A 57,671-nucleotide genomic window follows, 5' to 3' on the forward strand; every position below is an offset into this window, starting at 1 on the left:
ACCCCTGGCCAGGCTTCGGCACACATGGGCCTGAGCGATCAACATCGAACCGCCCGGCAGAATGAAATTCTCCAGCGGCCCCAACTCCTCATTCCACACGTCAATCGCCGTTTCCAGCCGTTCGATTTCCGCTGCGTTCAGCGCCTGATATTCCGGCATTGCCAACTCGCCGCCCAAGTCGAACAGCCGATGCTGACAAGGCGCCAATACCTCGATCAGTTCACTCAGGCGCGGATAGGCCTCGCGCTCGGCAATCAGGCCGGCCAGTAATACGCCGACCTGACTGTTCAGCGTATCAACCTCGCCAATCGCCTCGATGCGTGGGTGATCCTTCGGCACGCGGCGGCCATCGCCCAGGCCGGTTTCGCCGGTGTCGCCGGTGCGGGTGTAAATCTTCGACAGGCGAAAGCCCATGGGTTACCTCGATAGTTGATGGGTTTCAGCCGCAATGGGCGCAGGTTGGGCCAACGGAAGGCGCAGGGTGAAGCAGGTGTCCTGGCCCGGCGCCGATTGCACTTCCATCTGCCCTTTGTGGTTATTGGTGATGATGAAGTACGACACCGACAACCCAAGGCCTGTGCCCTGGCCGACTTCCTTGGTGGTAAAGAACGGTTCGAAAATGCGTTTACGCACGTTCTCGCTCATGCCGATGCCGTTGTCCTCGACCTGAATCTCGGCCCACGGTGGATTGAGCTTGGTACGCAGAATGATTCGCCCCGGCTCGCTGTCGTCTTCGCGCTGGTGAATCGCTTGCGCGGCGTTTTTCAGCAGGTTGAGCAGGACTTGTTCCAGTTCGTTGGCCGTGCCCGGAACCGGGCCGAGCGCAGGGTCGAACTGACGGATGATCGCCTGTCCCTTGAAGTCAAAACCGATGGCCAGATCGAAGTCGTTGCCAGCGATTTCCACCGCTTGATCAATCAGCGCCGGCAAATCACACGGGGCCAGTTGCCGGGTGCTACGACGGCTGAAGCTGAGCATGTGAGTGACGATTTTCGCCGCCCGGGCGCCGGCCTGCTGAATGCCATCGAGCAATTTCGGGACTTCTCGGCCCTGCAGGTAGCGGTTGACCGTGTCGAGTTCAATGCCCAACTGTTCGGCGGTTTCGAGGTTCTTCGGCAGGTCCGCCGACAGACGCCGGCGGATGTTCTGCACGTTGTGCAGGATTGCGCCCAGCGGGTTATTGATTTCGTGGGCCATGCCTGCGGCGAGACCGCCGACCGAGAGCATTTTCTCCGACTGCACCATCATTTCTTCCAGCGACAGGCGTTGGGTGATGTCGTCGATGCGGATCACCACGCCCCGCCCGGCGCCGCCCATCAGCGGGTAGAAGGTCAGGGCGTAATGCTTGGGCTCGTCGTCCTTGAACCAGGTTACGCGCTCGATTTTCGCTACCGTGTGTTGCTCGACGGTTTCCTTGAGCTGCGGCAGAAACGGCTTGAGCGGTTCGAACGCCAGGAAGATCGGCTGGTTCAGCGCTTCGTCGAGTCGCGTGCCGGACAGGGCACTGGCTTCCTGGTTCCACTGGGTGACGTAGAGCTGCTCGTCGAGGGCGATCAGCGCCGAGGGCATGGAGTCGATGATGCTGTTGAGGTAGTTCTGGAAACCGGTCAGTTTTTTCTCGATCTTGCTGCGCACCTGGACTTCCAGTTCCAGTTTACGGTTGGTGTGCCGGGTTTCTTCGGCAAGCCCCTGGGCCTGATCGAAAGCGGCTTGTGAGTCGTCGCGGGCGCGTTTGAGCTGCTGTTCGCGGGCTTCGATGCGCGAGAGCATGGTGTTGAACGCCTCGGCAAGGCTGCCGATTTCGTCGTGGTTACCGCGCGAAGCACGCAGGGCGTAGTTCTCTTCGCGGGTGACTTGGCGCGAGAGTTCTTCAAGTTCGTGGATCGGGCGGGTGATCAGGCGTTTGATCTGCCGGGCAATCACCAGCCAAAGCAGCACACTGAAAATCAGGATGCCGAGACTCGCGGTGAGCGTGCCGGTGTAGAACGCCATCGGCAATTCGCTGCTGGCCACCAGCAACAGATGACCGGGTGAAGTGCCAGGGCGGGGCAGGGTGATCAATTGATTGCTGCGAAACTCGGTCAGTTGCCAGGCTTCGATGTGCCGATCGTGTTCCGGCAAGTTGAGCTTGTCACCATGCTGCACTTGCGCCAGTCGCTCGCCATTGCCGTCATACAGGGCGGCGGCGCGCAATGGTGAATAGCTGTCGAGCTCCTTGAGCAGTCGTTCGGCGCTGCGCGGTGATTGCAGGGCTTCGCTGACCAGACTTGGGTTGGCAATCAGCCGGCCGATGGTCTGCAAGGCTTGCGGGGCCATGCTTTCCTGGGAGATGTAATAAGCGGCGCTGATAAAAGTCAGGTTGGCGACGAGCAAGACAGTGGTCAACAGCACCAGCAGGGCGGCCAGCAGTTTCTGGCCGACGGGCAGGTTTTCGAGGCGCTGGCGCAATGGCATCAGGTTTATCGCAGCAAAGGAACAAGTGGCCAGCGTAGCCGCTGCTCAGTCGCTGGGCAATCCGAGGCTGCGCAGATGAGCGACCAGTCGATGCTGCAATTGGCTGAGGTGCGGCAAGTTGAGTTGATGGCGTGCGGCGACTTTGCAGGCGTGGCCCAATAGATAGCTGATCTCGGTGCGGCGCATGTTGGCCACGTCCTGATACATCGATGAGTAATTGGCGGCGGTGGCCTGGATCACTCGTTCCACTTCCTGTTGCAGGTTGTCAGCGGCTGCCGGTTGCCCGCAACGCTGGAGCAACTCCGCCAGTTCTGCGCACAACGTAGCCACTTCGCAGTGGTGCTCCTGCAAGCCGCCGTTGCGGCAGTTGTGCAGCACGGTCAGCGGATTGATCGCGCAATTGAGCGCCAGCTTGCGCCACAACCGGGTGAGGATGTCGGTGCTCCATTCATGGGGGATGTTCGCTGCGTCCAGATCATCCAGCCAGATCGGCGCTACCGGGTGAGCGGCATCGCCGAGCCAGGTGTAACCGTGGCCGGCAAACACCACGCGCCAGTCGCCATCGCGGAACGCGCCTTCGGTGCTGGAGGCACTGATGCAGCGTGCTTGCGGCACTTGCGCGGCGACAGCGTCCTGGCTGCCCAGGCCGTTTTGCAGCAGGATCAGTTCGGCATCCGGCGCCAGGCGCGGGGCGAGCAGGGCGACAGCGCTTTCGGCATCGTAGGCCTTGCAGGCCAACAACAGGCGACGGATCGGTTCTGGGCTGTCCGGCGTTTCGCCGGGAACTGCATAAGTCTTGGCTTGTCCTTGTTCCACGAGGGTTAATCCGCCGGCTGCCTGATAGCTGTGCAAGCGCATCGCGTCCCGCACGATCAGCCGGACCGGCAAGCCAGCGCGAGCCAGCCGCGCAGCCCAAAGGGTGCCGAGACTGCCGGCGCCAAGAACATGCCAAGGGATAGACATCAGTTTTTTGCTCGATTGGTTGCAGGCATGTGCGGCTCGCCGTGTCGGTAAGAAAAGACCCGTTATAATGAGCCCGATTTTAACCGCAAGCCAAGCGCGCTCCATCCTCATCGAGCGCGCCTTTTTATTGGAGAGATTACATGCCGTCGTTCGACGTGGTATCCGAACTGGACAAACACGAACTCACCAACGCGGTCGAGAACGCCGTGAAGGAACTCGATCGTCGTTATGACCTGAAAGGCAAAGGCAGCTTCGAGTTCAAGGAAAAAGACCTGACCGTCAACCTGACCGCTGAAGCCGATTTCCAGCTGGAGGCGATGATTGAGATCCTCAAACTGGCCCTGGTCAAGCGCAAGATCGATGTGCAGTGTCTTGAGGTCAAGGACGCTTACGCATCGGGCAAACTGATGAAACAGGATGCCGTGCTCAAGGAAGGTATCGACAAGGAGCTGGCGAAGAAGATCGTCGGCCACATCAAGGACGCCAAGCTCAAGGTACAGGCCGCCATTCAGGGCGAGCAGGTGCGCGTTACCGGCAAGAAGCGTGATGACCTGCAAGAAGCCATCGCGGCCCTGCGTGCCAAGGAGTTCGGCATGCCGCTGCAGTTCAACAACTTCCGCGACTAAGCGCTATCCGCGCAATCTGTGGGAGCGGGCTTGCTCAAGCACGCGGTGTGTCATTGAGCAATAAGGTTCACTGAGGCACCGCCTTCGCGGGCAAACCCTCTCTCACTCGGATTTTATTTTCCCCGGCGGGTCTTTGCGCTACTTATTCTTTGCGTGCCGCGTAGCCGGAAATCAGGAGATACAACATGGATTTGAATGCTGAGGTGGACAACCTGGTCAGGGTATCCCAAGCGTGGATCCCGATGATCATGGAATACGGCAGCCGTGTGCTACTGGCAGTGATCACGTTGGCCATCGGCTGGTGGCTGATCAACAAGGTCACGCGCAAGCTCGGTGGCTTATTGGCTCTGCGTAACGCCGACCTGGCGCTGCAAGGCTTTATCAGTAGTCTGGCCAACGTCATTCTCAAAGTGCTGCTGATCGTCAGCGTCGCTTCGATGATCGGTGTGGAAACCACCTCGTTTGTTGCAGCCATCGGTGCTGCCGGTCTGGCCATCGGTCTGGCATTGCAGGGCAGCTTAGCTAACTTTGCGGGCGGCGTGCTGATTCTGCTGTTCCGTCCGTTCCGTATCGGCGACTGGATCGAGGCGCAAGGCGTGTCGGGTACGGTCGACAGCATCCAGATTTTCCACACCGTGCTGCGGACCGGCGACAACAAAACCATCATCCTGCCGAACGGCAACCTCTCGAACGGCATCATTACCAACACCAACCGTCAGCCAACCCGCAAGGTTGTGTTCGATGTGGGTGTGGATTACGAAGCCGATCTGCAGCAAGCGCGTCAGGTGCTGCTGGATCTGGCCAAGGATGAGCGTGTTCTGCAAGATCCAGCGCCACAGGCGGTGATTTCGACCTTGGGCGACAGTTCGATCACGGTTTCCCTGCGAGCGTGGGTTAAAACCGCGGATTACTGGGATGTGATGTTCATGTTTAACGAACAATCACGGGATCGCTTGAAGGCTGCAGGGATTGATATTCCGTTTCCACAGCGAGTCATTCGTGTGGTTCAGGAAACGGCGCCGCAATAACATCTGAGTTACAACCTGAAGGTTTCGTCAGTGTTGCATTGTTAGGTTGCTATCTAACTAGCAACAATTAAAGACTGTATGAAACCAGATACAAAAAAAACGCTCACCTGGATCAGGTGAGCGTTTTTTTGTTGCCGTGTTCGAACTAGCGCTGAATTACAAAATGCTCAGCGGGTATTCGATGATCAGGCGGGTGTCGTTGTTGTCGTTGCCGTTGATGCCGTTATAAGAGGAGTTTGCACGGTAGATCGCGCTACGCAAGCGGAAAGACAGATCTTTGGCCGGACCGCTTTGCATAACGTACTTGGTTTCGAAGTCGAACTCGTGTTCTTTACCTTCTTCGGCGCCTGTGGTGATGTTGTCACCCCGGACGTAACGAGTCATGAAGCTCAGGCCAGGAACGCCGTAGGTTTTCATGTTCAGGTCGTAGCGAGCCTGCCAGGAACGCTCATCTTGGCCGTTGAAGTCGGAGTATTGGATGGAGTTGGCGAGGAAGATAGTGCCGCCGCCGTCAACGCCGTAAACATAACCGGTGTCACCGGTAGAGCGCTGGTGAGCCAGGGTGAACTTGTGAGCGCCGATGCTATAGGCAGCTGCGAGGGACCAGATGCGGTTGTCAACATTGCCGCTCAGTTCTTGACCCTGGCTCTTGGAGCGATAGCCGTTGAAGTCGAAGTTCAGGGACTGATCTTCGTTGATCGGCAGGGTGTAGTTAGCGTTTATGTATTGCTTCTTGAAGTAGTCATCTACATCGGAAGCAGCCACGCCAGCTACAAAGTTGTCGGTGAACTGGTAGGTAGCGCCGGCAATGTTGGCACTGGTCAGGCCTGGGTTGTGCGGTCCGTTGATGCTGTCGCGGCCCATACCAGTCTGCGAACTCAGAGCGGAGAAGCGACCGGCGGTCAGCTCCAGACCTTTGATTTCTTTACTAGTGATGATGGTGCCGGTAGCAACTTCTGGCAGCAAGCGGCTGTCGTCTGTCGAGAAGACAGGGCTGGCAACGTATTGGTTACCATATTTCAGGACAGTGTCGGACAGACGGAACTTAACTGCACCGCCAACCTTCGATTGGGTGTCTTCTGGCCGGCCTTCGCTATCACGACCGAACATGCCGTTACCGGTACGGCCACGGCCGCTGTCCAGTTTGATCATGCCATTGGCCAAGGCATCTACACCGACACCTACGGTGCCCTGAGTAAAGCCCGACTCGTACGTAGCACGTAGGCCGAGACCAGTCTCTTCGCGATAACTTTGCGAAGTGCTAGGGTTATTTTTGAAATCACGGTTCATGTACAGCATACGGCTGTGAACATTCAGGCTCTGATCTTCAAAAAAGCCCTTGGATTCCTCTTGGGAAGACGCCATTGCGAACTGCGAGGTGCCTGCTGCAACAGCCAGGGCGATCATGCTCCACTTCATCACGCGCATCGTGATTTGCTCCTTTGGTTTTTAGAAGAGTACTGCCGTCCCACCTGTTTTATTATCTGGGCGGCTCTTTCTTTTTGTGTCGGCGCAAACTTATATCACGCTGACAATGTTGGCGATACTTGCGAGTCCAACCTTTCACCTTCTTTACGACACTGTCGCAGATGGCTGGGTAGATGTCGCAAATTCACAGTACCGATGCAATCGGACCGACAACTTTTCGCTGTTTTTCTAGCCTTTTGCATCGCTAAAAAAGAGTCCCTGGCAAAACACTTGAATCTCCATCGGGCAGCCTTGCCACTGTTTTTGTTGGTCTTAAGGCTCCCACGTCCCGTGGTGCGCTTAGAGTCCATATGAGTACGAATGCAACAAGCGTGCACAAACCGCAATTTCGGTGTGGCTTTTTTTCTGAACGCCTGTTTTTACCTGTAAAAGCCTCATAAATACTGGGCGAAAAGCCACTTGGTTCTCAGGGCTTGACGCGATTGTTCTTATGGTGTTGCCGTGCCGTTGCAAGCGCGTGACAACCAAAAACGTTACCGGTTCACCCCACAAGTGAGTATTTTGCGGATGCCCTGCGCACTGAGCGTAGACGCATTGTGCGGTTTTGGTGCAAAAAATTTTACAGCCTGTACCGGATTCATGCAGTTCGGGTTGAGGTTGATCGCTAGTGCTTCAGGATTTTCGGTCCATTTTGTGTGCTGCTCTTCAATTCGGGGGCCGTGCTGGTGCAGGGTGTCGATAAATGTCCCATCTCGGGGCGTTCGGATAATGTCCAGCGGCGTTGTCGTCGTGAAGACGGGCGCATTCGCAGGTATGCTGCCTGTCTGTCGCTTGGCGCGCCGCCCTCGGGGGAGGCCGCTAAGCTGAATTATGTAGATCAGCCGGGAGTGCGCGCAGTGTTTGCTTTAGATTCACGACTACAACAGGACACCCTTGCCATCGGCGACTTCCCGCTCTGCCGGCTGCTGCTGTCCAACGACGCCAGCTACCCGTGGTTCATCCTGGTACCTCGTCGTGACGATATCAGTGAGTTGTTTCAGTTGGATGTCGCCGATCAACAGCAGTTTTGGTTGGAAACCACCGCATTGGCCGAGTTGCTCAAAGATTTGTTCGATGCCGACAAAATGAATGTCGCAGCGTTGGGTAACGTGGTCAGCCAGTTGCACATGCATGTGATAGTGCGAAAACGCGATGACGCCGCCTGGCCAGCGCCTGTGTGGGGCAAGCACCTGGCCACGCCTTATAGCAGCGAAGAGGTGGCCGCTATTCGCGATCGATTGCGTGTCGTGCTGACCGATGATTTCACCTTTGTGGAGGGCTGAGTCATGAGTCTGGAACAACGCGTTAACGATCTGGAAAGCCGTTTGGCGTTTCAGGATGACACCATTCAAGCGTTGAACGACGTGCTGGTGGCGCAACAACGGGTGGTCGAGCGCCTGCAATTGCAGATGGCCGCACTGCTCAAGCGTCAGGAAGAAATGGTCGGGCAGTTCAGCTCTTTCGAAGAAGAAGCGCCACCACCGCACTATTGAGGTGGGCACTTTTCGTTGGGCAAAAAAAACCGCGAACAGCAAGCTGCTCGCGTTTTTTTTATGCCTTGGATCAGCGACGCGGCAGAGCCGCGATCACGTCCTCGGCTTGCAGGCCCTTGTCCCGGTTCATCACCGAGAACTCTACGCGCTGGCCTTCGACCAGAACGCGGTGGCCTTCGCCACGGATCGCGCGAAAGTGCACGAAAATATCATCGCCGGAATCCCGGGAGATAAAGCCGAAGCCTTTGGACGTGTTGAACCACTTGACGGTGCCGGTATCGCGGTTGGTCATGTCGTAGCTGGTTGGCGCGGCGGCAGGTGAAGATCTATAGAAGCTGACGGCCAGGTGCAGGATTACGGCTGTCAGGGCAATCACCAGGCTGAACAACACGGCTGGTTGGCCGGCGATGACGGGCATCGGCGCGATCAGGGTCAAGGTTTGCAGGACGACAGTCAGCACCAGAAGCGCACTGACCAGGTTTTGCAGATGCTGGCGCGGGCCTTTGTTCCAGTAAGGAATCACTGGAGCAATCACCAGGTTCAGCAGGCCGAAAAAGGCCAGGTAAAGTGCATCGGGTTGTTGCAGGTAAGGAACGGCTTCGGATTTCAAGCTGGGTATGAACGACAGCAGCAATGCCGCTGCGCCCATTAGCAGGTGGACGATTTTCAACATTTTGAATGGCTCACTTTATAACGGCTCACAAGGAAGAGCTGAAGATGCACGGTTCGCTTCGGGACAAAATAAGAGGCGGTGGACACGTACACGGCATCAGCCTATGCGCGAAACCCCGAAAAATGGGGCGTAGCGACACACTGCCTATTTAACAGCAAAGCCTGCTGCTACTCAAATCAGCCCGGCCAGCGGCACAGCACCGGTCTTTTTGTCGCAGCCTGTTCAGGTTTTCGAGGCTGCGGGCTGGCGACAGCCTTGCTAGAGTGGGCCTGCACCTGTTGGATGAATTCAATCGCCGTTAGGGGGTAAACATGGCAATCGATATCGGTATCAGTGAAGAGGATCGCAAGTCCATCGTCGAGGGACTGTCGCGTCTGCTGTCGGACACCTACGTGCTGTATCTGAAAACCCATAACTTCCACTGGAACGTCACAGGTCCGATGTTCCGTACGCTGCATTTGATGTTCGAAGAGCAGTACAACGAGCTGGCGCTGGCCGTGGATCTGATCGCCGAACGCATTCGCGCGCTGGGCTTTCCGGCGCCGGGCGCCTATGCCACTTACGCACGTCTCTCCTCTATCAAGGAAGAGGTGGGCGTGCCAAGCGCCGAGGACATGATCAAACAATTGGTCGACGGGCAGGAAGCCGTGACCCGCACCGCGCGCGGTATCTTCCCGCTGCTCGACAAGGTCAGCGATGAGCCGACTGCCGACCTGTTGACCCAGCGCATGCAGGTTCACGAGAAAACCGCTTGGATGCTGCGCGCTTTGCTCGAAGCATAACCATGGCGTGCGAGCAGGTCTGCGGACTGCTCGCGTGCTGTCCGGATTCGTACCTGTGTCGTTGGCTTATCCTACGGTGATGGTCACCAAGTCATCTGGATATAACTTTGCGTCTGCGCTTTTATGAAGTCACAGGATGTGGCTTTGAAAACAAGCAGAGATGGCAAAGGAGTGTCACCGATATGGTAGAGGGAGACAGGCGGGGCGACAGGATTGTCGGCTTGCCACATGAGTTGAAAGTCGATCCGTTCGTCAACGAATTCGACATGTCATTGATTCAGCCGTTGTCCCGATCCGTGCGTTTGAACGGATACGCGACATGCCTGCGACTTGAGCAGGTTTACTGGAACATCCTCGGCAATATGGCCGCAGACAATTGTTGTTCGATCAGTTCGCTGTTGTCCCACGTTGATCGTGAGGTGCATCTGCGTCATGGCGGCGTGAAAAATTTCAGCGCTCTGGTTCGAGTGGTGTGCGTCATGAACGGGGTCAAGTAAACAACACCGGTCAATTCGCTCTGACACAGTGGTTGCAAACGAGGTCGCGGCCTGTGCAGTCTTACGGCTGCACAGGCCGCATTTAATGGATATAATCCCGCTCTTTCGCCGCAAAGCCCTGCTCGCGGTGGCAATCTGATCGCCGAGACACCCCCATGCCGATGTACGATTATCAATGCGCTTCCTGTGGTCATCAGTTGGAAGCCATTCAAAAGATCAGCGAGGCACCGCTGGTCGACTGCCCTGCCTGCCAGGCGCCAGAGCTCAAGAAACAGCTGTCCATGCCCGGCTTTCGCCTTAGCGGCAGCGGTTGGTACGAAACCGATTTCAAGACCGGAACCAAGAAGAATCTGGCCGGTGGCGACAAATCTGACTAGGGTTCAAACCCCGGTCGAACGACACGCGTGAGTTTCCGTCAGTCGCACAATGCTTGAGTGCGGCCGGATCTCCACCGAATTTCGAATTACGAGAAGCGAACCACTACCATGATGCGCAGCCACTATTGCGGCCAACTGAACGAAAGCCTGGAAGGCCAGGAAATTACCCTTTGCGGATGGGTTCACCGTCGTCGCGACCACGGCGGGGTGATTTTCCTCGATATCCGTGATCGTGATGGTCTGGCTCAGGTGGTATTCGATCCGGATCGCGCCGAGAGCTTCGCCGCCGCCGATCGCGTGCGCAGTGAATACGTCGTGAAAATCACCGGTAAGGTTCGCCTGCGTCCGGCCGGTGCCACCAACGCCAACATGGCGTCGGGCATGATCGAAGTCCTGGGCTACGAACTGGAAGTGCTGAATGAGTCGGAAACCCCGCCGTTCCCGCTGAACGAGTTTTCTGACGTTGGCGAAGAAACCCGCCTGCGCTATCGCTTCCTCGACCTGCGTCGCCCGGAAATGGCCGAGAAGCTGCGTCTGCGTTCGCGCATGACCACCAGCATCCGTCGCTTCCTCGATGAAAACGGCTTCCTCGACGTGGAAACACCGATCCTGACCCGTGCGACTCCGGAAGGCGCGCGTGACTATCTGGTGCCGAGCCGCACCCATGCCGGTTCGTTCTTTGCTCTGCCGCAATCGCCGCAACTGTTCAAGCAACTGCTGATGGTGGCCGGCTTCGACCGTTACTACCAGATCGCCAAGTGCTTCCGCGACGAAGACTTGCGCGCTGACCGTCAGCCGGAATTCACCCAGATCGACATCGAGACCAGCTTCCTCGATGAAAAAGAGATCATGGGCCTGACCGAAGAAATGATCCGCAACCTGTTCAAGGAAGTGCTGGGTCTGGAATTCGGCGATTTCCCGCACATGACTTTCGAAGAGGCCATGCGTCGTTACGGTTCCGACAAGCCAGACCTGCGTAACCCGCTGGAACTGGTCGACGTTGCCGATCAGTTGAAAGAAGTCGATTTCAAGGTGTTCAGCGGCCCGGCCAACGATCCGAAATGCCGTATCGCTGCGTTGCGCGTTCCAGGCGGGGCGAGCATGCCGCGCAAGCAGATCGACGATTACACCAAGTTCGTCGGCATCTACGGTGCCAAGGGCCTGGCGTACATCAAGGTCAACGAGCGCGCTGCTGGTGTTGAAGGTCTGCAATCGCCGATCGTGAAAAACATCCCGGAAGACAAGCTGAACGTGATCCTCGATCGCGTTGGCGCAGTCGATGGCGACATCGTGTTCTTCGGCGCCGACAAGGCCAAGATCGTCAGCGAAGCGCTGGGTGCACTGCGCATCAAGCTCGGTCACGACTTGAAGCTGTTGACCTGCGAGTGGGCGCCAATGTGGGTCGTCGACTTCCCGATGTTCGAAGAAAACGACGACGGCAGCTTCTCTGCGCTGCACCACCCGTTCACCGCGCCGAAGTGCACGCCGCAAGAGCTCGAAGCCAACCCGGCTGGCGCTCTGTCGCGCGCGTACGACATGGTGCTGAACGGCACCGAACTGGGTGGCGGTTCGATCCGTATCCATCGTAAGGAAATGCAGCAGTCGGTGTTCCGTCTGCTGGGTATCAACGAAGCGGAACAGGAAGAGAAGTTCGGCTTCCTGCTCGACGCGCTGAAGTACGGTGCGCCGCCGCACGGTGGTCTGGCCTTCGGTCTGGACCGTCTGGTAATGCTGATGACCGGCGCCCAGTCGATCCGTGAAGTGATCGCCTTCCCGAAAACCCAGAGTGCTGCCGACGTGATGACACAAGCACCGGGCGTGGTGGACGCCAAGGCATTGCGTGAGCTGCACATTCGTTTGCGCGAAACGCCAAAGGCTGAGTAAGACGGGCCTGAAGGCGCATCTTCGGATGCGCCTTTTTTCTTTCTGTAGAAAGCAGGTCGAGATTTTTTGTTTGCTGGCTGCGCGACGTGCGCGGCGGGCGACGTTTCAAAGAGAATTCGGAGCGAGTTATGGCAGGTCATTCCAAGTGGGCGAACATCAAGCACCGCAAAGAACGTCAGGATGCCAAGAGAGGCAAGATTTTCACCAAGTGGATCCGCGAGTTGACCGTTGCGGCCCGTCAGGGCGGCGGTGATCCGGGTTCCAACCCGCGTCTGCGTCTGGCCCTGGACAAGGCGCTGAGCGCGAACATGAGCCGCGACATCATCGATCGTGCCGTTGCGCGTGGCGCCGGTGCGACCGAAGCGGACAACGTCGAAGAGCTGACCTACGAAGGATACGGCCCTGGCGGCGTGGCGGTGATGGTTGAATGCATGACCGACAACCGTAATCGCACAGCAGCAGCGGTACGCCACGCGTTCAGCAAATGTGGCGGTAACCTCGGTACTGACGGTTCGGTGGCGTATCTGTTCGAACGCAAGGGGCAGATCAGCTTCGCGCCGGGCGTTGACGAAGACGCGTTGACCGAGGCGGCTCTGGAAGCCGATGCCGACGACGTGGTCACCCACGAAGACGGATCGATCGATGTTTTCACCTCGTTCACCAGCTTCTACGCCGTACGAAACGCGCTGGAAGCGGCCGGGTTCAAGGGGGATGACGCGGAAATCGTCATGCAGCCGACCACCAGCGCCGAACTGGATCTGGACGGCGCGGAAAAGGTGCTCAAGCTGATCGACATGCTTGAAGACCTGGATGACGTGCAGAACGTCTATTCCAACGCGGACATCCCGGAAGACGTGGCCGCTCAGCTCGGTTAAGAGCGACTAGGCTTGAATGTGGGAGCGGGCTTACTCGCGAATGCGGCGTATCAGCAGATTTAAATGCTGAATGACACACCGCTTTCGCGAGCAAGCCCGCTCCCATATTGGTTATTCGTCGTTTTGAAATTCGTGTTTTCACCGAATCTGCAGGCGTTATGACTTTAATTCTTGGTATCGACCCCGGTTCGCGTATCACCGGCTACGGCATTGTTCGCGATACCGGACGCGGCGGCTGCATTTATGTGGCCTCGGGTTGCATTCGCACCGGTGCTGGCGAATTGCATGAGCGTCTGCAAATCGTCTATCGCGGTGTGCGTGAAATCATTCAGACCTACGGTCCGGTCACCATGGGCATCGAAAAGGTGTTCATGGCGAAAAACGCCGATTCGGCGCTGAAGTTGGGGCAGGCCCGTGGAGCCGCGATTGTCGCCGGCGCAGAAGAATGTCTGGAGATTGCCGAATACACGGCGACCCAGGTCAAGCAGGCCGTAGTCGGCACTGGCGCGGCGAATAAAGAGCAGGTGCAGATGATGGTCATGCACATGCTCAAGCTGACCAGCAAACCGCAAATCGATGCATCCGATGCCCTGGCGATTGCCATTTGTCACGCGCACACCCGCTCCAGCCTGTTGCCGCATGGCTTGGGAACAGCACGCAGTCGTGGCGGGCGCCTGCGTCTCTGATAGCATCAGCATCAAATTTACGGAGTGAGAGGTGTGGCGCCTGTGTTGTCGGCCCGACTTCTTCGCTCTGACTGTCGCTAGCCCACGGCTGGCCAACGCTCAAGGATCTGAAACGTGATTGGACGCTTGCGCGGCACCCTGGCTGAGAAACAGCCGCCGCACCTGATTCTGGATGTAAACGGCCTCGGGTATGAGCTGGAAGTGCCCATGACCACCCTTTACCGCCTGCCGTCGGTCGGTGAGCCGCTGACCCTGCACACCCATTTGGTCGTACGCGAAGACGCGCAGTTACTCTATGGTTTTGCCGGCAAGCGTGAGCGAGACTTTTTTCGCGAGTTGATCCGTCTCAATGGTGTCGGGCCAAAACTGGCGCTGGCATTGATGTCGAGTCTGGAAGTCGATGAATTGATCCGCTGCGTGCAGTCCCAGGACACTTCGGCGCTGACCAAGGTGCCCGGCGTCGGCAAGAAAACCGCCGAGCGTTTGTTGGTCGAACTGAAAGATCGCTTCAAGGCCTGGGAAACCTCGCCGGCCATGTTTGCCTTGGTGCCGAACCAGCCGGACGGCCCGGCGCCGGTCAATACCGCCGAAAACGATGCGGTCAGCGCACTGATTTCCCTAGGCTACAAGCCGCAGGAAGCGAGCAAGGCGATTTCCGCGATCAAGGACAAGAATCTGAGCAGTGAAGACATGATCCGCCGCGCCCTGAAGGGAATGATTTAAGTGATTGAAGCTGATCGTCTGATTGCTGCCGCGCATAGCCCGCGTGAGCGCGAAGAAGTCCAGGATCGGGCCATTCGTCCGGTCAGCCTGGCTGACTACATTGGCCAACCGACCGTGCGCGAGCAGATGGAACTGTTCATCCAGGCTGCTCGTGGCCGTAGCGAATCGCTTGATCACACCTTGATCTTCGGCCCGCCGGGGCTGGGTAAAACCACGCTGGCCAACATCATCGCCCAGGAAATGGGCGTGTCGATCAAGAGCACTTCGGGCCCGGTGCTTGAGCGCCCCGGTGATCTGGCCGCGTTGTTGACCAATCTTGAACCGCACGATGTGCTGTTCATCGACGAAATCCATCGTCTGTCGCCGATTGTCGAAGAAGTGCTGTACCCGGCAATGGAGGATTTCCAGCTCGACATCATGATCGGTGAAGGGCCGGCGGCGCGTTCGATCAAGCTTGATCTGCCGCCGTTTACCTTGGTCGGTGCGACCACCCGCGCCGGCATGCTGACCAACCCGCTGCGGGACCGTTTCGGTATCGTTCAGCGTCTTGAGTTCTATAGCACGGCGGATCTGTCGACGATTGTCAGTCGTTCGGCGAATATCCTTGGCCTGCCGCTGGATCCGGAAGGCGCCTTCGAAATTGCTCGTCGTGCCCGTGGTACGCCACGCATTGCCAACCGCCTGCTGCGCCGGGTGCGCGATTTTGCTGAAGTGCGGGCCAAGGGGCATATCACCAAATCGGTTGCCGATCTGGCGCTGAACCTGCTGGATGTCGACGAACACGGTTTCGATCATCAGGACCGGCGTTTGCTCCTGACCATGATCGAGAAGTTCGATGGCGGTCCGGTCGGGATCGACAGCCTTGCTGCCGCGATCAGCGAAGAGCGCCACACCATTGAAGATGTGCTGGAACCTTACCTGATTCAGCAGGGCTACATCATGCGCACACCGCGGGGCAGGGTAGTGACGCGCCATGCGTACCTGCATTTCGGTTTAAATGTTCCGTCACGAATGGGTGAGATGCCCGTGGTAGACGAGTTTCTCGATGCTGTGGACGATTAATACACATTTGTTGTCGATTTATTCAGGGTTTGTACTGTCAGAGGACGGTACTTTTGCGGCAAAGCCTTTGAACAACGAAAAAACAGTTGCCTGGCCGGATTGGCAACCTGAGGAGTAAGCACTAGAGTATGCGCGCGCAAAACGGGCTTGAGCCGTTCGCACATCGTTGTCGCGTTTATTACGAGGACACCGATGCGGGCGGCATCGTGTATTACGTTAATTACCTCAAGTTTATGGAACGGGCTCGAACCGAGCGGCTCCGCGAGCTGGGCTTTGCCCAATCGCAGCTGGCAGGGGAGGACCTGTTGTTTGTCGTGCACTCCAGCGAAGCGCGCTACCACGCGCCGGCGCGATTGGACGACGAATTGCTGGTAAGCGCTGAAGTAATCGAATTGAACCGTGCCAGCCTGCGCTTTAAACAGCAGGTCAGGCGGGCTACGGATAATGTGCTGCTCTGTGAAGGGCAGTTTTTGGTGGCCTGTGTGCGCACTAACAGTTTGAAACCCCGGGCCCTTCCCGAAGACCTGCGTGCGGCCTTTGCCGACGCGGGTGGCCCGGGTACACACTCAAAGCAGGAGATAAAGCGTGGAAGCTAACGTCGTCGACCATTCCTCCATGTGGAGCCTGGTCAGCAATGCCAGCATCGTGGTGCAGTTGGTAATGTTGACTCTGGTGGCCGCATCGGTGACCTCATGGATCATGATCTTTCAGCGCAGCAACCTGCTGCGTGCCGGTCGACGTGCCCTGGAGAGCTTCGAAGAGCGCTTCTGGTCGGGTATCGACCTGTCCAAGCTATACCGTCAGGCGGGCAGCAACCCGGACCCGGATTCGGGTGTGGAGCAGATTTTTCGCGCCGGCTTCAAAGAGTTCTCCCGTCTGCGCCAGCAGCCAGGTGTCGACCCTGAAGCGGTGATGGAAGGTGTGGCCCGAGCCATGCGCGTCGCCATCTCCCGTGAAGAAGAGAAACTGGAGCAGAGCCTGCCGTTCCTCGCCACTGTGGGTTCGGTCAGCCCGTACATCGGTCTGTTCGGTACCGTTTGGGGCATCATGAACTCCTTCCGCGGTCTGGCCAGCGCCCAGCAAGCGACCCTCGCCACGGTGGCCCCGGGCATCGCCGAAGCTCTGATCGCTACTGCGATCGGCCTGTTCGCGGCAATCCCTGCGGTTATCGCTTACAACCGTTTCTCTGCACGCAGCGAAACCTTGCTGAGCCGCTACTACACCTTCGCCGATGAATTCCAGGCGATCCTGCACCGCAAAGTGCACACCAGCGAAGAATAAGCAGGTAATTTCCAATGGCTTTAATCGCTCGAGCTCGCAAAAAGCGCAAGCCGGTTGCCGAGATGAACGTAGTGCCCTACATCGACGTGATGTTGGTGCTGCTGGTCATCTTCATGGTGACCGCGCCGATGCTCAATCAGGGCGTGAAAGTTGATCTGCCCAAGGTTTCCAGCGAAGCCTTGCCGCAGGACAACAACACCCAGGTCCTGACCATTTCGATCAAGGCTGACAAGACCTACTACTGGAACCTTGGCAGTGAAGTCGACACCGAGAAGCAACAGGACAGGGCCATGACCCTGCCGCAAATGACCGATGCGGTGACCAAGATCATTCGTGCCGGCAACGAAGGCGGCAAGCGTACTCAGGTCTTTATCCGTGGCGACAAAACCGTTGACTATGGTGCCGTCATGGGCGCCATGGGCGGGTTGCAGAAAGCCGGGGTCGGTAATGTTGGTTTGATTACCGAGGCCCCCTGATGCGGCAACAGAGAGAGCCGTCCGCCTCGGAAAGCTTCTTCTGGCCTAGTGTCTGGGCGATTGTCTTGCACGTGCTGGTGTTCGGCATGCTGTTTGTCAGTTTTGCCTTCACACCGGAACTGCCTCCGGCCAAGCCGATTGTCCAGGCGACCCTGTATCAACTGAAATCGAAAAGTCAGGCAACCACCCAGACCAATCAGAAGATTGCGGGTGAGGCGAAGAAATCCGCCGCACGCCAGACCGAAGTCGAGCAGATGGAACAGAAAAAGGTCGAGCAGGAAGCGGTGAAAGCTGCGGAACAAAAGAAAGAAGAAGCGGCTCAAAAGGCCGAGGAAGCCAAGAAGGCCGACGAGTCTAAAAAAGCGGACGAGGCGAAAAAGGCTGATGAAGCCAAGAAAGCCGATGAAGCGAAGAAGACCGCCGAAGCCAAGAAGGCAGAAGAGAAACAATTGGCTGATATAGCCAAGAAGAAAGCCGAAGAAGAAGCGAAAAAGGCTGCTGAAGAAGAGGCCAAGAAAGCGGCCGCTGAACAAGCCAAGAAGAAGATCGTCGAAGACGCGAAGAAGAAAGCCGCCGAAGACGCCAAGAAGAAAGCTGAAGCTGAAGAGGCGAAGAAGAAAATCGCCGACGACGCGAAGAAGAAAGCGGCTGCCGATGCTGCGAAGAAGAAATCGCAGGAAGCGGCACGTAAATCTGCTGAAGAGAAAAAGGCTCAGGCCCTGGCAGATTTGCTTTCCGATACGCCGCAGCGCCAGCAGGCCTTGGCTGATGAGCAGGGTGACGAAGTCGCGGGCAGTTTCGATGACTTGATTCGTGCGCGAGCAGCGGAAGGCTGGGCACGCCCACCTTCAGCGCGCAAAGGCATGACGGTCGTGTTGCAAATCGGCATGTTGCCGGACGGCACGGTGACTACGGTCAACGTGTCCAAGTCCAGTGGCGATGGTCCGTTCGATGCTTCGGCAGTGGCGGCAGTGAAGAATATTGGACGTTTGACAGAAATGCAGGGAATGAAGCCGAGCGATTTCGCTCCGTATCGTTCATTCAAGATGACATTCACACCTGAGGATCTAGCCTTGTGAGAAACCTTCTTCGAGGAATGCTGGTCGTGATCTGCTGCATGGCAGGGATCGCGATGGCTGATGAAAAGAACATTCTGGTCACCAGCGGTAGCGATCGGGCCACCCCGATCGCTGTTGTGCCGTTCGGTTTTCAGGGCGGTGCTGTTCTGCCGGACGACATAGCTGAGATCATTGGTAACGATTTGCGTAACTCGGGCTACTACTCGCCGATTCCAAAGCAAAACATGATCAGTCAGCCAAGCCAGCCGAGCGAAATCATCTTCCGTGACTGGAAGGCGGTAGGTGCTCAATACATGATGGTCGGCAGCATCGCTCCGGCAGGCGGTCGCCTCCAGGTCCAATGGGCACTGTTCAACGTTGCCACCGAGCAGAAAGTCGCTGACGGCAGTGTTTCCGGTACGACTGAGCAACTGCGCGACATGGCGCACTTCATCGCTGACCAGTCGTTCGAAAAGCTCACCGGTATCCCGGGTGCGTTTTCGACGCGTCTGCTTTACGTGACGGCGGAGCGCTTCTCCGAGAAGAACACTCGCTACACCCTGCAGCGTTCGGATTATGACGGTGCCCGTGCCGTGACTCTGCTGCAATCGCGTGAGCCGATCCTGTCTCCGCGTTTCGCTCCGGATGGCAAACGCATCGCCTATGTGTCGTTCGAGCAGAAGCGTCCGCGCATCTTCATGCAGAACATCGACACCGGTCGCCGTGAGCAGATCACCAACTTCGAAGGCCTGAACGGCGCGCCAGCCTGGTCGCCAAATGGCGATCGTCTGGCATTCGTGCTGTCCAAAGACGGTAACCCGGATATCTACGTGATGAACCTTGCTTCACGTCAGATCACCCGTGTAACCGCAGGTCCTGGCATCAATACCGAACCGTTCTGGGGCAAAGATGGCTCGACCATCTACTTCACCTCGGACCGTGGCGGCAAGCCGCAGATCTACAAAACCAGCGTAAGCGGCGGTGGTGCTGAGCGTGTGACATTCATTGGCAACTACAATGCCAACCCGAAGCTTTCGGCTGATGAGAAGACCCTGGTGATGATCCATCGCCAGGACGGTTTCACCAATTTCAAGGTGGCGGCCCAGGATTTGCAGCGCGGCAGTGTAAAGATCCTCACTGATAGCACTCTGGACGAGTCACCCACTGTTGCGCCCAACGGCACCATGGTAATCTACGCCACCCGCCAGCAGGGCCGGGGAGTCTTGATGCTCGTGTCCATTAATGGACGCGTTAGGCTCCCGCTTCCTACCGCTCAAGGCGAAGTCAGAGAACCGTCCTGGTCCCCTTACCTGAAGTGAGCGGGCGCTACACGTTTTACTTAACACACTGGGGTTCATTAGGAGTTTCACGATGGAAATGCTGAAGTTTGGTAAATTTGCTGCGCTGGCTCTGGCCATGGCTGTAGCTGTAGGTTGCTCGTCCAAAGGCGGCGACAACGCCGGTGAAGGCGCTGTTGATCCAAACGCTGGTTACGGCGCAAACACTGGTGCCGTTGACGGTTCCCTGAGCGAAGAAGCTGCTCTGCGCGCAATCACCACCTTCTACTTCGAATACGACAGCTCGGACCTGAAGCCAGAAGCCATGCGCGCTCTGGATGTTCACGCCAAAGACCTGAAAGCAAACGGCGCTCGCGTTGTTCTGGAAGGCAACACCGACGAACGTGGTACTCGTGAGTACAACATGGCACTGGGCGAGCGTCGTGCGAAAGCCGTTCAGCGCTACCTGGTACTGCAAGGTGTTTCCCCAGCTCAGCTGGAACTGGTTTCCTACGGCGAAGAGCGTCCAGTTGCTACCGGCAACGACGAGCAGTCCTGGGCTCAAAACCGTCGCGTCGAACTGCGTAAGTAATTCGATATGCGAACGTGCCGTCGTGCTGTAACTGTTCTGGCTCTCAGCCTCGCGCCGCTTGCGGCGTGGGCTGCGGTTCCTGTGGTCGATGACAACTCCGGTTATAACAATAGCGGGAGTAGTTATCCGCCTGCGGGTTACGGTACGAACGGCGCCTATGCCGGGGGAGCGGCTTCGGCCCCTACCTCGGCACAGGGCATGCTGTTCAATCAACTGCAACAAATGCAGGATCAGATATCGCGCCAGCAAGGTGTGATTGAAGAACTGCAGAATCAGGTTGCGCGCATGAAGCAAGAATCCCTGGAGCGATACCAGGATCTTGATCGGCGCATAGGATCCGGTGCTACACCTGCCGCGACTCCTGAGAATTCTTCTGCCGGTGGCGACGCAAGTGCTGCTGCCGGTGCGGCTGGCCAAGCGCCTGCTGCAAGTAGCGAACCGGCTGATCCGGCCAAGGAAAAGCTGTATTACGATGCCGCTTTTGACCTGATCAAAGCCAAGGATTTCGACAAGGCCAGCCAGGCTTTTGCCGCGTTCCTGCGCAAATACCCGAACAGCCAATACGCGGGCAATGCCCAGTACTGGTTGGGTGAGGTGAACCTGGCAAAGGGCGATCTGCAAGGTGCGGGTCAGGCTTTCGCCAAGGTTTCGCAGCTATATCCCAAGCACGCCAAAGTGCCGGACTCGCTGTACAAGCTGGCTGATGTAGAGCGCCGCCTCGGTCATACCGACAAGGTGAAAGGCATTCTGCAGCAGGTGGTCGCCCAATATCCGGGCACATCCGCCGCTCAGTTGGCTCAACGCGATCTGCAGCGCATGTAAGCCTGTTTGACTGTTTTGAAGAAACCCGCGCCTGTCGCGGGTTTTTTCGTTAGAATTCACGCCCTTTTTCTGAAACACGCTTCTTGAGGCCTGCGCGTTGGCGAGGCTGCCTGAAGTGCCTGACGGAGGCGGACAGCCTGTTTAGCTGTTACGCCCGTGGCGACTATGCAAGACACATTGAGAATTACCGAAGTTTTCTACTCGTTGCAGGGGGAAACGCGGACTGCCGGGCTGCCCACCGTTTTTGTGCGCCTGACCGGTTGCCCCTTGCGTTGCCAGTACTGCGACAGCGCCTATGCGTTCACTGGCGGTACGATTCGCACCCTCGACGATATCCTCGCGCAAGTAGCCGGGTATCGTCCGCGCTATGTCTGTGTCACTGGCGGTGAGCCTTTGGCGCAGCCGAATGCCATTCCTTTGCTTAAACAGTTGTGTGATGCCGGTTACGAGGTCTCGCTGGAAACCAGTGGTGCCCTAGACATCTCGGCAGTGGATCCGCGCGTCAGTCGCGTGGTCGATCTGAAAACTCCAGGTTCGAAAGAAGCTCATCGCAATCTTTATGAGAACATCGAACGGCTGACTCCCAACGATCAGGTGAAGTTTGTCATCTGCTCGCGGGAAGACTACGACTGGGCGGTATCCAAGCTGATCCAGTACGGTCTTGATCGACGCGCTGGCGAAGTCTTGTTTTCGCCAAGTCACCATGACTTGAATGCTCGGGATCTGGCGGACTGGGTGGTGGCGGACAACCTGCCTGTACGCCTTCAATTGCAACTGCATAAATATCTTTGGAATGACGAGCCGGGGCGCTGATATGACTGAGCAACTGAACACGATTGAAAAGCGCGCGGTCATCTTGCTGTCTGGCGGGCTGGACTCGGCGACCGTCGTGGCCATGGCCAGGGCCGAAGGCTATAGCTGCTACACCATGAGTTTTGATTACGGTCAGCGTTCGCACGCCGAACTGCATGCCGCTGCGCGTGTTGCCCGCGACTTGGGCGTGGTTGAGCACAAAGTGATCGGCTTGAACCTGAATGGCATGGGCGGTTCGGCGCTGACCGACACCAGCATCGACATTCCACAGGAGTTGGGCGAGGGTATTCCGGTTACATACGTGCCGGCGCGCAATACCGTTTTCCTGTCGCTCGCGTTGGGTTGGGCGGAAGTGCTTGGCGCGCGAGACATTTTTATTGGCGTCAACGCGGTGGATTACTCCGGCTACCCGGATTGCCGTCCCGAGTTCATTGAATCGTTCGAGCGTATGGCCAATCTGGCGACTAAAGCCGGCGTTGAGGGCAACGGCTTTCGCATTCAGGCACCGTTGCAGAATCTAAGCAAGGCGCAAATCGTCCAGGCGGGCGTGAAGCTGGGCGTTGATTATGGGCTGACTGTTTCCTGCTATCAGGCCGATGATGACGGCCGTGCATGCGGCAAATGCGACAGCTGCCGCCTGCGTGCGGAAGGCTTTGCAGCGGCTGGCGTGAGCGATCCAACACCTTATTTTTGATTATTTTAAAAAAGGTGTTGAATAGTCCTTAAAAATCAGTATTATACGCGCCACCACACAGCGGGTCGTTAGCTCAGTTGGTAGAGCAGTTGGCTTTTAACCAATTGGTCGTAGGTTCGAATCCCACACGACCCACCATTTTTGGCGGTTTAGAAAATCCGGAAGGCCCACGAAAGTGAGGATTTCCGGGTTTTTTTTTGCCTGCAATTCGGGCACATGTTCTTTCACTGCCTACAGTTCTGACGCAGGTCAGAATCATCTTTTGTATCCTCCGGATATTCTGTAGCCTTGCGCAGCTTCAACGTTGTCCGTGCCTGACACTACTCACTCTCCCGGCGGTACCCTCAAGCGGTCCGGAGCCGGGTGTATACTCGACTTTCGCGCGAAAGCGCCTGCAGGTCTTGCGAACATGACGCAGATTTCCGAACGCCTTCTGGTTCAAGCCCACCTCGATGCCAAACAGCCCAAACCGCTGACTGCCGAGGAGGAGGCCTACTACCGTTCCGCCATTGCCGCTGAGCTCAAGGCTCAGGACGCGGTGCTGGTGGCCCACTTTTATTGCGATCCGGTGATTCAGGCTCTGGCCGAAGAAACCGGCGGCTGTGTGTCCGACTCCCTGGAGATGGCCCGCTTCGGCAACGCCCACCCGGCCAAGACTGTAGTAGTCGCCGGTGTGAAGTTCATGGGCGAGACCGCGAAGATTCTCAATCCTGAAAAACGTGTGCTGATGCCAACCCTGGACGCGACGTGTTCGCTGGATCTGGGTTGCCCGGTCGACGAGTTTTCGGCGTTCTGCGATCAGCATCCGGAGCGCACGGTGGTGGTTTATGCCAACACCTCCGCCGCCGTTAAGGCTCGGGCTGACTGGGTCGTGACGTCGAGTTGCGCGCTGGAGATCGTCGAAAGCCTGATGGACAACGGCGAGACCATCATCTGGGGGCCGGACAAGCATCTGGGCACCTACATCCAGCGCAAGACCGGCGCCGACATGCTGCTGTGGGACGGTGCTTGCATCGTTCACGAAGAGTTCAAGTCCAAGCAACTCGAAGACATGAAGGCGTTGTACCCGGACGCAGCCATTCTGGTGCACCCGGAATCGCCGACGGCGGTGATTGAACTGGCAGACGCCGTTGGCTCTACCAGCCAGTTAATTGCTGCCGCGCAGAGCCTGCCGAACAAGACGCTGATCGTCGCCACCGACCGAGGTATCTTCTACAAGATGCAGCAGTTGTGCCCGGACAAGGTCTTCATTGAGGCGCCAACGGCCGGTAACGGCGCAGCGTGCCGCAGTTGCGCACATTGCCCGTGGATGGCCATGAACACCCTTGAGCGCACGCTCAAGAGCTTGAAGGAAGGGACGAACGAGATCTTTGTTGATCCGGCGCTGATTCCGCAGGCGATTCGGCCGCTCAAGCGCATGCTGGATTTCACCCACGCGGCGCGGATGAAGTTGGCCGGTAACGCCTGAGATCTTTCTGCTACGCAAAAAAACCTGGGGGAGCGGGCTTGCTCGCGAAAGCGGTGCCTCAGTCGACTCAAATAGAGACTGATACACCGCTTTCGCGAGCAAGCCCGCTCCCACTTTGGTTTTCAGTGTTTGGGAATTATTTGTTCTTTTTAGGAATCCGGACGATGCGGGTATCGGAATAGATGTCATGCCACGTGCGTTTCTGCTTGTCGAACAGCGACCAGAAGAATCCCAGGCCCAGGCACAGCCACGACGCGATCGACACCATAAACCGCAGCAACGCCTGCCACAGGCTGATTGCCGTGCCATTGCTGTTTTGCACACGAAGGCCCCATACCTGCATGCCCAGCGTCTGCCCGCCATGGGTCCAGAACTTGGCAAAGAACGCAAACAGCACCAGCAGCAACACCGTTGAGTACAGCGGATCGCCGTCCAGTTTCCCAGCGTCGGTCATCACGCGCAGGCGTTCTTCGCCGATGATTGCGGCCTGAATCATCTTGTAGATGCCGCCAGTGACGATCAGCAGGGCAGTACACAGCAGGAAGTCATAGAACATCGCTGCCAGTCGACGGCCAAGGCCAACGGCAGGAAAGTCGCCCTGGGGAGTGAGCAGATGTTTCGACATGGCAGCCTCTGGACGCAAATGGAAGCGCCATTTTACGGATTCGCGCACACAAAAAAGCCCCTGATATCAATATCAGGGGCTTTTTCGTTACAGAAGATCAGGCTTCTGCTTGTACTTCGTCAGCCTGCATGCCTTTCTGGCCCTGCACAGCAACGAAAGTCACTTTCTGGCCTTCTTTCAGGCTTTTGAAGCCGTTGCCCTGAATGGCACGGAAATGCACGAACAGATCCGGACCGCTTTCTGGAGTGATAAAACCAAAACCTTTCTCGTCGTTAAACCACTTGACGGTACCGCTCTGACGTGTGGACATTTCTTATTTCCTTTGACGCAAAAAATTGATGACAGTCTCCTTCTCATGAAAGAGTACTGGGGCTGGTTGCAGGAGAGTAAGAAGACGTCGAACGGGATGTAGCTAACTTGTAGGCTACTGCCCAGGTCACGATTCCAAGCTGACCCATGCAAACACAGTGGAGAAACTCTACGCCAACTTCGGGAGAAAAAACAAGCCCTGTGAAGTGCCCGGTTTTGCTGAGCTTGCAGGAACTTAATCGATTCGTTAGTACAGGCTTAGATGATGAGCTTGTTCAGTTGTTTTCGAACGTTATAAGCAACGTTCATATTCGAATCGATTGATAGAGGATGCACTGTTTTATGGCGATTGCGTTACACATTAGTGCACGCATAACGCAATCGCGTTACTTATAGAAACAGTCAATCAGCCGCGATAGTAGCGTTGTGGAACAAATGGCATTTTGCTTACAAGCATTTGCACCTTTTTCCCACGAACAATTGCCCAAACCGGTGTCTCAAGCGTGACATACGCGCTGTCGAGGTAACCCATCGCCAACGGCCCACCCAGGGTCGGTCCGAAGCCGCCGCTGCACACGCTGCCGATGATGTCGCCCGCCTCGTTGACGATTTCTGCGCCTTCACGCACCGGCGTACGTTCCTGCGGCAGCAGGCCGACGCGCTTACGGGCGACGCCATTGTGTTGCTGTGCGAAAACGATCTCCGCCCCCGGGAAACCGCCGGCCCGCGCGCCATCGGCGCGACGTGGCTTGGAGATCGCCCACAGCAGGCTGGCTTCAATGGGTGTGGTTTGGGTGTTCATGTCGTGGCCGTACAGGCACAGGCCGGCTTCCAGGCGCAGCGAATCACGAGCGCCGAGGCCGATGGCCTGAACGTCCGGTTCAGCCAGCAAGGCGCGGGCGAGTTTTTCGGCATCGGTGGCCGGCACCGATATTTCGTAACCGTCTTCACCGGTGTAACCCGAACGGCTGACAAAGCAGTCGATGCCCAGCAGATTGACGCGGGCGAACTGCATAAAGGTCATCTGCGCCACTTGCGGAGCAAGGCGCGCCAACACGGTGACGGCCGCCGGACCTTGCAGGGCGAGCAGGGCGCGCGCTTCGAACAGCTCCGTAATGGTGCACTGATCGCCGATGTGTTTTTGCAGGTGAGCCAGATCCTGATCCTTGCACGCGGCGTTGACCACGAGGAACAACTCGTCGTTACCGAGGTTGGCCACCATCAGGTCATCGAGAATGCCGCCGCTCTCGTTGGTGAACATCGCGTAACGCTGCATGCCTACTGGCAGATCGATGATGTCTACAGGCACCAACGTTTCCAGGGCCTTGGCGGCATTGGCACCTGTCAGACGAATCTGGCCCATGTGCGAGACGTCGAACAGTCCGGCCTGCTCGCGGGTGTGTTGGTGTTCCTTCATCACGCCCAGCGGGTATTGCACCGGCATGTCGTAGCCGGCGAATGGCACCATGCGTGCGCCGAGTTCGATGTGCAGAGCGTGCAGCGGGGTTTTCGACAGTTGTTCGGTAGACATCTTCAACTCCTGAAAAATGTGCAGCCGCCGATGCGCAAGCATCAGCATTCGATAATGTTGACCGCCAGACCGCCGCGGGCGGTCTCCTTGTATTTGCTTTTCATGTCGGCGCCGGTCTGGCGCATGGTGCGGATGACCTTGTCGAGCGAGACGAAATGCTGCCCGTCGCCACGCATGGCCATGCGCACCGCATTGATTGCTTTCACCGAGCCCATGGCGTTGCGCTCGATGCACGGCACCTGCACCAACCCGCCAATCGGGTCGCAGGTCAGGCCGAGGTTGTGTTCCATGCCGATTTCCGCCGCGTTCTCGACTTGCTGCACACTGCCGCCCAGCACTTCGCACAACGCGCCGGCCGCCATTGAACAGGCCACGCCGACTTCGCCCTGACATCCGACTTCGGCGCCTGAGATCGAAGCGTTTTCCTTGTACAGAATGCCGATGGCCGCCGCGGTCAGCAGAAAACGCACCACACCGTCTTCATTGGCGCCGGCAATAAAGCGCATGTAGTAATGCAGCACAGCCGGAATGATCCCCGCCGCACCGTTGGTGGGTGCCGTCACCACGCGTCCGCCATTGGCGTTTTCTTCGTTGACCGCCAGCGCATAAAGGTTGACCCAGTCGAGCACTGATAATGGGTCGCGCAACGCTGATTCCGGGTTCTTGCACAGTTGCCGATGCAGCGCCGCCGCGCGCCGTTTGACCTTCAAACCACCGGGCAAAATCCCTTCGTTGCGGCAACCCGCCGCCACGCAGTCCTGCATCACCTGCCAGATGTTCAGCAGGCCAGCACGGGTTTGCGCTTCCGGGCGCCAAGCGCTCTCGTTGGTCAGCATCACCTGGCTGATCGACAGACCATAGGTGCTGCAATGACCGAGCAAGTCCTTGGCGCTTTTGAACGGGAAGGTCAGCGGTGTGGCGTCTTCGACGATGCGATCGGCACCGGCAGCGTCTTCATCGACGACAAAACCCCCACCGACCGAGTAGTACTCGCGGCTGCGGATCTGGATGCCCGCCGCGTCGAACGCTCGGAAGATCATGCCGTTGGGGTGATAGGCCAGCGGCTTGCGGATCATCGCCAGATGTTCTTTCTCGTTGAACGCGATGCTGTGTTCGCCGAGCAGATTCAGGCGAGCGTTGCTGCGGATTTCTTGCAGGCGGGAGGCGACGGTTTCGGTGTCGACGGTGTCCGGGTGCTCGCCTTCAAGGCCAAGCAGCACGGCTTTGTCGCTGCCGTGGCCTTTACCGGTGGCGCCGAGCGAGCCGTACAGCTCGACGCGGACACTCGCGGTGGCAGTCAGCAGGTTTTCCCGGCGCAGCCCTTCAGCGAAGCGCGCAGCGGCGTGCATCGGGCCGACAGTGTGGGAACTGGAGGGGCCGATGCCAATCTTGAACAGGTCGAACACGCTTAACGACATGAGTGGTTCTCCGGTTTCTTGTTATAGGAATTGGCGAAATATCAGGCTTGTAGCATTGCCTGTGGGAGCGGGCTTGCTCGCGAATTCGGTGGGTCATCCAATATAAATGTGACTGATTCACCGCATTCGCGAGCAAGCCCGCTCCCACATTGGATCTGTGGTGTTGTTGAGAGTGGGGGCAAATAAATGCCCCCACACTGGTTTAAGCGTAGCTTTCGATCGACGGGCAGGCACAGACCAGGTTGCGGTCGCCAAACACGTTGTCGACGCGACCGACCGGCGGCCAGTATTTGCCTTCGATCAACGACGCCACCGGATACACCGCTTGCTCGCGGCTGTACGGGTGAGTCCACTCGCCAACCAGTTCGGCTGCGGTGTGCGGCGCGTTCTTCAGCGGGTTGTCGTCCTTGTCCAAGGTGCCGTTTTCCACCGCGCGGATTTCTTCGCGGATGCGGATCATGGCGTCGCAGAAGCGGTCCAGTTCTTCTTTGGATTCGCTTTCGGTCGGCTCGATCATCAGCGTGCCGGCGACCGGGAACGACATGGTCGGGGCGTGGAAGCCGAAGTCGATCAGGCGCTTGGCAACGTCATCGACGCTGATGCCGCTGCTGTCTTTCAACGGGCGCAGATCAAGGATGCATTCGTGCGCCACCAGACCGTTGCTGCCGGTGTACAGCACTGGGTAGTGCTCTTCGAGGCGACGGGAAATGTAGTTGGCGTTGAGGATCGCCAGTTGCGAAGCGCGCTTGAGACCCGCACCGCCCATCATGCGAATGTACATCCAGGTGATCGGCAGAATGCTCGCGCTGCCGAACGGTGCTGCGCAGACCGCGCCTTCCTTGCGCTCCATCTGGGCGTGGCCCGGCAGGAACGGCGTCAGGTGCGACTTGACGCCAATCGGGCCAACGCCCGGGCCGCCACCGCCGTGGGGGATGCAGAAGGTTTTGTGCAGGTTCAGGTGCGACACGTCGCCGCCGAACTTGCCCGGCGCGCAAAGGCCTACCATGGCATTCATGTTGGCGCCGTCGATGTACACCTGGCCGCCGTTGTCATGAATGATCCCGCAGATTTCGCGGATGCCTTCTTCGAACACGCCGTGGGTCGAGGGGTAGGTGATCATCAGCGCGGCGAGGTGTTCGCGGTGCTCGAGGGCTTTGGCGCGCAGGTCTTCGATGTCGACGTTACCGCGAGCGTCGCACGCGGTCACGACCACGCGCATGCCGGCCATATTGGCAGTGGCCGGGTTGGTGCCGTGGGCGGACGACGGGATCAGGCAGATGTCGCGACGGTCATCACCGCGGCTCTGGTGATAGGCACGGATCGCCAGCAGACCTGCGTATTCACCTTGCGAACCGGCGTTCGGTTGCAGCGAGATCGAGTCGTAACCGGTGGCGGCGCAGAGCATCGCTTCCAGTTCGTCGGTCAGTTGCTGATAACCGGCGCTTTGTGCGGCTGGCGCGAACGGGTGCAGGGCGCCGAACTCGGCCCAGGTCACCGGGATCATTTCGCTGGCGGCGTTGAGTTTCATGGTGCACGAGCCCAGCGGGATCATGGTGCGATCCAGCGCCAGGTCCTTGTCCGCCAGTTTGCGCAGGTAGCGCATCAGCTCGGTTTCCGAGTGATAGCGGTTGAACACCGGGTGGCTGAGGATCGGCGACTGGCGTACCAGCGCAGCAGGAATGGTGCTCTGCACGGTGGCGGCGAGGGCGGCGAAGTCTGGCAGGGTTTTGCCGTCGGCGAAGACGCTCCACAGGGTTTCGATATCAGCCTGAGCGGTGGTTTCGTCAACCGACAGACCGACACGCTGAGCATCGACGACGCGCAGGTTGATCTGCTGGGCGTGAGCCTTGTCGTGCAGCGCAGCGGTTAGCGCGCCGGTAGCCACTGTCAGGGTGTCGAAGAAGCTTTCCTGCTCGACCTTCAGGCCCAGCGCAGTCAGGCCCTTGGCGAGAATCGCGGTCAGGTGATGCACGCGGTTGGCGATCTGGGTCAGGCCTTTCGGGCCGTGGTAGACGGCGTACATGCTGGCGATGTTGGCCAGCAGCACTTGCGCGGTGCAGATGTTGGAGGTGGCTTTCTCGCGACGGATGTGTTGCTCGCGGGTCTGCATCGCCAGACGCAGCGCTGGCTTGCCGAAACGGTCAACCGACACACCGACCAGACGGCCCGGCATGTCGCGCTTGTACGCATCTTTCGTCGAGAAGTAAGCCGCGTGCGGGCCACCGAAGCCCAGCGGCACGCCGAAACGTTGAGCGCTGCCGATAGCAACGTCAGCGCCGAACTCGCCTGGAGCGGTCAGCAGGGTCAGGGCCAGTAGATCGGCCGCCACGGCCACCAAAGCGTTGGCCGCGTGGAAGCGTTCGGTCAGTTCGCGGTAGTCGAACACATCACCGTTGCTGGCTGGGTATTGCAGCAGTGCGCCGAAGAATGGGGTGACGTCGGTCAGTTCACGCTCATCGCCCACCACAACGTCAATGCCCAGCGGCTCGGCACGGGTGCGCAGCACGTCGAGGGTTTGCGGGTGGCTGTGGATCGAGGCGAAGAATTGGTGGCTGCCCTTGTTCTTGCTCAGGCGTTTGCAGAAGGTCATGGCTTCGGCAGCGGCGGTGGCTTCGTCGAGCAGGGACGCGTTGGCGATCGGCAGGCCGGTGAGGTCGCTGATCAGGGTCTGGAAGTTCAGCAGCGCTTCGAGGCGACCCTGGGAAATTTCTGGTTGGTACGGGGTGTAAGCGGTGTACCAGGCCGGGTTTTCCAGGAGGTTACGCAGGATCGGCGACGGCGTGTGGCAGTTGTAGTAGCCCTGGCCGATGTAGGTTTTGAACAACTGGTTTTTGCCAGCGATGGATTTGATCATCGCTAGGGCGTCGGCTTCGCTCAGGCCGTCGTCCATGCCGAGCACGCTGGTGCCCTTGATGCTTTTCGGGATGACGCTGGCGCTCAGGGCTTCAAGCGAATCGAACCCCAGGCTGTTGAGCATGGCTTGTTCGTCACCGGCGCGCGGGCCGATGTGACGGGCGATGAATTCGTTGGCGGTGCCAAGGTTTACTTGAGTCATGACAGGTCTCCTCAGGCTTCGGCTTGGGCTTTGATCAGACGGTCGTAGGCGTCTTGATCGAGCAGTTTGGCGACGGCCGAAGCATCGGCTGGCTGGAAGCGGAAGAACCAGCCTTCGCCCAGCGGATCTTCGTTGACCAGCTCAGGGCTGTCTTCCAGCGCTGGGTTGGTGGCCAGGACTTCACCGTCGAGGGGCATGTATACGCCGCTGGCGGCTTTCACTGATTCCACGGTGGCGGCTTCAGCGCCTTTCTCGTAAGCCTGCAACTCAGGCAGTTGCACGAACACCACGTCGCCCAAGGCGTTCTGCGCGAAAGCAGTGATGCCGACAGTAACGCTGCCGTCAGCTTCAGTGCGCAGCCATTCGTGATCTTCAGTAAAACGCAACTCGCTCATGGAAACTCCTCAGGGGGCCAGACTCGTCTGGTGGACGCGGTGGAAGGCTTGGGGCGGTAAAGCCCTTATTTATGAGGGGTTAGTTAGCAAGAACACGGCCAATGTTGATTTATCTTTATAAATCAATGATTTGAGAGTTTTGTGTTGATTGAGTGATGGCGCGTCTGTAGCGAAATCGCTACAGCGTAGGGCAAGGAAAAAAGCTTAACGGGATCAAAGCCTTGCACAGCGGTGATCAGAGGAGTGTGTAGCGATATCGTTCCGCTGTAGCGCTTTCAGTACAGATGCAGGTCGTTTTTGAGCGGATTTTAAAATCCGGAGCATTACCCCTGTGGGAGCGGGCGTGCTCGCGAAGACGCTGGATCAGGTGAAATCTATGGCGACTGACACGACGCCTTCGCGAGCAAGCCCGCTCCCACAGGGTTGATCGAGCAAGGCTTAAAGTTTGTTGGAGATGCCGTACTTGCGCAGTCGATGGGCGATGGCCGTGTGCGAGGTTTGCAGGCGACTGGCCAGTTGGCGGGTCGAGGGGTAGCTGACGTAGAGTTTTTCCAGCAGCGATTTCTCGAAGGCTTCGACCGCTTGTTCGAGGCTGTCGACGTCGCTGTCGGTCTGACGCGCGACCGAGGTCCCTGCGATGTCGAGGTCGCCGATATCCACCAGACTGCTTTCGCAAATCGCGGCGGCGCGGAAAATCACGTTCTGCAACTGGCGGACATTGCCCGGCCAACGGTTGCCGAGCAGCGCCGGGTAAGTACCGGGGGCGAGGCGACAGACCGGGCGCTGAATCTGCGCACACGCCTGCTGCATGAAATAACGCGCCAGCAACAGAATGTCCTGACCGCGCTCTCGCAGTGGCGGCACTTCGACGTTAAGCACGTTGAGGCGATAGAACAGGTCTTCGCGAAACAGCCCCTCGCTGACCATTTTTTCCAGATCGCGGTGGGTGGCGCTGAGGATGCGTACGTTGACCTTCACCTCGCGATCACCGCCGACCCGGCGGAAGCTGCCGTCATTCAAGAAGCGCAGCAGTTTTGCCTGCAAGTACGGCGACATCTCGCCGATCTCGTCGAGGAACACCGTGCCTTGGTTGGCCAGCTCCATCAGCCCCGGTTTGCCACCGCGTGCCGCGCCAGTAAAGGCGCCGGGGGCGTAGCCGAACAGTTCGCTTTCGGCGAGGTTTTCCGGCAGGGCCGCGCAGTTGAGTGCGAGAAACGGCGCGCTGTGCCGTGCACTGATGGCGTGGCAGGCGCGGGCCACCAGTTCTTTACCGGTGCCGGTTTCGCCTTGGATCAGCAACGGCGCATCAAGGGCGGCAACGCGCTGTGCGCGAGCCTTGAGGGTGCGGATTGCCGGGGATTCACCAAGCAGCGCGTCGAAGCCCTCGGCGTGGTCGTGGTGCAGCGCCGAGAGCTGTTCGCCGATGCGGTTGGGTTGATACAAGGTGAGCAGGGCGCCAGCGTCGGTGATCGGCGTGGCGTCGAGTAATAGCGTCTGGCCGTTGACGGTGATCTCGCGCAGCGGCAGGCGGAAGCCGTTTTCGAGCAACGTGTCGAGCAGGCCCGGATCGTTGAACAGCTCAGCAACAGTTTCACCGGCCGGTTCGCGACCGTACAACGCAATCAGCGCCGGATTGGCCAGCAGCACCTTGCCGGCGCCGTCGAGGGCCAGCACCGGGTCAGTCATCGCCGCGAGCAGCGCATCAAGCTGCAAGTGCCGGCGCTGGCCCGGGAGGATGTCGACCACTTTCACCGCTTGCACACCGTGCACGCTGAACAGCGCGTCACGCAGTTCCTCCAGCACCTCAGGGCTCAACGTCGGGGCGTCGATGTAGACGTTCGGCGGGATCATTTCCACCGCATCCAGATTGAGATTGCGCCCACCGAGCAGGGCCAGGACTTCCTGGGTGATGCCGACGCGGTCGATGAAGCTGACGTGGATACGCATGGGGCGGTTCAGTGATCTGCAATGCGGAGGGTGGCAAGTATGCCTTGGGGCGGGGCAATGGTGAAATCGGCGGCGATTTTCCGGTCGATCTGGTTGCCCTGTGGGAGCGAGCCTGCTTGCGAATGCCGTGGCTCAGCCACATTGATATCGCCGGACACGACGTCGTCGCGAGCGAGCTCTCTCCCACAGGGACGCCGGGTTATTCGAGGTGTTCGGGCTTCACCGGGTCCCCGGATTTCATATTCAACTGCACCCGCACATCTTCAAACATCGCGTCGTAGTGCTTGTGCACCGAGCCAATGCTGGCATGCGTCTTGGGAATCCCGTACTTCTCGGCAATTCTGGTCACATCTCTGGCGAAGTTGTAGGCCTGATCCTTGGGCAGGAAGAACGTCTCTTTCATGTCCTTGCCCTGAATGCTGCCGTGCATCGTGAACTGCATTCCTTTGCCCTCTTTGGGATCGGTGAACACTTCGTAGTCAAGGCATAGGTCGTAGCTGACATCGTCCTTGTTCAGCGCGTGCCGTTCGATGTGCAGATGACCGGGTACAAACTGGGCCATGGATCTCTCCTTTCAAGGCATGGGAGAAGGGCAGACCTTACGCCTGCCCCCGGAGTTTCTGATTATCGATAAGTGATACCGGGTTTCGCTGTGCTGACTCGCGTACCCGCATTGCCCTGGACAATCGCTTCGATGTCCGCCAGCGAGCCGATCACGGCGACCTTGCCAGTATGGCGGGCGAATTCGCAGGCTGCCTGTACCTTCGGCCCCATGGAGCCGGCGGCAAACCCGAGGCGCTCCAGTTCGTCCGGATGCGCTTGGGCGATGGCTTTCTGGCTGGGTTTGCCGAAGTCGATGAACGTGGCATTGACGTCGGTGGCGATCACCAGCAAATCCGCGTCCAGTTGTTCGGCCAACAGCGAGGAGCATAGATCCTTGTCGATCACCGCCTCGATGCCCTTGAGTTTGCGGTGTTCGTCGTACAGGGTCGGGATGCCGCCGCCACCGGCGCAAATCACGATGCTGCCCTTGTCCAGCAGCCACTTGATCGGGCGGATCTCGAAGATGCGTTTGGGCCGAGGACTGGCCACCACACGGCGGTATTTATCGCCGTCCGGTGCAATCGCCCAGCCTTTTTCAGCGGCGAGTTTTTCCGCTTCAGCCTTGTCGTAAACCGGGCCGATGGGTTTGCTCGGGTTCTGGAACGCCGGGTCGTTGGCGTCGACTTCGACTTGGGTCAGCAGGGTGGCGAACGGCACTTCGAAGTCCAGCAGATTGCCGAGCTCCTGTTCGATGATGTAGCCGATCATGCCTTCGGTTTCGGCACCGAGCACGTCCAGCGGGTACGGGCTGACGGAGGTATAGGCCGCCGCTTGCAACGACAGCAGGCCGACTTGCGGGCCATTGCCGTGGGCGATGACCAGTTGATTGCCGGGATGGATCCTGGCGATTTGTTCGGTGGCGACGCGGATGTTGGCGCGCTGATTTTCAGCGGTCATCGGCTCACCACGGCGAAGCAGGGCGTTACCGCCCAACGCTACGACGATACGCATGGTGCAGTCCTTCTAAAACAGAGGAATGGCAAACGACTCGATCTTGCTGTCGGAACCGGGCCCTTGTGGGAGGGGGATTGCTCCCGAAGGCGGTGTGTCAGGCTCCATCAATGTCGCCTGATATCGCCCCTTCGCGAGCAAGCCCGCCCCCACATTTACAGCCGGTTTTTTCAGTGAGAACGGGTCGGGTCTTAGAGATCAGCCAGCGTCGACACCAGAATCGCTTTGATGGTGTGCATGCGGTTTTCCGCTTGCTCGAAGGCGATGTTGGCCGGCGATTCGAAGACGTCTTCGGTCACTTCAACGCCATTGGCCAGGTGCGGATAGCGCGCGGCGATGTCTTTACCGACCTTGGTTTCGCTGTTGTGAAACGCCGGCAGGCAGTGCATGAATTTCACGCGCGGGTTGCCGGAGGCTTTCATCATTTGGGGGTTGACCTGGTACGGCAGCAGTTGCTCGATGCGCTCGTCCCAGGCGTCCACCGGCTCACCCATCGACACCCAGATGTCGGTGTGGATGAAGTCGACGCCCTTGACCGCTTCTTTCGGGTCTTCGGTGATGGTGATGCGTGCGCCGCTTTCTTCGGCGAACGCCATGCACTGGGCGATGAAGTCAGCGTGCGGCCACAGCGCTTTCGGCGCGGCGATGCGCACGTCCATGCCAAGCTTGGCGCCGATCATCAACAGCGAATTACCCATGTTGTAGCGGGCGTCGCCGAGGTAGGCGTAACTGATGTCGTGCATCGGCTTGTCGCTGTGTTCGCGCATGGTCAGCGCGTCGGCGATCATTTGCGTCGGGTGGAATTCAGCGGTCAAACCATTGAACACCGGCACTCCGGCAAACTTGGCCAGCTCTTCGACGATTTCCTGCTCAAAGCCACGGTATTCGATGGCGTCGAACATCCGACCGAGAACACGGGCGGTGTCTTTCATGCTCTCTTTGTGGCCGATCTGCGACGACACCGGATCGATGTAGGTGACGTGGGCACCCTGGTCGTGGGCCGCGACTTCGAATGCGCAGCGGGTGCGGGTCGAGGTTTTTTCGAAGATCAGCGCGATGTTCTTGCCTTGCAGGTGTGGACGCTCGGTGCCGGTGTACTTGGCACGTTTGAGGTCGCGAGACAGGTCGATCAGGTAGTTGATCTCGCGAGTGGTGTGGTGCATCAAACTCAGCAAGCTGCGGTTGCGCATATTAAAAGCCATGATGGATCTCCTTGCCCGACACTGTGAAAGCGACTGCAGGCTGTGCGCCTTCGCCTTGTCTTTCCTGCGCTCGCTACGCGTTCACAGCGTCGGGTCGTCATTAGTCAAAAAATTAATAGTCGATCGGGTCGCGGATGATCGGGCAGGTCATGCAGTGGCCGCCGCCACGACCACGGCCCAGTTCCCCGGCGCTGATGGTGATGACCTCAACGCCCGCCTTGCGCAGCAGGGTGTTGGTGTAGGTGTTGCGGTCGTAGCCGATGACCACGCCCGGTTCCACCGCTACCACGTTGTTGCCGTCATCCCATTGCTCGCGTTCGGCGGCGAAGCTGTTGCCACCGGTTTCCACCACGCGCAGCGCTTTGAGGTTGAGGGCTTTGGCCACGGTGTCGAGGAAGCTCGATTCTTCGCGGCGGATATCGATGCCGCCATGTTTGCTTTCGTCAGGGCGCAGAGTGAACGCCACGATCTGGTTGACCACTTCCGGGAATATCGTCACCAGGTCGCGGTCGCAGAAGCTGAACACGGTGTCCAGGTGCATCGCTGCGCGGGACTTCGGCAGGCCGGCCACGATGACTTTCTCCACGGCTTTGTTTTTGAACAGGTTCAGCGCCAGTTGGCCGATTGCTTGGCGCGATGAGCGCTCACCCATGCCGATCAGGACGACGCCGTTGCCGATCGGCATGACGTCGCCGCCTTCCAGGGTGGCGCTGCCGTGATCCTTGTCCGGGTCGCCGTACCAGATCTCGAAATCGGCGTTGGTGAATTGCGGGTGGAATTTGTAGATGGCGGTGGCCAGCAGGGTTTCCTGACGACGCGCCGGCCAGTACATCGGGTTCAGCGTCACGCCGCCGTAGATCCAGCACGTGGTGTCGCGGGTGAACTGGGTGTTGGGCAGCGGCGGCAGAATGAAGCTGGAGTGGCCGAGGAAGTCGCGGAACATCTGAATGGTCTTGCCACCGAAGCTGTCCGGCAGGTCATCAGCGGAGACGCCGCCGATCAGGTATTGGGCAATGTGCCGTGGTTCGAGGCTGCGCAGCCAGGACTTCACTTCGCTGATCAGGCCCAGGCCCACCGAATCGGCGGTGACCTTGCGATCGAGAATCCAGTCCAGTGCCTCAGGGATGGCGACGATATCGGTCAGCAGGTTGTGCATTTCCAGTACGTCGATCTCGCGTTCACGCATCTTGGTGACGAAGTCGAAGTGGTCGCGTTTGGCCTGGGCGACCCACAGCACGTCGTCGAACAGCAGTTCATCGCAGTTGTTCGGGGTCAGCCGCTGATGGGCCAGACCTGGGGAGCAAACCATGACTTTGCGCAGTTTGCCGGCTTCGGAATGGACGCCGTACTTAACTTTTTCCGTGGTCATTTCAGTGATCCTCCAGATAACAAATCAATCAGGTGCTACAGAGTCAGGAAGCCGTCATACAAGCCGTAGGCTGCCACCAGGGCACCGACGACCACAGCGGCGAAAATCAGCTTCTCGACGTTCGTGAAAACAGGTTGTTTGAGTTCCAGTTTGGCCTTGGCGAACAGGATCGCGCCCGGGGCGTAGAGCAGGGCCGAGAGCAGCAGGTACTTGATCCCGCCGGCATACAGCAGCCAGACCGCATAGATCACGGCGATCGCGCCGATGATCAGATCCTTGCGCCGTTCGGCGGCGAAGCCTTGGTAGGTTTCGCCGCGCACCGCCAGCAGCAGGGCATACGCCGCCGACCACAGGTAGGGCACCAGAATCATCGACGTGGCGAGGTAGATCAGCGACAGGTAAGTGCTGGCCGAGAACAGGGTGATGATCAGGAAAACCTGCACCATCGCGTTGGTCAGCCACAAGGCGTTGACCGGGACGTGGTTGGCGTTCTCCTTGCGCAGGAACGCCGGCATGGTGTGGTCTTTGGCGGCGGCGAACATGATCTCTGCGCACAGCAGCACCCACGACAGCAGCGCCCCCAGCAGCGAGATGATCAGACCGACGCTGATCAGCACTGCACCCCAGTGACCGACCACATGTTCAAGCACGGCGGCCATCGACGGGTTCTGCAGTTTGGCCAGTTCCGGCTGAGTCATGATGCCCAGCGACAGCACGTTCACCAGCACCAGAAACAGCAGCACGGTGATGAAGCCGATCACGGTGGCCTTACCGACGTCGGAACGTTTTTCCGCCCGTGCCGAGAAGATGCTCGCGCCTTCGATGCCGATGAACACCCACACGGTGACCAGCATCATGTTGCGCACCTGGTTCATCACGCTGCCCAGATCAGCGTTTTTCACGCCCCAAATGTCAGCGGTGAAGATGTCCAGTTTGAACGCGAAGACGGCGATCAATACAAACAGCAGCAGTGGCACCACCTTGGCGACGGTGGTCACCAGGTTGATGAACGCTGCTTCCTTGATCCCGCGCAGCACCAGAAAGTGCACCGCCCACAGCAGCACGGACGCGCCGATCACCGCGGCGACGGTATTCCCCTCGCCGAACACCGGAAAAAAGTACCCGAGCGTGCTGAACAGCAAAACAAAGTAGCCGACGTTACCCAGCCAAGCGCTGATCCAGTAACCCCAGGCCGACGAGAACCCCATGTAATCACCGAATCCGGCCTTGGCGTAGGCGTACACGCCACCGTCCAGGTCAGGCTTGCGATTGGCGAGGGTTTGGAAAACAAAAGCGAGGGTGAGCATGCCGACAGCGGTAATGGCCCAACCGATCAGCACGGCACCGACGTCGGCGCTGGCGGCCATGTTTTGTGGCAAAGAGAATATCCCGCCACCGATCATTGATCCGACTACCAAGGCAACCAGTGCGCCTAATCGTAGTTTTCCGGGAGCTTGAGACATTGCATGACTCCATTGCAGGAGAGAAGAGATCACAGCGTACTTCTGTTATCTGTTCAAACAGCTGACGTGGATCAGTTGATGGTCACATTTCATTGTTAATGAATGACTTATGAAATGACTGATGGCATAAAGCTTTCGCCGGAAAGGCCCGTTTCAGAGGCTTTCGCTCAATATGATTGGGAATGGCCCCTTTTCCTTTGGAACTATCAAGCTAGTTCTTTTTCAGGGTTTGGCAAATATCGGCCTCTGTTTTCAGTACAGAATAAAATAATCAGGACCCGCGCGAAGAAAGTGCCTGTCCGTTTTTGGCGTTAGCGTTATTGGCTATTTATAAAAGGCGTTAATCGGTGTTATTCAATAAACGTAATTACGCTTTATCCGTTTAGTTAAATAGTGACTATGTGATAAATGAGCGGCCACCGTCGACCCGGGAAAAGGAAGATTGAAATGTCGCAACCGACGCAAAAGCTGCAACTGGGTGCGTTGATCGCCCTGGTGGTGGGTTCGATGATTGGCGGGGGAATTTTTTCCCTGCCGCAGAACATGGCGGCGCACGCCGATGCCGGGGCGATTCTGATCGGATGGGGGATCACCGCGATCGGCATGTTGACCCTGGCGTTCGTGTTCCAGACCCTGGCCAATCGCAAGCCCGAACTGGACTCAGGTGTTTATGCCTATGCCAAGGCCGGATTTGGCGACTACATGGGGTTTTCCTCGGCATGGGGTTATTGGATCAGTGCGTGGCTGGGCAACGTCGGTTATTTCGTTCTGCTGTTCAGCACCCTCGGCTACTTCTTTCCGGTGTTCGGCCAAGGCAACACGCCCATCGCTATCGGCTGCGCGTCGGTGCTGCTGTGGGCCGTGCATTTTCTGGTGCTGCGCGGGATCAAGGAGGCGACGTTCATCAATCAGGTGACCACGGTGGCCAAGATTGTGCCGCTGATCATGTTCATCGTCATCGCCGCCCTGGCGTTCAAGGCTGACATCTTCACCCGTGATATCTGGGGCCACAGCAACCCGAGTTTTGGTGGGGTGATGGATCAGGTGCGCAACATGATGCTGGTGACGGTGTTCGTGTTCATCGGCATCGAGGGCGCCAGCGTGTACTCGGCGCGGGCGCAGAAACGCAGTGACGTTGGCCGTGCCACGGTGATCGGTTTCATCGGTGTGCTGGCGCTGTTGGTGCTGGTCAACGTGTTGTCACTGGGGATCATGAGCCAGCCGGAACTGGCGACCCTGCAGAACCCGTCACTGGCGGCGGTGCTGGAACACATCGTCGGGCCGTGGGGCGCGTTGCTGATCAGCATTGGCCTGGCGGTCTCGTTGCTTGGCGCATTGCTGTCGTGGGCGTTGCTCTGTGCCGAAATTCTTTTCGCCACGGCCCGGGACAAGACCATGCCGGCGCTCCTGAAAAAGGAAAACGCCAACCATGTACCGGTCAATGCGTTGTGGCTGACCAACGTGATGATCCAGATTTTCCTGTTGATCACGCTGTTTTCGGCCGGCACTTACACCCGTCTGATTTATCTGGCGTCGTCGATGATTCTGGTGCCGTACCTGTGGTCGGCCGCCTACGCCGTGCTGTTGAGCGGACGCGGCGAAACCTACGAACACGCCTCGGCCGAGCGCACCAAGGACCTGCTGATCGGCGGCATCGCCCTGTGTTATGCGGTGTGGTTGTTGTACGCCGGCGGGGTGAAATATCTGCTGCTGTCGGCGCTGTTGTATGCGCCGGGGGTGATCCTGTTTGCCAAGGCCAAGCATGAACAGGGCGAGCCGCTGTTCACCCCTGTCGAGAAGGGGATTTTCACCTGCGTGATCATTGGCGCGGGGCTGGCGGCTTACGGTCTGTACAGCGGGGTGCTGTCGTTGTGAGGTTGACGAGCCGCACAGATTGACCCTGAATCGCAGGTGTCGGTGCGGCCGTCTTCGCGAGCAAGCCCGCTCCGACATTCAATCGCGTTCCGTCAGAAGAAACTCGGTCAAATGTGGGCGCGGGCTTGCTCGCGAAGGGGCCCGAAAGCTCATCACCACTGCGCTTGATGCGACCCCAGTTCGGTGGCCGGCAACGCCCACTGCAGCGGCGTCCCGCTGATCTTTACCGGCACTTGCACGCGATGCGCCGGCCCCCACGGGGTCTGTTCAACGAGCAGGCCCTTATCCTGATCATCTTCGGCGCGTAGCGCTTCATCGGTGCCCCGTCCATGCTCGATCAACAGCTTCGCCGTGCGCGCCAGCGACAACCGTGCCGATCCACTTCGACCGCTGTGCAAGCGTTCGGTGAGCAAAGTGATCGCACTCGCCGCCATCAGATACCCGGTGGCGTGATCCAGCGCCTGCACCGGTAAAGGCGTCGGTTTGTCTGCGTGCTGCCAGCGCTGTCCGGCCTCGGCGATGCCGCTGCTCATTTGCACCAGGCTGTCAAAGCCGCGGCGGTTGTGCCACGGGCCGCTCCAGCCATAGGCATTGAGGCCGACGTCGATCAACCCCGGCGCCAGTTGCCGCCGCCGCTCAACGCCAAAACCAAGGTTCTCCAGCGCATCGGCGCGGTAGCCGTGCAACAGAATGTCGGCGTCCTGCAATAACGTCTCGAACACCGCACGATCCACCGGCACCTTTAGATCCAGACGCGCGCAGCGCTTGCCGAGCGTCACCTCCGGCACCACGCCGGGTTCGCCCCAGGTGGGCGGATCAATACGCAGTACATCGGCGCCGAGACCGGCGAGAAAACGGCTGGCGGTCGGGCCGGCGAGTACGCGGGTCAGGTCCAGAACCTTGATCCCGGCCAACGGTTGCGCCACCGAGCCCTGCCAGGTTTTGCCGCATGGGTGCTGATCGCAGATGAAATGGACGAGCGGCTCGGCATTCACCGCCAACCCTTGCGGATGCTGTTGCCACTGCGCCCAGTTGCGCATCTGCGCGGCACAGCCCTTGGCGTCAACGACTGCTTGCTCCAGATCCTGGCTGGTCCATTGCGCGACTTTTGCAGCCATCGCTGCACGATCGGCACAGATACCCAGCACGTTTTCAGCGGCAGCACGATGATGCGGGGCGTTGGTGTGCAGGCGAATCCAGCCGTCCTGGGTGGCGTAGTCACCGGCGACGGGGTCCCACAGCGGCGGCACTTGCCAGCCAATCGGGCGCAGCGAGGTGGCGAACCAGAACGAGGCTAATCGGCGGTCGACTTCAACGGCCGGCAAACGGCCCGTCTGTTGTTTGAGCAATTCGCCGATGGCTTGTCCGGCACCGGCAATGCTGGCGCAGGCCAGGTCGGTCACGGCGAACGCCGAGGGCAGGGCGCCACTGGCGGTGAACGCAATCGGCGTGTGCGGCAAGCCGAGTGCGGCTTGAATGGACGTGAGTAAATCAGTCATCAAAGGCCCTCCGGAGCGAGAGGGCGATGATAGTGCAAAACGTTGTCTGGTCAGATGAAAGTGCTGACGGATGAACGCTGACCCTGTGAAAGCGGGCTTGCTCGCGTAAGCGGTCTATCAGTCAACGATGATGTTGAATGTGCCGACGCCTTCGCGGGCCAGCCCGCTCCCACAGCGGGCAGTGCTGATTTTCAGACGCGGAACTGATCCATCAACTTCATCTGCTGACTGGCCAGGGCATTGAGCTGGCTGCTGATTGCCGCCGATTCAGTGGCTTGCTCGGTCAAGGTTTCAGTCACCGTACGGATCGCCGAGACGTTGCGATTGACCTCTTCGGCCACGGCGCTTTGCTGTTCGGCGGCGCTGGCGATTTGCAGGTTCATGTCGCTGATCACGGTCACCGCATCGCTGATCTTGCCCAGTGCATCCACAGCCTGACGAATCTGCCCAGCGTTGTTGTGCGCCTGGGTCTGGCTTGAGTGCATGGTCGCGACCACGCCACGGGTGCCGGTCTGGATACGTTCGATGACCACGCGAATTTCTTCCACCGAGTCCTGGGTACGTTTGGCCAGGTTGCGCACCTCGTCTGCCACCACCGCAAAGCCGCGACCGCTCTCACCGGCGCGGGCCGCTTCGATGGCCGCGTTGAGGGCCAGCAGGTTGGTCTGTTCGGCGATGCTGCGGATCACTTCCAGCACCGAGCCGATCTGCTCGCTGTTGACCGCCAACTCCTCGACTTCGGTCACCGCTTTGCTAACTTCGTCGGCCAGTTGGCTGATATCGCGGGTGCTGCGTTCGATGATCGACATACCTTCCTTCGCCGACTGGTCGGCTCCTTTCGCAGCATTGGCCGCGTTCGAGGCACTGTTGGCAACATCGTGGGCGGTGGCGCTCATTTCGTTGGACGCGGTGGCGACCTGGTCGATTTCGCGGAACTGCACCTGCATGCCTTCACTGGTCTGGCGGGCAATTTCCGAGGACTGATCAGCGGTGCCACGGGCTTCGGTGATGCTCTGCTTGATCTGGGCGATGGTCGGTTGCAGTTTGTCGAGGAAACGGTTGAACCAGTTCACCAACTCGCCCAGTTCATCCTTCTTGGTGTAGTCCAGACGTTGAGTCAGATCGCCTTCGCCGCTGGCAATGTTTTTCAGCATCTGGGCGACGCTGTTGATCGGGCGGGTGACGCCCGAAGCGGTGAGCCAGATCAGCAGCAGGCCGATTACGCCGGCCACCACCGCCACTAACAGCGCTGTGATCATGCCGGTTGTGTGCGCCTCATCCAGCACTGCTTGCAGCTTGACCGCGTCGGCCAGCAACACTTGTTTCGGCAGGTCAATGACCACGCCCCAGGCACGGGAGTTGCCGATCGGATCGACCGGATACACCGCACGGATCAGGTCGCCCTGTTCGAGAATTTTCGGTGTGCCGCTGCCGATCAGTTGCAGCACGTCCTTGCCATCGGCACCGAGGGTGTCGGTGATCGTCTTGCCGACCTTGGTGGCGTCGGCACTGTCGGCCCCCAGCACACCGCTGCCCGAGACGATCAACATGTGCCCGGCGTTGTTGAACAAGTCACGCTGGGAGTCCACCGCGGCGGCCTGCAGGGCGTTGAGGGCGATGTCGACGCCAACCACGCCGATGGCTTTGCCGTCGACGATCAAGGGCACGGAAATGGTCGTCATGAGCATTTCCTTGCCGCCGACAGTATCGGCATACGGGTCGAGCAGGCAGGTGCGCTTGTTGTCGCGAGGGCAGGTGTACCAACTGTTGTACGGCGTACCGCTGACACTCAACGTGGTTTTGGTCATGTCTTCTTCGACCATGACCGTGTTCAGCGCCGAGCCGGCGGCGCGGCTCCAGTAACTGGCAAAACGTCCGGCTTCGTTGGATTGACGGGCGGCGTCATTGGCGAACTCGCTGTCCTTGCCGTCCAGCGCGTTGGGTTCGAATGCCAGCCAGATGCCGAGCACTTTGTCGTTGCGCTCGAAGGCTGTTTTCAGGCTCTGGTTCAACTCTTCACGCAGCGCGCCAGCCTCCAGCGAACGCTTGGCGGCCATCACGCGCATGTCCTTGATCTGGTCGGCCAGCGCCGTGATCACGGTCAGACTTTCGCCGAAGGTTTTCTGCACCCGCACCGCTTGCTCGGCGGCTTTGGCTTGCAGCAGATTCTCTACGCTGGCGGTGAGCATCTTGCTGCTGGAGTGGCTGACCAGTTTGTCGTTCTGGTTGGTCTGGTAGATGTTCATGCCGACGATCAGCGCGACCACACCGAGCAGGCACAAACCAGAGAGCAGGACGATTTTCAGGCGAATGGAAAGAGAGTCGAACATGGGCGTTCTCGCGAATGAATGAGCGGTTGGCCACGTCGGGAGTGACCCTGTTCGCCAAATCCATTCAGCGCCATTCAATGCACATCGGCGTGAGGCGGGGACGCATGAGGGCAGTGCCGACGAACGGTCGTCGTTAAACGTTTGCGCAGGAGAATGTGTCGAAAAAAGGCTTGATTACAGGGAAGTTTCAGCGTGGTGACGGGGTGGTTTCCGGTCGCGACCAGATCCACAGGTTGCCCAAGCTCATCCCGGCAATTGCCAGATAGACCGGCCAGCCGTGATCGAGCAGCACCAGCATCAACGTCGCACACAGCAGCATGCTGATCGTGGCGCTGACCTTGGCCTTGCGCGCAATGATCTTGCCGTTGCGCCAGTTGCTCAGGATAGGTCCGAACAGCCGATGGTTTTCCAGCCAGGCACTCAGGCGCGGCGAACTGCGGGTTGCTGCCCAGGCCGCGAGCAGGATGAACTCGGTGGTCGGCAGGCCGGGCACGACGATGGCGATCAGGCCGATGCCGAGGCTGACATAGGCCAAGAGGCCGAACAGCAGGCGGGCGAGTTTGGAGGAGGCGGGTTGCGGCATGGGCTCAGCGCGTGGTTTATGAAGCTGGATCGGGATCTTACAGGCTTATGCAATTCCCTGTGGGAGCGGGCTTGCTCGCGAAGGCGCAGTGTCAGCCACCCCATTCTTTGAATGTCAGACCGCATTCGCGAGCAAGCCCGCTCTCAGAAGGGAAGTGTCAGGCCATTTCTGCTTCAGTCGCATAAGCTCGTTCCAGCAGCACGGTGAAGCGGTTAAAGGCGTCGATTGCGCCTTGCTCAACGTCGGCCTCTTCCTCAGCGGTGAACACCAATGAGTCTAGGGTTTTGACGAAACGCTTCCAGCCTTCGGCGCGTCCACCTTGCGGTTCACCCAAGTGACGGGCACCAAAGGTTTCGCTCAATTCCAGCGCCACGGCGCGTTTGATCAAAAACGCCGCGCCGAGTTTGGAACCTTCGGAGACGAAGAGCCAGCCCAGGGCGCGGGCCTTGCTCGGATTTTTCAGCGCGCCGGCCACTGGGGCCGGCACGTCGGTGTGCAGATCCGCCAGGTCAGCCTTGGCCGCTTCGGCGCGGCACCGGGCTGGCAAGTCAGCAATGATCGCGGTCAGTTCGGCATCGTTGTACAGCTCAACCAGTTCCGACTGGAACAGGTACTGCGCAACGACAAACCGGGCGAAGTTGGCGCGGGTTTCGAACGGTGCGTGGGCTTTGACCAGCGCGTCGAGCTTGGTGTGCGGCGCGTGAGTGATCTGGTTCAGGCGTTGCGAACGCAGGGCTTTTCCCGTAGGGGTCATGGGGTGTCCTTGATAGAAGAGGCGCTTGATAACGAGACGAACGGGCCAGTGCCTGAGCGTAAAAAAAGTCACGGCGCGGTGCATGAACACACGCCGTGAGGTCGGCCGGGTCAGATGTCCCAGATCAGATTGATCGCGAAGTTGCGGCCCGGTTGGGTCAGTCGATCAAGGTTGGCCGGTTGCGTTACCGAGGCTTCGCCGACGCTGTCGTAACCGCGCACGTCATCCCACAGCCAGTATTGCTTGTCGGTCAGGTTGTAAATGCCGCCGCTGACGGTGACGTCGTCGGTGATTTTGTAGTACCCGGCCAGATCCAGAATGCCGAAGCCCGGCGACTTGAACTGGCTGCTGACGCCATCCGGCGATTTGAAGTTGCTGTCGTCGACACGATCTTTTTTCTTCACCACGGTCCAGCTCAGCAGGGCGCCGTAGTGGTCCTGGTCATAACCCAGACCGAGCACGCCGGTCAGCGGGTTGACGCTGTTGAGCGGTTCGCCGTTGTCGTTGTTGCGACCGTAGGCGTAGGCAATCGAGCCCTGGGTGTACAGGCCTTGTGGCGCACCGAAAGCATCCAGGTTCAGACGACCTTTGACTTCCGCCCCCTTGATGGTCGCGTGCTTGATGTTGTTGCTCTGGAAGGTCAACGCGTCGTCGCCCGGCTTGACCGCGTCTTCATTAATGAAGTCGCGGTACTTGTTGTAGAACACCGCCACGTCGAACGAGCCGGATTCGAAATGGCCGCGCAGACCGGTTTCATAGCTTTTGCTTTTTTCCGGCTCAAGGCCCGGATTCGGCGCCACGGTGTAACCGGTGGTGTTGTTCTCGAAGCGACCGTACAGCGCTTTCGCGGTGGGCGTGCGAAAGCCCTCGGCGTACTGACCGTACCAGGTGTAGTGCTCGTTAAAGGCGTAGGTCAGGCCGAATTTGGGCGAGACCTTATGCCAGGTCTTGTTCTTGTCGCTGACCGTACCTTGGCGATCGGCGTTTACGGTATTGAGGAATTGCTCGGTGATGTGCGGCTTGAGTTCGGTGTAGTCGTAGCGCAGGCCCGGCAGGAAGGTCCAGTCGTTCCAGCTGATCTGATCCTGAGCAAACACGCTGTAGGTGTTGATGGTCGGGTCCGGGAAGTCGCTGGCCTTCTTCAATACGTCAGCGGCACTGGTCGCGCCGATTGCGCTGCAGCCACGCCCCACGGCCAGGCACTTGCCGTCGCCGCTGCGTGAGCCGGTGACTTTCTGTTGCTTGATGGTGGTGCCGTAGGTCAGGACGTGATCGGTCTCACCGATGGCGAAAGCCTTGTCCAGTTGCGCATCGAACACCCACTGTTTTTCCTCGTAGATCGTGTCGCGAGTACGCAGCACTTTGCGGGTCATCGGGTAGTAATACTCTTCGGTGCGCTGGTCAGTCTTGGCGATCTGGTGGTTCAGGCTCCACTTCACGTTGTCGCCCAGCAGGCTGTCGAGGGCGAAGCTGTGTTCGATACCGAAACGCTCGCGGGTGATCGTGTCGTTGCCGGTGCGCCACTGGTACATGCCGCCGGGCAGCATGCTGTTGGGGATGGTCGGGGCGCCGTTGAAGTACGGGCCGCCGTAGGCGCTTTTCTGATCGGTGTCGCGATCGTCCTTGTACTTTTCGTAGGTCAGGCCCAAGCGCGAATCTTCGTTGTAGTTCCAGCCGATCTTGGCCAGTACGTTGCTTGCCTTGACGTCTTCCGGGTTGGCGGCGGTGCGCTCAAGGCCTGTGCCGTGGTTGCTGCCGTAGGCATCGGTTTCATGGCCGTCACGCTGGCTGTAATGCAGCAAACCGTCGAACTGATCGGCACGGCCGGCGACGGTGGCGGACTTCAACCAGCTCTCATCGGCCGAGCTGTAACCGGTTTTAAGGCGGGCGCCGACGTCTTTGCCGGGCTTGATGATGTCGTCCGCATCGAGGGTGTAATAGCTGACCGCGCCGCCGATGGCGTTGCTGCCGTACAGCACCGAGGCCGGGCCACGGAGGATCTCGACGCGTTTGACGATTTCCGGGTCGACGTAGTTGCGTTGGGTCTTGGCGTACGGGCCGTTGAAGAACCCGTCCGGTACTTCGACACCGTCAACCTGAGTCAGGATGCGGTCGCCATCGATGCCGCGGATGTTGTAACCGCTGATGCCGCCTCGCTGGCCGGCGCCGCCGACGGAGACGCCCGGCTCATAGCGCACCAGATCCTTGAGGGTGTTGACGTTGTTGTGATCCAGTTCTTCACGGGTATGCACACTGACGGTGGCCGGCACGCTGTTGACCGATTGTTCCTGACGGGTGGCGCTGATGGTCACTTGATCCAGATTCAGTGCGCCGCTGTTACGGCGCATCTGCAGCACGACGTTGTTTTTGCTCAATGTGCGAACGCTCAGGTTGGTCCCCACCAACAGGCGCTCCAGGGCTGTTTCCGGCGGCAGCGAGCCACGCACGCCCGGTGACGACACGCCCTGAGCCAATTCTGCCGACAGGCCGACCTGCCAACCCGTGACGGCGGTGAAGGCATTCAGTGCCGACACCAGCGGTTGCTGGCCAATCGAGAACGAGTAATCACCCATGTTGCGTGTCGGTTGCTCGGTGGCAGCCATGAGCGGTGCGGTACCGGCCATGAGGATGGCAGCGGTCAGCAGCGACAACACGCGGGAAGGGGAAGCAGTCTGGCGGGTAAGGCGAGAGGACATCGATAGCGCTCCGTGTCGCACGAATCTTTATAGGTGCTGATTGGCGTCCGAAGATGCGAATCAATTGCATTGGCTATAACTAGACGAACGCGCTTTGGCTATCGAGTAAAAATAATTCTCATTTAGTTCAGGATCACCAGCGCCGGGAATTCCTGCAGGCGCGCCGAGGTGATGTGAGCGAGGGAACGCACCACGTCCAGTGGCTGATCGAGGCGGTAATTGCCAGTCACGGCGACATCAGCCAACTGCTCGTTGGTGTTGATGATCCAGCCCGGATAGTAGCGGCGCAGTTCGGCCAGCACCTGATTCAACGGGCAGTTCTCGAACACCAGTCGGCCTTGCACCCAGGCCAGATCGGTCGAGGCGTCAAGTTTGGCCGGGCGGTCGAAGCCGTTGGGGCCGATGCGAATACTTTCTCCGGCAGACAGACGCACCCGGGCATCGTTATGCGTAGCGCGCAAATCGACATCGCCGCGTTGCACGTTGACCTGCGCCACGCCGTCCAGATAACGCACCGCGAACGCGGTGTCATGCACGCTGGCCTTGACCGGGCCAGCGTCGATTTCCAGCGGTTGCTTGCGGTTGCCGGCAATCTCGAAAAACGCCTCGCCCTGGTACAACCGCGCGACGCGCAGTTGATCGTTGATGGTGCTGGAGAACGCCGAATTGGTGTTAAGCAGGACTTTCGAGCCGTCCTCCAGTTGCAGATGCTGACGCTCGCCGACCACGGTCAGGTGATCAGCCTGGATGCGCAGCGGCACATTGCTGAAACTGAACAAACCGAGCAGCAATACCGCGGCGGTGGCCAGTGGTTTCCAGTGTGGACGCAGACGGCTGAGGACGCTGACTTTCGCAGGCGCCGCCGCCAGGGTTTGCGCGCACTGAGCGATTTGCGGGCCATCCCAGATCGCTTGGGCCTTGGCAAACGCCTCGGCATTCAACGGATCGGCCGCCAGCCAGGCATGAAATTGCCGGGTCTGTTCCTCGTCCGGGCTGCCTAGCACGATGAGCCAGTCCAGTGCCTGGTCCATTGCGTTTGCAGCGTCCCGCGCCGATTCCGGCGAAGGCGAGCGGTGGGTGTCCGTCACGGTGTTTCCTCGGCAGTGTCTGCGCACGGCTGTTTTTTTAGTGAAGCGTAAAAGTCGGGCAAGGGTAACAAAGCGCAAAGCTTAGTGCAGTCGAACCTGGCGCTTACGGAAAGAGCCTACAGCCTCAGTCGCCATTCAAGCGTTCAGCGACGCCAATGCAGATGGTCATGATCAGTTTCAATTCTTTTTGCACGGTGCTTAAAGAGACATTCAGTTCGTCGGCGATTGCCTGATAGCTGTGCCCGTGCAGACGGCTGAGGATGAAAATCTGCTGCTGACGGGTGCTCAGTTGACTGAGACTCACGTTCAAGCGTTCGAGCAATTGTTCGGCGTGGGCGGCGTCTTCGGCGCTGCTGGCAGGGGCGGCGATGCTGTGCACGACGTCCTGCGGCACGTCATCGACCATGGTGCGTGAATGAATCTTGCGCGCACGCAGATGATCCAGCGCCAGATTGCGTGCGGTCTGGAAGACAAAGGGTTCGAGGTGGTCGATGGCCCGCTCGCTCAGCGCCCGCGTCACGCGCAGGTAGGTTTCCTGCAACAGGTCTTCAGCGGTGCTGTGATTGTTGACCATCCGTTCCAGCGTGCGCAGCAACGAAGTGCGCTGGGTGAGGAAGACATGGTTGAAGCGCGATTGACTCACGGGAGGACCTGATCCATTTGAGGCGAATGATAATGCTTATCATCTAGTCGAATGGTCAAGCCTTGATTTCAGATTGAAATCGCCAACCTGTGGGAGCGGGCTTGCTCGCGAAGGCGTCGTGTCAGGTGACTCATCTATCGATTGAACCACCGCTTTCGCGAGCAAGCCCGCTCCCACATGGGGAGTGCGGCTTACTCCGCGTTACACAACGCCAGGCAGTTATCCAGCATGCGGTTGGAGAAGCCCCACTCGTTGTCATACCAGGCCAGCACCTTCAGCAGTTTGCCGCTGGATTTGGTGTGGTTGGCGTCGAAGATCGACGACAGCGGGTTGTGGTTGAAGTCGCTGGAAACCAGCGGCAAGGTGTTGTAGCCGAGAATTTTCGAGTGCTGGCTGGCAGCCTTGAGCAACGCGTTGACTTCCTCGGCGCTGGCTTCTTTCTTCAACTGCACGGTCAGGTCCACCAGCGACACATTGATCACCGGTACACGCACAGCCATGCCGGTCAGTTTGCCGGCCAGTTCCGGCAGCACCAGGCCCACCGCTTCAGCGGCGCCGGTTTTGCTCGGGATCATGTTCTGCGTGGCCGAGCGCGCGCGGTAAGGGTCGGTGTGATAGACGTCGGTCAGGTTCTGATCGTTGGTGTAGGCGTGAATAGTGGTCATCAGGCCGCTTTCGATCCCCAGTTCGCGGTGCAACACCTGCGCCACAGGCGCCAGGCAGTTGGTGGTGCACGAAGCGTTGGAGATGATCTGGTGCGACTGGCGCAGAATGTCGTGGTTCACACCATAAACCACGGTGGCGTCGGCGCCTTTGGCCGGGGCCGAGATGATGACTTTGCGCGCGCCGGCAGTAATATGCGCGGCGGCTTTGGAACGGTCGGTAAACAGACCGGTGCATTCGAACACCACGTCAATTTTTTCCGCAGTCCATGGCAGTTCGGCCGGGTTGCGAATGGCACTGACGGCAATGCGGTCGCCGTTGACGGTCAGGCTTTCGTTGTCATGCGCCACTTCGGCGTCGAACGTGCCATGAACGGTGTCGTACTTGAGCAGATGCGCGTTGATCGAGCTGTCGCCCAGATCGTTGATGGCGACGATCTGCAAATCCTGTCGGTAGCCTTGGGTATACAGTGCGCGCAGGACATTACGGCCGATGCGGCCAAAACCATTGATTGCGATTCGAAGAGTCATGAAACAGCGCCGCCGTCGTTTTGTTGTTGGAATTACAAGATTATTCGCATAAAAATAGAAAACAAGCCTTTTTAGTGGCAATATTTTGTTTTATCTACAACGAGTGACCTGAATCAACTGGTCCGAATGATCAAAAACACCGTCTGTCATTCCAACAACAACGGTGTTTGATCAGCATAGACAATCAGGTCGCCACATCCGTTAGCCTGGAGTTCTACACATGCATCCCCGCGTCCTTGAGGTCACCGAACGGCTTATCGCCCGCAGCCGCGCCACGCGTCAGGCTTACCTTGCACTGATTCACGGCGCCGCGACTGACGGGCCGATGCGCGGCAAGCTGCAATGCGCCAACTTCGCCCACGGCGTGGCCGGGTGCGGCAGCGAAGACAAGCACAGCCTGCGGATGATGAACTCGGCGAATATCGCCATTGTTTCTTCGTACAACGACATGCTCTCGGCGCACCAGCCTTACGAAGTGTTCCCGGAACAAATCAAAAATGCCCTGCGCGAAATCGGTTCGGTCGGCCAGTTCGCCGGCGGTACTCCGGCGATGTGCGACGGCGTGACCCAAGGCGAACCGGGCATGGAATTGAGCCTGCCGAGCCGCGAAGTGATTGCCCTGTCAACGGCGGTGGCGTTGTCTCACAACATGTTCGACGGCGCGCTGATGCTTGGCATCTGCGACAAGATCGTGCCGGGCCTGATGATGGGCTCGCTGCGCTTCGGCCATCTGTCGACGATTTTCGTACCGGGCGGGCCGATGGTTTCGGGGATTTCCAACAAGGAAAAAGCCGACGTGCGCCAGAAGTACGCCGAAGGCAAGGCGACCCGCGAAGAGCTGCTGGAATCGGAAATGAAGTCCTACCACAGCCCGGGCACCTGCACCTTCTACGGCACGGCCAACACCAACCAGTTGCTGATGGAAGTCATGGGCCTGCACCTGCCGGGCGCCTCCTTCGTCAACCCGAACACGCCACTGCGTGATGCCCTGACCCGCGAGGCCGCGCATCAAGTCACGCGCCTGACCAAACAGAACGGCAACTTCATGCCGATCGGCGAAATCGTCGACGAAAAGTCACTGGTCAACTCGATCGTCGCCCTGCACGCCACCGGCGGCTCGACCAACCACACCCTGCACATGCCGGCCATCGCCATGGCGGCGGGCATTCAATTGACTTGGCAAGACATGGCCGACCTCTCCGAAGTCGTGCCAACCCTCAGCCACGTGTATCCGAACGGCAAAGCCGACATCAACCACTTTCAGGCGGCGGGCGGCATGTCGTTCCTGATCCGTGAACTGCTCGAAGCCGGGCTGCTGCACGAAGACGTCAACACCGTGCTCGGCCACGGCTTGAGCCAGTACACCAAAGAACCGTTCCTTGATAACGGCGAACTGGTCTGGCGCGAAGGCCCGATCGAAAGCCTCGACGAAAATATTCTGCGTCCCGTTGCCCGTGCCTTCTCCTCGGAGGGTGGTCTGCGGGTGATGGAAGGCAACCTCGGACGCGGCGTGATGAAGGTGTCCGCCGTGGCGTTGGAAAACCAGATCGTCGAAGCTCCGGCGATGGTGTTCCAGGATCAGCAGGATCTGGCCGACGCGTTCAAGGCCGGTTTGCTGGAGAAGGATTTTGTCGCGGTGATGCGCTTCCAGGGGCCGCGTTCCAACGGCATGCCGGAGCTGCACAAGATGACGCCGTTCCTTGGCGTGCTGCAGGATCGCGGCTTCAAAGTCGCGCTGGTGACCGACGGGCGCATGTCCGGCGCCTCGGGGAAAATCCCGGCGGCGATTCACGTCAGTCCTGAGGCTTATGTCGGTGGGGCTTTGGCGCGGGTGCAAGAGGGCGATATCATCCGCGTCGATGGCGTCAAAGGTACTTTGGAACTCAAAGTGGACGCCGAAGAATTTGCCGCGCGCGAACCCGCCAAAGGCCTGTTGGGCAACAACATCGGCAGCGGTCGCGAACTGTTTGGCTTCATGCGTATGGCCTTCAGCTCGGCGGAGCAGGGCGCCAGCGCCTTCACTTCTGCCCTGGAGACGCTTAATTGAAACTGGCTTTGGTCGGTGACATCGGAGGCACCAACGCGCGGTTCGCGTTGTGGAAAAACCAGCAACTGGCATCGATTCAAGTGCTGGCCACGGCCGACTACGCCAGCCCGGAGGAGGCGATCAGCCTGTATCTGAGCGGGCTCGGTCTGGCGCCGGGGGACATCGGTTCGGTGTGCCTGTCGGTGGCCGGCCCCGTCAGTGGCGATGAATTCAAGTTCACCAACAACCACTGGCGCCTGAGCCGCCAGGCGTTTTGCCTGACGTTGCAAGTTGAGCAGTTGTTGCTGATCAACGACTTCTCGGCGATGGCGTTGGGCATGACCCGTTTGCAGCCCGGCGAATTTCGTGTGGTGTGCGAAGGCACGCCTGAGCCGTTGCGTCCGGCCGTGGTGATCGGCCCAGGCACAGGCCTTGGCGTCGGCACCTTGCTCGATCTCGGTGACGGTCGTTTTGCCGCGTTGCCGGGCGAGGGAGGGCACGTCGATCTGCCTCTGAGCAGTCCGCGCGAAACCCAGCTGTGGCAGCACATCCATAACGAGATCGGCCACGTCAGCGCGGAAACCGCATTGAGCGGCGGCGGTTTGCCTCGGGTGTACCGGGCGATCTGCGCGGTCGACGGGCATGAGCCAACACTCGACACGCCGGAAGCGATCACCGCTGCGGGATTGGCGGGTGACCCGATTGCCCTGCAAGTACTGGAGCAGTTCTGTTGCTGGCTCGGTCGTGTGGCCGGCAACAACGTGCTGACCACGGGCGCGCGAGGCGGGGTATTCATTGTTGGCGGCGTGATTCCCCGCTTTGCCGATTTCTTTGTCGAAAGCGGTTTCGCCCGCAGCTTTGCTGACAAGGGCTGCATGAGTGATTACTTCAAGGGCATTCCGGTGTGGCTGGTGACAGCGCCGTATTCGGGGCTTGTTGGCGCCGGCGTAGCCCTCGATCAATCCATCCCGACCTGAAATGCAATCCAATTGTGGGAGCGAGCCTGCTCGCGAAAGCGGTGTGTCAGTCAACAGATGTGTTGAATGTTAAAACCGATTCGCGAGCAAGCCCGCTGCCACAGTGGTTCTGTGGTGTTTGTACGTTCGATGCTTAAGGCATAATCCGCCTCAATACCAACAACAAGGATGCCTTCGAAGTGAGCTCAGTCAACAAGTCGATTTTGTTGGTCGATGACGACCAGGAGATACGCGAGTTGCTGGACACCTACCTGACCCGCGCCGGGTTTCAGGTTCGGGCCACAGCCGATGGCGCCAGTTTTCGTCAGGCCTTGAACGAGGCACCGAGCGATCTGGTGATCCTCGATGTCATGCTGCCCGATGAGGACGGTTTCAGCCTGTGCCGCTGGGTGCGCCAGCATCCGCGTCAGGCGCAGGTGCCGATCATCATGCTCACCGCCAGTTCCGATGAGGCTGATCGAGTGATCGGTCTGGAACTCGGTGCCGACGATTACCTCGGCAAACCGTTCAGCCCTCGTGAGCTGCAAGCACGGATCAAAGCCTTGCTGCGTCGTGCGCAATTCGGTCAGGAGCGCAGCGGCAGTGAAGTGCTGGCCTTCGATGAATGGCGGCTGGACATGGTCAGTCATCGGCTGTTCCACACCGACGGCGAGGAAGTGATTCTCTCCGGCGCCGATTTCGCCTTGCTCAAACTGTTCCTCGATCACCCCCAGGAAATCCTCGACCGCGACACCATCGGCAACGCCACCCGTGGCCGTGATCTGATGCCCCTCGATCGTATCGTCGACATGGCGGTCAGCCGTTTGCGCCAACGCCTGCGCGACACGGAAAAACCGCCGCGACTGATCCGCACGGTGCGTGGCAGCGGCTACCAATTGGCAGCCAATGTGGTTGCCGGCAATGGTCACTGAGTCCCTGCGCAAGCTCGCAGCCAGAGCGCCGGTGCCGCGTTCGCTGTTGGGGCGGATGTTGTTGCTGACGCTTCTGGCGATGCTGTTCGCCCAGACCTTGTCGAGTGTGATCTGGGTGTCGCAACTGCGCGCCACACAACTGGAAGGGCTGGTCACCAGCGCGCGCAGCCTGGCGCATTCGATGACGGCCAGCGTCAGTTATTTCCGTTCGCTGCCGGTGGCGTATCGGCCGCTGGTGCTCGACCAGTTGCGCAGCATGGGCGGTACCCGTTTTGTCGTGACGCTCAACGACAAACCGCTGGGCATGGACGTGCTGCCGGTCACACCGCGTAAAGCCGCCGTGATGAAAGCGGTGGATGAAGTGCTGCGTCAGTCGTTGGGGCAGGACACCGACATTTCCGTGAGTTTCGTCAGCCCCGAGGATCTGCGGATTTTCAACGCCGGGTTGAAACTCGATGAGTTGCCGCGCTCCTGGGCGCATTACGCGCTGACGCTGGAACCGGTCAATCCGCCCGTGCTGGTCACCCAAATTCAAATGGCGCCGGGCGAGTGGCTGTACATCGCCTCCTTGCTGCCCGAGCCCTACACCAGCCTTGAAGAGCAAGGCCTGCCCTCGCAGCAAGTGTGGTTCATCGTCCTCACCAGCGGTTTTCTGCTGTTGTTCATCGGTTTGCTGGTGCATTGGCAGAGCCGGCCGCTCAAGCGCCTGGCGCGGGCCGCGCGGGAGATGTCGCTGGGCGCCGATGTCGAACCGGTGGCCGAGGGCGGCGGCAGCGAAGTGGTCGAGGTGGGCCGTGCGTTCAACGCCATGCGCGAGCGCATCAGCCGTTACCTGACCGAGCGCAGCCAGTTGTTCAGCGCGATTTCCCATGACCTGCGCACACCGATCACCCGCCTGCGTTTGCGCGTCGAGTTGCTGGAAGACGAACAGTTACAAGCCAAGTTCGGTCGCGATCTCGATGAGCTGGAGTTGCTGGTCAAAGGCGCATTGCAATGCGTGAAAGACACCGACATCCACGAGAACATCGAACCGGTGGATCTCAATCATGTGCTCGATTGTCTGGTGGAGCCGTATCTGGCACCGAACGGCAATGGCCGCGTGACCCAGAACGGACGAGCGCTGGCGGCGTATCCGGGCAAACCGTTGGCGCTCAAGCGTTGCATCGGCAACCTGATCGACAACGCGTTAAAGTACGGACAGAACGCGCATCTGCACATCGATGACGACGAGCATGCGTTTGTCCTGCACGTCGACGATGAAGGGCCGGGCGTGCCGCAGCAGCGCCTGGAGCAGGTGTTTGAGCCGCACTTTCGCTTGGCGGGGCAGCAGCAGGGTTACGGATTGGGCTTGGGGATTGCGCGCAACATCGCCCATAGCCATGGCGGTGAGGTGACGTTGCAGAATTTGCGTGAGGGTGGGTTGCGGGTGACGTTGCAATTGCCACGCAGTGCCGACTAGATAGACCGCGTTATCGTTCTTCGCGAGCAAGCCCGCACACAGGTGACTGTATTTCATCTGGAGAAACGTGGTCCCCTGTGGGAGCGGGCTTGCTCGCGAAGGCGTCGGCCCATTCAACATCAATATCCATGTCACGGGTTGGTGACAAAACCTGTCCCCTTCGTTACAAGCCCGCCCCGGCCCGTTGTTTAGACTGCCCGCCGTCATAACAACAAAAAAGGCCACCCATGGATCTCTTTCACCCAGGCTTCAGCAGTTGGCTGAACGCCCCTGCCCATCATCAATGGCTCGCCGCCGAAGGCCTGCGCCTGCTGGATTTTGCCAAGGCGGCAAAACTGCCCGAAGGTTTTGGCAATCTCGACGAGCGCGGCCAGTTGCCTGCGAACGCGCAGGCCGAAACCATGAACACCGCACGCATGACTCACAGTTTCGCCATGGCCCATATTCAGGGCCTGCCAGGGTTCGCCGAGCTGGTCGATCACGGCATCGCGGCCCTGCGCGGGCCGTTGCGCGACGCGCTGCACGGTGGCTGGTTCGCGGTCGCCGAACACCGCGATGGCAACACGGGCAAGAACGCTTATCTGCACGCCTTCGTCGCCCTGGCGGCGAGTTCTGCGGTGGTCGCGCAGCGCCCCGGCGCGCAAGCTTTACTCGATGACGCGATCGACATCATCGACACGTATTTCTGGAGCGAAGAA

53 protein-coding genes, 1 tRNA gene and 1 pseudogene (2 of these 55 cut by a window edge) are annotated in these 57,671 nt (G+C 59.0%); 29 read left to right on the forward strand and 26 right to left on the reverse strand.

Translation table 11 applies throughout. The features are described 5' to 3' along the window. The 3 genes in view from K5E40_RS10595 to K5E40_RS10605 are tightly spaced (at most 45 nt apart) and all read right to left on the reverse strand, a layout consistent with a single transcriptional unit that may run on beyond the window. Nucleotides 1-414 carry the 5' portion of a cob(I)yrinic acid a,c-diamide adenosyltransferase gene (locus K5E40_RS10595; protein WP_221730678.1) on the reverse strand. 171 nt of this gene lie to the left of the window's left edge, so the window shows 414 of its 585 coding nt (coding positions 1-414); the start codon lies at nucleotides 412-414; the stop codon falls past the left edge of the window. Between the two features lie 3 nt (nucleotides 415-417). Next, nucleotides 418-2,454 (reverse strand): ATP-binding protein, encoded by a 2,037-nt coding sequence (locus K5E40_RS10600; protein ID WP_221730679.1) that lies wholly within the window; start codon nucleotides 2,452-2,454, stop codon nucleotides 418-420. 45 nt (nucleotides 2,455-2,499) lie between these two features. Beyond that, the gene (locus K5E40_RS10605) at nucleotides 2,500-3,417 is read right to left on the reverse strand and encodes a putative 2-dehydropantoate 2-reductase (RefSeq protein WP_221730680.1); all 918 of its coding nucleotides are present in this window, start codon (nucleotides 3,415-3,417) and stop codon (nucleotides 2,500-2,502) included. Between the two features lie 140 nt (nucleotides 3,418-3,557). Between K5E40_RS10605 and K5E40_RS10610 the strand changes: the two genes are divergently transcribed. Continuing rightward, nucleotides 3,558-4,043: a YajQ family cyclic di-GMP-binding protein gene (locus tag K5E40_RS10610; RefSeq protein WP_027619814.1), complete on the forward strand. Its 486-nt coding sequence runs from the start codon at nucleotides 3,558-3,560 to the stop codon at nucleotides 4,041-4,043. 185 nt (nucleotides 4,044-4,228) lie between these two features. Beyond that, nucleotides 4,229-5,071: a mechanosensitive ion channel family protein gene (locus K5E40_RS10615; RefSeq protein ID WP_221730681.1), complete on the forward strand. Its 843-nt coding sequence runs from the start codon at nucleotides 4,229-4,231 to the stop codon at nucleotides 5,069-5,071. A 156-nt stretch (nucleotides 5,072-5,227) separates the two neighbouring features. Here K5E40_RS10615 and K5E40_RS10620 read toward each other — a convergent pair whose 3' ends face one another. After that, nucleotides 5,228-6,499 (reverse strand): OprD family porin, encoded by a 1,272-nt coding sequence (locus K5E40_RS10620; RefSeq protein WP_221730682.1) that lies wholly within the window; start codon nucleotides 6,497-6,499, stop codon nucleotides 5,228-5,230. A gap of 896 nt (nucleotides 6,500-7,395) precedes the next feature. On the opposite strand from K5E40_RS10620, the gene K5E40_RS10625 reads away from it, so the two are divergent. Further along, the gene (locus K5E40_RS10625) at nucleotides 7,396-7,821 is read left to right on the forward strand and encodes an HIT domain-containing protein (protein ID WP_221730776.1); all 426 of its coding nucleotides are present in this window, start codon (nucleotides 7,396-7,398) and stop codon (nucleotides 7,819-7,821) included. Between the two features lie 3 nt (nucleotides 7,822-7,824). Beyond that, nucleotides 7,825-8,031: a SlyX family protein gene (locus K5E40_RS10630; RefSeq protein ID WP_221730683.1), complete on the forward strand. Its 207-nt coding sequence runs from the start codon at nucleotides 7,825-7,827 to the stop codon at nucleotides 8,029-8,031. Between the two features lie 70 nt (nucleotides 8,032-8,101). Here K5E40_RS10630 and K5E40_RS35405 read toward each other — a convergent pair whose 3' ends face one another. Next, nucleotides 8,102-8,704 (reverse strand): cold-shock protein, encoded by a 603-nt coding sequence (locus tag K5E40_RS35405; RefSeq protein ID WP_221730684.1) that lies wholly within the window; start codon nucleotides 8,702-8,704, stop codon nucleotides 8,102-8,104. Between the two features lie 311 nt (nucleotides 8,705-9,015). Here K5E40_RS35405 and K5E40_RS10640 point away from each other — a divergent pair, with 311 nt between their 5' ends. The 19 genes from K5E40_RS10640 (at nucleotide 9,016) to nadA (ending at nucleotide 24,071) form a co-directional block, all read left to right on the forward strand. Next, nucleotides 9,016-9,486, forward strand: coding sequence for a Dps family protein (locus K5E40_RS10640; protein WP_007912745.1), 471 nt, complete (start codon nucleotides 9,016-9,018; stop codon nucleotides 9,484-9,486). Nucleotides 9,487-9,668: 182 nt separating this feature from the next. Further along, entirely contained in the window at nucleotides 9,669-9,983 is a 315-nt protein-coding gene (locus K5E40_RS10645; RefSeq protein ID WP_221730685.1) for a ribbon-helix-helix domain-containing protein, read from the forward strand. 155 nt (nucleotides 9,984-10,138) lie between these two features. Further along, nucleotides 10,139-10,360, forward strand: a complete 222-nt coding sequence (locus K5E40_RS10650; protein ID WP_064119106.1) for an FmdB family zinc ribbon protein — start codon at nucleotides 10,139-10,141, stop codon at nucleotides 10,358-10,360. Nucleotides 10,361-10,468: 108 nt separating this feature from the next. Next, on the forward strand, nucleotides 10,469-12,244 hold the full coding sequence (gene aspS, locus K5E40_RS10655) for an aspartate--tRNA ligase (protein ID WP_221730686.1): 1,776 nt from the start codon (nucleotides 10,469-10,471) through the stop codon (nucleotides 12,242-12,244). Nucleotides 12,245-12,372: 128 nt separating this feature from the next. Further along, nucleotides 12,373-13,119, forward strand: a complete 747-nt coding sequence (locus K5E40_RS10660; protein ID WP_122589593.1) for a YebC/PmpR family DNA-binding transcriptional regulator — start codon at nucleotides 12,373-12,375, stop codon at nucleotides 13,117-13,119. A gap of 158 nt (nucleotides 13,120-13,277) precedes the next feature. After that, nucleotides 13,278-13,805 (forward strand): crossover junction endodeoxyribonuclease RuvC, encoded by a 528-nt coding sequence (ruvC, locus tag K5E40_RS10665; RefSeq protein ID WP_007962095.1) that lies wholly within the window; start codon nucleotides 13,278-13,280, stop codon nucleotides 13,803-13,805. A 114-nt stretch (nucleotides 13,806-13,919) separates the two neighbouring features. Then, nucleotides 13,920-14,528 (forward strand): Holliday junction branch migration protein RuvA, encoded by a 609-nt coding sequence (gene ruvA, locus K5E40_RS10670; RefSeq protein WP_123467207.1) that lies wholly within the window; start codon nucleotides 13,920-13,922, stop codon nucleotides 14,526-14,528. Further along, nucleotides 14,529-15,590, forward strand: a complete 1,062-nt coding sequence (ruvB, locus tag K5E40_RS10675) for a Holliday junction branch migration DNA helicase RuvB (protein WP_221730687.1) — start codon at nucleotides 14,529-14,531, stop codon at nucleotides 15,588-15,590. It abuts the gene before it with no gap. A 128-nt stretch (nucleotides 15,591-15,718) separates the two neighbouring features. Further along, nucleotides 15,719-16,186 carry a tol-pal system-associated acyl-CoA thioesterase gene (gene ybgC, locus K5E40_RS10680; protein WP_123530109.1) on the forward strand — a complete coding sequence of 156 codons (468 nt, stop codon included), beginning with the start codon at nucleotides 15,719-15,721 and terminating at the stop codon, nucleotides 16,184-16,186. Continuing rightward, nucleotides 16,176-16,871 (forward strand): protein TolQ, encoded by a 696-nt coding sequence (gene tolQ, locus K5E40_RS10685; RefSeq protein WP_007912733.1) that lies wholly within the window; start codon nucleotides 16,176-16,178, stop codon nucleotides 16,869-16,871. The genes ybgC and tolQ overlap by 11 nt, the downstream gene beginning before the upstream one ends. A 23-nt stretch (nucleotides 16,872-16,894) precedes the next feature. Continuing rightward, nucleotides 16,895-17,347: a protein TolR gene (gene tolR / locus K5E40_RS10690; protein WP_221730777.1), complete on the forward strand. Its 453-nt coding sequence runs from the start codon at nucleotides 16,895-16,897 to the stop codon at nucleotides 17,345-17,347. Beyond that, the gene (gene tolA / locus K5E40_RS10695; RefSeq protein ID WP_221730688.1) at nucleotides 17,347-18,426 is read left to right on the forward strand and encodes a cell envelope integrity protein TolA; all 1,080 of its coding nucleotides are present in this window, start codon (nucleotides 17,347-17,349) and stop codon (nucleotides 18,424-18,426) included. The genes tolR and tolA overlap by 1 nt, the downstream gene beginning before the upstream one ends. Before the next feature lie 17 nt (nucleotides 18,427-18,443). Further along, entirely contained in the window at nucleotides 18,444-19,724 is a 1,281-nt protein-coding gene (gene tolB, locus K5E40_RS10700; RefSeq protein ID WP_221730778.1) for a Tol-Pal system beta propeller repeat protein TolB, read from the forward strand. Between the two features lie 52 nt (nucleotides 19,725-19,776). Beyond that, entirely contained in the window at nucleotides 19,777-20,274 is a 498-nt protein-coding gene (pal, locus tag K5E40_RS10705; RefSeq protein WP_003178634.1) for a peptidoglycan-associated lipoprotein Pal, read from the forward strand. A 6-nt stretch (nucleotides 20,275-20,280) separates the two neighbouring features. Further along, entirely contained in the window at nucleotides 20,281-21,096 is an 816-nt protein-coding gene (ybgF, locus tag K5E40_RS10710) for a tol-pal system protein YbgF (protein WP_221730689.1), read from the forward strand. Between the two features lie 165 nt (nucleotides 21,097-21,261). Then, nucleotides 21,262-21,909: a 7-carboxy-7-deazaguanine synthase QueE gene (queE, locus tag K5E40_RS10715; RefSeq protein ID WP_221730690.1), complete on the forward strand. Its 648-nt coding sequence runs from the start codon at nucleotides 21,262-21,264 to the stop codon at nucleotides 21,907-21,909. 1 nt (nucleotide 21,910) lies between these two features. Continuing rightward, nucleotides 21,911-22,603 (forward strand): 7-cyano-7-deazaguanine synthase QueC, encoded by a 693-nt coding sequence (gene queC / locus K5E40_RS10720; protein ID WP_221730691.1) that lies wholly within the window; start codon nucleotides 21,911-21,913, stop codon nucleotides 22,601-22,603. A gap of 62 nt (nucleotides 22,604-22,665) precedes the next feature. Then, nucleotides 22,666-22,741 (forward strand) — tRNA-Lys (locus K5E40_RS10725). 271 nt (nucleotides 22,742-23,012) lie between these two features. After that, entirely contained in the window at nucleotides 23,013-24,071 is a 1,059-nt protein-coding gene (gene nadA / locus K5E40_RS10730) for a quinolinate synthase NadA (RefSeq protein ID WP_221730692.1), read from the forward strand. 136 nt (nucleotides 24,072-24,207) lie between these two features. On the opposite strand, the gene K5E40_RS10735 is transcribed toward nadA, so the two are convergent. From K5E40_RS10735 to arcD (K5E40_RS10790), 12 genes are all read right to left on the reverse strand, one after another. Then, nucleotides 24,208-24,696: an RDD family protein gene (locus K5E40_RS10735; protein ID WP_221730693.1), complete on the reverse strand. Its 489-nt coding sequence runs from the start codon at nucleotides 24,694-24,696 to the stop codon at nucleotides 24,208-24,210. 97 nt (nucleotides 24,697-24,793) lie between these two features. After that, the gene (locus K5E40_RS10740) at nucleotides 24,794-25,006 is read right to left on the reverse strand and encodes a cold-shock protein (RefSeq protein WP_003227496.1); all 213 of its coding nucleotides are present in this window, start codon (nucleotides 25,004-25,006) and stop codon (nucleotides 24,794-24,796) included. Nucleotides 25,007-25,411: 405 nt separating this feature from the next. Beyond that, complete coding sequence (gene gcvT / locus K5E40_RS10745; RefSeq protein ID WP_221730694.1) at nucleotides 25,412-26,536, reverse strand: glycine cleavage system aminomethyltransferase GcvT; 1,125 nt, start codon at nucleotides 26,534-26,536, stop codon at nucleotides 25,412-25,414. Nucleotides 26,537-26,577: 41 nt separating this feature from the next. Further along, nucleotides 26,578-27,954, reverse strand: coding sequence for an L-serine ammonia-lyase (locus tag K5E40_RS10750; RefSeq protein WP_221730695.1), 1,377 nt, complete (start codon nucleotides 27,952-27,954; stop codon nucleotides 26,578-26,580). Between the two features lie 202 nt (nucleotides 27,955-28,156). After that, nucleotides 28,157-31,009: an aminomethyl-transferring glycine dehydrogenase gene (gcvP, locus tag K5E40_RS10755; RefSeq protein ID WP_221730696.1), complete on the reverse strand. Its 2,853-nt coding sequence runs from the start codon at nucleotides 31,007-31,009 to the stop codon at nucleotides 28,157-28,159. Between the two features lie 11 nt (nucleotides 31,010-31,020). Beyond that, nucleotides 31,021-31,404, reverse strand: coding sequence for a glycine cleavage system protein GcvH (gcvH, locus tag K5E40_RS10760; RefSeq protein WP_221730697.1), 384 nt, complete (start codon nucleotides 31,402-31,404; stop codon nucleotides 31,021-31,023). Nucleotides 31,405-31,842: 438 nt separating this feature from the next. After that, entirely contained in the window at nucleotides 31,843-33,351 is a 1,509-nt protein-coding gene (locus tag K5E40_RS10765) for a sigma-54-dependent transcriptional regulator (protein ID WP_221730698.1), read from the reverse strand. Between the two features lie 199 nt (nucleotides 33,352-33,550). Further along, entirely contained in the window at nucleotides 33,551-33,913 is a 363-nt protein-coding gene (locus K5E40_RS10770; RefSeq protein WP_221730699.1) for a DUF5064 family protein, read from the reverse strand. A gap of 62 nt (nucleotides 33,914-33,975) precedes the next feature. Beyond that, a complete protein-coding gene (arcC, locus tag K5E40_RS10775; RefSeq protein WP_221730700.1) occupies nucleotides 33,976-34,905 on the reverse strand; it encodes a carbamate kinase in 930 nt (309 codons plus the stop codon). 191 nt (nucleotides 34,906-35,096) lie between these two features. Then, a complete protein-coding gene (locus K5E40_RS10780) occupies nucleotides 35,097-36,107 on the reverse strand; it encodes an ornithine carbamoyltransferase (RefSeq protein ID WP_221730701.1) in 1,011 nt (336 codons plus the stop codon). Nucleotides 36,108-36,219: 112 nt separating this feature from the next. Further along, a complete protein-coding gene (arcA, locus tag K5E40_RS10785) occupies nucleotides 36,220-37,476 on the reverse strand; it encodes an arginine deiminase (protein WP_221730702.1) in 1,257 nt (418 codons plus the stop codon). Nucleotides 37,477-37,511: 35 nt separating this feature from the next. Continuing rightward, nucleotides 37,512-38,939: an arginine-ornithine antiporter gene (arcD, locus tag K5E40_RS10790; protein ID WP_221730703.1), complete on the reverse strand. Its 1,428-nt coding sequence runs from the start codon at nucleotides 38,937-38,939 to the stop codon at nucleotides 37,512-37,514. Nucleotides 38,940-39,386: 447 nt separating this feature from the next. Here arcD (K5E40_RS10790) and arcD (K5E40_RS10795) point away from each other — a divergent pair, with 447 nt between their 5' ends. Beyond that, nucleotides 39,387-40,814: an arginine-ornithine antiporter gene (gene arcD / locus K5E40_RS10795; RefSeq protein ID WP_221730704.1), complete on the forward strand. Its 1,428-nt coding sequence runs from the start codon at nucleotides 39,387-39,389 to the stop codon at nucleotides 40,812-40,814. A gap of 152 nt (nucleotides 40,815-40,966) precedes the next feature. Here the strand turns inward: arcD (K5E40_RS10795) and K5E40_RS10800 are convergent, their stop codons facing one another. The 9 genes and pseudogenes from K5E40_RS10800 to gap form a co-directional block, all read right to left on the reverse strand. After that, on the reverse strand, nucleotides 40,967-42,313 hold the full coding sequence (locus K5E40_RS10800; protein ID WP_221730705.1) for a CoA transferase: 1,347 nt from the start codon (nucleotides 42,311-42,313) through the stop codon (nucleotides 40,967-40,969). Between the two features lie 191 nt (nucleotides 42,314-42,504). After that, nucleotides 42,505-43,260, reverse strand: a complete 756-nt coding sequence (locus tag K5E40_RS35580; protein ID WP_409339134.1) for a methyl-accepting chemotaxis protein — start codon at nucleotides 43,258-43,260, stop codon at nucleotides 42,505-42,507. A 150-nt stretch (nucleotides 43,261-43,410) separates the two neighbouring features. Beyond that, nucleotides 43,411-44,643 (reverse strand): annotated as a pseudogene (locus tag K5E40_RS35585) (chemotaxis protein); the annotation flags it as partial. A 187-nt stretch (nucleotides 44,644-44,830) separates the two neighbouring features. Beyond that, nucleotides 44,831-45,226: a YbaN family protein gene (locus tag K5E40_RS10810; protein WP_221730707.1), complete on the reverse strand. Its 396-nt coding sequence runs from the start codon at nucleotides 45,224-45,226 to the stop codon at nucleotides 44,831-44,833. 157 nt (nucleotides 45,227-45,383) lie between these two features. Continuing rightward, the gene (locus tag K5E40_RS10815; protein WP_221730708.1) at nucleotides 45,384-45,980 is read right to left on the reverse strand and encodes a biliverdin-producing heme oxygenase; all 597 of its coding nucleotides are present in this window, start codon (nucleotides 45,978-45,980) and stop codon (nucleotides 45,384-45,386) included. 110 nt (nucleotides 45,981-46,090) lie between these two features. After that, on the reverse strand, nucleotides 46,091-48,676 hold the full coding sequence (locus tag K5E40_RS10820; RefSeq protein ID WP_221730709.1) for a TonB-dependent receptor: 2,586 nt from the start codon (nucleotides 48,674-48,676) through the stop codon (nucleotides 46,091-46,093). A gap of 122 nt (nucleotides 48,677-48,798) precedes the next feature. Next, nucleotides 48,799-49,764, reverse strand: coding sequence for a FecR domain-containing protein (locus K5E40_RS10825; RefSeq protein ID WP_221730710.1), 966 nt, complete (start codon nucleotides 49,762-49,764; stop codon nucleotides 48,799-48,801). A 124-nt stretch (nucleotides 49,765-49,888) separates the two neighbouring features. After that, entirely contained in the window at nucleotides 49,889-50,407 is a 519-nt protein-coding gene (locus K5E40_RS10830) for an RNA polymerase sigma factor (RefSeq protein WP_221730711.1), read from the reverse strand. Between the two features lie 191 nt (nucleotides 50,408-50,598). Beyond that, nucleotides 50,599-51,600, reverse strand: coding sequence for a type I glyceraldehyde-3-phosphate dehydrogenase (gene gap / locus K5E40_RS10835; RefSeq protein WP_221730712.1), 1,002 nt, complete (start codon nucleotides 51,598-51,600; stop codon nucleotides 50,599-50,601). 220 nt (nucleotides 51,601-51,820) lie between these two features. Here gap and edd point away from each other — a divergent pair, with 220 nt between their 5' ends. From edd to K5E40_RS10860, 5 genes are all read left to right on the forward strand, one after another. Then, on the forward strand, nucleotides 51,821-53,647 hold the full coding sequence (gene edd, locus K5E40_RS10840; protein WP_221730713.1) for a phosphogluconate dehydratase: 1,827 nt from the start codon (nucleotides 51,821-51,823) through the stop codon (nucleotides 53,645-53,647). Continuing rightward, entirely contained in the window at nucleotides 53,644-54,603 is a 960-nt protein-coding gene (locus tag K5E40_RS10845; protein ID WP_221730714.1) for a glucokinase, read from the forward strand. Before edd ends, K5E40_RS10845 begins: the two co-directional genes overlap by 4 nt. Nucleotides 54,604-54,782: 179 nt before the next feature. Beyond that, entirely contained in the window at nucleotides 54,783-55,514 is a 732-nt protein-coding gene (locus tag K5E40_RS10850; RefSeq protein ID WP_221730715.1) for a response regulator, read from the forward strand. Further along, nucleotides 55,504-56,973: an ATP-binding protein gene (locus K5E40_RS10855; protein WP_221730716.1), complete on the forward strand. Its 1,470-nt coding sequence runs from the start codon at nucleotides 55,504-55,506 to the stop codon at nucleotides 56,971-56,973. Before K5E40_RS10850 ends, K5E40_RS10855 begins: the two co-directional genes overlap by 11 nt. Before the next feature lie 227 nt (nucleotides 56,974-57,200). Continuing rightward, nucleotides 57,201-57,671: the start of an AGE family epimerase/isomerase gene (locus K5E40_RS10860; protein WP_221730717.1), read on the forward strand. Its footprint extends 789 nt past the window's final position; 471 of the gene's 1,260 nt are visible here — the first part of the coding sequence; the start codon lies at nucleotides 57,201-57,203; its stop codon lies beyond the right edge, outside the window.

Origin of the sequence: Pseudomonas baetica (genome assembly GCF_019733355.1) — a bacterium.
In the GTDB taxonomy this organism is placed as follows: Bacteria; Pseudomonadota; Gammaproteobacteria; order Pseudomonadales; family Pseudomonadaceae; genus Aquipseudomonas; species Aquipseudomonas baetica_A.

Coding starts and splice junctions, on each gene's coding strand:
- K5E40_RS10600 (WP_221730679.1), bottom strand. CDS start 2,454: ATGCCATTGCGCCAGCGCCTCGAAAACCTGCCCGTCGGCCAGAAACTG.
- K5E40_RS10605 (WP_221730680.1), bottom strand. CDS start 3,417: ATGTCTATCCCTTGGCATGTTCTTGGCGCCGGCAGTCTCGGCACCCTT.
- K5E40_RS10610 (WP_027619814.1), top strand. CDS start 3,558: ATGCCGTCGTTCGACGTGGTATCCGAACTGGACAAACACGAACTCACC.
- K5E40_RS10615 (WP_221730681.1), top strand. CDS start 4,229: ATGGATTTGAATGCTGAGGTGGACAACCTGGTCAGGGTATCCCAAGCG.
- K5E40_RS10620 (WP_221730682.1), bottom strand. CDS start 6,499: ATGCGCGTGATGAAGTGGAGCATGATCGCCCTGGCTGTTGCAGCAGGC.
- K5E40_RS10630 (WP_221730683.1), top strand. CDS start 7,825: ATGAGTCTGGAACAACGCGTTAACGATCTGGAAAGCCGTTTGGCGTTT.
- K5E40_RS35405 (WP_221730684.1), bottom strand. CDS start 8,704: ATGTTGAAAATCGTCCACCTGCTAATGGGCGCAGCGGCATTGCTGCTG.
- K5E40_RS10640 (WP_007912745.1), top strand. CDS start 9,016: ATGGCAATCGATATCGGTATCAGTGAAGAGGATCGCAAGTCCATCGTC.
- K5E40_RS10645 (WP_221730685.1), top strand. CDS start 9,669: ATGGTAGAGGGAGACAGGCGGGGCGACAGGATTGTCGGCTTGCCACAT.
- K5E40_RS10650 (WP_064119106.1), top strand. CDS start 10,139: ATGCCGATGTACGATTATCAATGCGCTTCCTGTGGTCATCAGTTGGAA.
- aspS (WP_221730686.1), top strand. CDS start 10,469: ATGATGCGCAGCCACTATTGCGGCCAACTGAACGAAAGCCTGGAAGGC.
- K5E40_RS10660 (WP_122589593.1), top strand. CDS start 12,373: ATGGCAGGTCATTCCAAGTGGGCGAACATCAAGCACCGCAAAGAACGT.
- ruvC (WP_007962095.1), top strand. CDS start 13,278: ATGACTTTAATTCTTGGTATCGACCCCGGTTCGCGTATCACCGGCTAC.
- ybgC (WP_123530109.1), top strand. CDS start 15,719: ATGCGCGCGCAAAACGGGCTTGAGCCGTTCGCACATCGTTGTCGCGTT.
- tolA (WP_221730688.1), top strand. CDS start 17,347: ATGCGGCAACAGAGAGAGCCGTCCGCCTCGGAAAGCTTCTTCTGGCCT.
- tolB (WP_221730778.1), top strand. CDS start 18,444: ATGCTGGTCGTGATCTGCTGCATGGCAGGGATCGCGATGGCTGATGAA.
- pal (WP_003178634.1), top strand. CDS start 19,777: ATGGAAATGCTGAAGTTTGGTAAATTTGCTGCGCTGGCTCTGGCCATG.
- ybgF (WP_221730689.1), top strand. CDS start 20,281: ATGCGAACGTGCCGTCGTGCTGTAACTGTTCTGGCTCTCAGCCTCGCG.
- queE (WP_221730690.1), top strand. CDS start 21,262: ATGCAAGACACATTGAGAATTACCGAAGTTTTCTACTCGTTGCAGGGG.
- queC (WP_221730691.1), top strand. CDS start 21,911: ATGACTGAGCAACTGAACACGATTGAAAAGCGCGCGGTCATCTTGCTG.
- nadA (WP_221730692.1), top strand. CDS start 23,013: ATGACGCAGATTTCCGAACGCCTTCTGGTTCAAGCCCACCTCGATGCC.
- K5E40_RS10735 (WP_221730693.1), bottom strand. CDS start 24,696: ATGTCGAAACATCTGCTCACTCCCCAGGGCGACTTTCCTGCCGTTGGC.
- K5E40_RS10740 (WP_003227496.1), bottom strand. CDS start 25,006: ATGTCCACACGTCAGAGCGGTACCGTCAAGTGGTTTAACGACGAGAAA.
- gcvT (WP_221730694.1), bottom strand. CDS start 26,536: ATGTCTACCGAACAACTGTCGAAAACCCCGCTGCACGCTCTGCACATC.
- K5E40_RS10750 (WP_221730695.1), bottom strand. CDS start 27,954: ATGTCGTTAAGCGTGTTCGACCTGTTCAAGATTGGCATCGGCCCCTCC.
- gcvP (WP_221730696.1), bottom strand. CDS start 31,009: ATGACTCAAGTAAACCTTGGCACCGCCAACGAATTCATCGCCCGTCAC.
- gcvH (WP_221730697.1), bottom strand. CDS start 31,404: ATGAGCGAGTTGCGTTTTACTGAAGATCACGAATGGCTGCGCACTGAA.
- K5E40_RS10765 (WP_221730698.1), bottom strand. CDS start 33,351: ATGCGTATCCACGTCAGCTTCATCGACCGCGTCGGCATCACCCAGGAA.
- K5E40_RS10770 (WP_221730699.1), bottom strand. CDS start 33,913: ATGGCCCAGTTTGTACCCGGTCATCTGCACATCGAACGGCACGCGCTG.
- arcC (WP_221730700.1), bottom strand. CDS start 34,905: ATGCGTATCGTCGTAGCGTTGGGCGGTAACGCCCTGCTTCGCCGTGGT.
- K5E40_RS10780 (WP_221730701.1), bottom strand. CDS start 36,107: ATGGCTTTTAATATGCGCAACCGCAGCTTGCTGAGTTTGATGCACCAC.
- arcA (WP_221730702.1), bottom strand. CDS start 37,476: ATGACCACGGAAAAAGTTAAGTACGGCGTCCATTCCGAAGCCGGCAAA.
- arcD (WP_221730703.1), bottom strand. CDS start 38,939: ATGTCTCAAGCTCCCGGAAAACTACGATTAGGCGCACTGGTTGCCTTG.
- arcD (WP_221730704.1), top strand. CDS start 39,387: ATGTCGCAACCGACGCAAAAGCTGCAACTGGGTGCGTTGATCGCCCTG.
- K5E40_RS10800 (WP_221730705.1), bottom strand. CDS start 42,313: ATGACTGATTTACTCACGTCCATTCAAGCCGCACTCGGCTTGCCGCAC.
- K5E40_RS35580 (WP_409339134.1), bottom strand. CDS start 43,260: ATGCAGGTGCAGTTCCGCGAAATCGACCAGGTCGCCACCGCGTCCAAC.
- K5E40_RS10810 (WP_221730707.1), bottom strand. CDS start 45,226: ATGCCGCAACCCGCCTCCTCCAAACTCGCCCGCCTGCTGTTCGGCCTC.
- K5E40_RS10815 (WP_221730708.1), bottom strand. CDS start 45,980: ATGACCCCTACGGGAAAAGCCCTGCGTTCGCAACGCCTGAACCAGATC.
- K5E40_RS10820 (WP_221730709.1), bottom strand. CDS start 48,676: ATGTCCTCTCGCCTTACCCGCCAGACTGCTTCCCCTTCCCGCGTGTTG.
- gap (WP_221730712.1), bottom strand. CDS start 51,600: ATGACTCTTCGAATCGCAATCAATGGTTTTGGCCGCATCGGCCGTAAT.
- edd (WP_221730713.1), top strand. CDS start 51,821: ATGCATCCCCGCGTCCTTGAGGTCACCGAACGGCTTATCGCCCGCAGC.
- K5E40_RS10855 (WP_221730716.1), top strand. CDS start 55,504: ATGGTCACTGAGTCCCTGCGCAAGCTCGCAGCCAGAGCGCCGGTGCCG.